Consider the following 57,671-nt stretch of genomic DNA (forward strand, 5'->3'; position numbering starts at 1 on the left):
ATCCTTTGTCGCATTGTGCCGCTATGCCAACCACCCTCGCTTGGGTCAAAGTCAGTCAATAATTGCCCATCTGGCAACATGACTTCCGGCAAGTGCAGAGATTGATAGTTGCTTACGATCATCCGGGCCACGGGAATGGTTTGGAAATATTCAGTGTGGGCATCCGGTTCGTTTGCAAACGCGTACTCGTCACGTGGCGGCGTGAGCATGCCAATATCGATGGTATGAATCAGCAACTCAGTGCGCCCGCCCACCGCTACGCTGCCCAGTGTCCCAAGCAGATCTCCAGCGCTGAAACGCATTGATGTACCGGGGTTCAACCATGCGCCTGGAATTTCGATACTCCAGGTATTTTCCGAATAGACCAGCATTCGATTTGCCCATTCGTGATCACTGATCCATTGCCCAGCAGCGAAGATGAATTGGCATTCTTCCCCTTTGGAAACAACGACTGAGCGACCGCTATAGAACACAGTCGAACTGTAGCCAGCCGCTGAATTGAAGCTCACCCGCTGCCCGCAAACCACTTCTTGTGTGGGTAAATAAATATCACTCACCCAACTCCCATCGCCCGTCTGAATCACCACCCAATCGTGCGACCTCAACGTTGCCTTCAAATAAGTAGCTGCGGGATCATCAAGGCGATCCAACTCGCTGCTGCTATTGATGACATAGGGGTCCTCTGGCGGGAGGGAAAAGTCAAGATCACCCGCATCGCTTGCGACACTGTACACCGTCTCAGGTAAATCATAGGGGCTGTTCATTTGCAGCACCCCTGATAAACGGCCGTCTCTATCGACAACGCTGACCTCAAGGCTTTCAATCCGGTCTTTCAATGCTCCTAACGGTTTTACCAAGAGCAATGCTGTGCGCCCTGCCACCAGATGGGGCTGCTCGTCCCCGACACTGGGCGTCACAGGAACAATCTGACTCTGAGCAAACTTTACATGGGCTGCCAATGAGCCCTGCAAATGATTGGTGTTGCCGCAGGTATCAAAAACCACGCTGGCTTTATAAATCACCACCCCGCCATCAGGCCTGCTCTCCAGATAAAACCTCTGGGCTCTGTCCTTCTGCGCATGGGCTTTGGCTGCTGCCCCTGCATCCGTCATTTCGAGTACGGCGGGATAGTTCATTGAATGCAGCGTGTACGTACCATCGTCGTATGCTTGCAACTCAAAGCTTTGCCATGCATTCCCACCATAGGGCGACACCCAGACGTCGTCCTCCGACATCGTGAGTGCTGCGTCATACCGCAGAGCACGGATACCTATTGATCCATCGTTCTGCGGCACCACCCGGAAATGTTGAGAAATATCTCCTGTGTAAGGTTCTACATAAAGGCAGTCATCCCGCATCGTCAGAGCCAGTACTGTTTCCATGTAACCCCCTTCAGCGTGTCATTTATTCAACTATGGGCGCCCTTTGCTGTTGGCCGATACTGGCAAAATTGCCAGGCTGTGCTGCGCAATACAGGCCCTCTGCGCAGCTGACTTTCGCCCCACACCCTCTAGCCCCACGTCCCCCAACCCTGGGGAACAGCACCCAAACAACACGTTTCAAACAACGACGCGCGAAGTACCGCACCCCTTGCGCTATAAACCCTGCAGCACCATTTCGCGCACTTGGCACGGCTGTTGCCGATGTCCTCCCAGACGCCCCAAGTCCATGGGCCCGTTTGCAGGAGGAATGACTCATGCACCGACCGATACCCACACCGCTGGCCGTGGCGATTTTCGCCAGCATGCTCCAGCTCCCGGCACAGGCAGCGCTGTATGCCGTCGACACCGGTCCCTATAACCCCGCCAATGGCAACTTCGCCGCCTGGTACCAGGACACGCACGGGCGAACCCTTGACCTGTGCCTGACCAAAACCGTCAGCTCACGTGTTGCTGGCGCCCCGGGGGCACCGGCGTACATGTGTACGCTGCTGCCCACGCCTGGCGTATTCGACGACACACAACCCATCGTTTTCCCCAGCAACTTCCCTGACGAAGCCTTCTGGTTCACCGCCGACGCCGCCATCGTCGATGCCGCCCGCGGCATCGACCTGAGTTACGGCACGGCCATCGAAGCGGCGTTCGCCGCTGAGGAACCCGTCGAAGGCGATCAGGTCAGCTTCGCCCGGGTCCGTATCCGCGTCGATGTGCCGACCGCCGGCACCTACATCGTCACGCACCCCTACGGCGTCGACGTGTTCGACGTGCCCGCCGCCGGTGATCGGGCGATCAACATGACCCGCGATATCGGCATCGCCGGCGCCGGTGACTTCAGCGGCGCGCTCAAAGGTGACGTGGGGCCGTTCCTGCGCAGCGTCAACGGCCCCTACACCGAGGGCAGCGAGCGCTTCATCGGCGACCCGAACCTGGAAGAGCCTGTCACCGGCAGCCCGTACAACACCAACTACGTGCGTATCGAGGGCCCCGGTGGCATCGACCTGCGCACCGAGCTGTTCTCGATCTCCGGCAAGCTCTCCGACGTTGCCCGGCCAACCCCGTTGATGCCACTGCGCAGTACCTATTCGCGGCACACCGAGGACGGCGACCTGCGTGCCCAGCAGGACGTCTTCGTGATGGCCCCGCCGCCTCCGGCCACCGTCACCCTGACCAGCCAGACGCCAAACCTGAGCCTGACCGAAGCCAACAGTACCGGCGCCTGGTATGCCCAGTCAGTCCTCAACCCGCTGTTGCCGGCCTCGTTGACATTGACCGCTGACAACAGTGTGGCGATCCCCACCAGCAGCCTGGCCACCGTCAACCTGCCGTTGACCGACCTGGTGACCATCACCCGTGCCGAATTCAGCCTGGCCAGCGGCCAGTTGACCCTGGTGGCAAGCACCAGTGACGAGACCAGCCCACCGGTCCTCACCGCCCACACCGGCAACGGTGCGCTGATCGGCGACCTCGCTGGCAGCGGTGCGGTGAAAACGTTGAGCACCTCCCTGTCGCCCATCCCGCCGGCCAAGGTGCAGGTCACCAGTGCCAATGGCGGTAGCGACAGCGAAGACGTGGTGCTGGTGCCATGAACAGACAAAGGCTCCGCCTTCAAGGAGGCAGCATGAACACTTGGCAACGCCGTGCGCTGTTGGCCGCCGGTTTCTCCCTCACTGTGACCAGCGCGGCCTGGGCCGCACTGTCGGAGGTCGATCCGGGCCCCTACACCTTTGCCACCGGTGGATACCCGATGTGGTACAAGGACACCGACAACCTGTCCCTGGAGCTGTGCCAGTCGCGCGCTACCAGCACCCGGTTCCCTGGTGCGCCGGGCGCACCGGCTTACATGTGCACCCTGCTGCCTGAGCCGGGTGTCTATGACGACGCCTTACCGTTGGTGTTCCCAGACAACTGGCCGCCAGAGATGTTCTGGTTCCTGGCAGAAACCGAAATCCCCGAAGTGGGCAACAGTGGTTATGAACTGGAAGTCTACGTAGCAGGCATAGAAGCCGCTTTCGCCGCAGAAAACCCGGTAGACGGTGACCAGCAAAGCTTTGCCCGCATCCGTATCCGCGCCTCGGTACCGACGACCGGCACCTATGTCATCACCCACCCTTACGGTGTAGAAACGGTCAACGTGACCGCAGCCGGTCGGCGGGCGATCAACGTCACCCGCGACATCGGCATCGGCGCCCCGGGCGACTTCAGCGGAGCGCTCAACGGCAACATCGGGCCGTGGCTGCGCGGGGTCGGTGGCCCCTATACCGAAGTCAACCCGGACACGGGAGCCAGCGAAACCTTCATCGGCGATCCGAACCTCACCGAAGCGGTGACCGGTAGCCCGTTCAATACCAACTTCGTGCGCATCGAAGGGCCAGCCGGGGCCATCCAGACCAATGTGTTCACGGTGTCGGGCAAGGTGCTTGACCAGCGTGCGCAAACGCCGGTAACCCTGGAGCGCGCCACCTACTCGCGCAACGGCGCCGGCACCCGGGTCGAAGTCTTCGCCAAGGCGCCGAACGATGCTGATGTATGCATGCGCAATGGCCTGGCCCTGGTCGGGACTCCACCCTCGCCCTGCCAGTTCAGCCTGCTTGCGGATAACAACGGGCTGTTCTTCACCCAGCAGTTGAGCCAGACCGCGCCGCCGCCGGTAGTGGTGGTCACCGGCAGCACGGCTACCGGCGGCACCCGCCCTACTTCACTGTCGAGCAAGCTGACAGATGTGGTGAAAGTGGACACTGCCCGCTACGACTGGACCAACAAGCGCCTGGTGATCGAAGCACGCTCCAGCGACGAGGTGGTAGTCCCCGACCTGGTTGCCCAAGGCTACGGCCGCCTGTCCAAATCCGGCACCCTGCAGAGCCTGACCGTCAACGACCTCAGCCAGCCGCCAGCCACTGTCACCATCAAGTCCGCCCATGGCGGCAGCGATGAGGAGCCGGTGATCGTGGTCGGCAACGCACCGATCGAAGCCGAAAACCAGGCGCCGCTGGCCCAGGCCGATTCCGGCAGTACCAGCGTCGGTGTACCGCTGACCCTCAACCTGTTGCAGAACGACAGCGATCCGGACGGTGACGTACCGCTGACCATCAGCGACCTGACCCAACCGGGTACCGGCCTTGGCGGTGTTGTGCTAAACGGCACCACGTCGGTCACCTACACCCCGCCAGCCGGCGCCACACAACCCCTGGTCGCCACCTTCAGCTATCAGGCGGTGGACGCCAAGGGCCTGAAGTCCACACCGGCCACCGTGACCGTGAACGTTGCACCGAACCAGCCGCCAACCGTGGCAGCCCAGACCGTCGCGACACTGGGCGTACCCCTGAGCATCAACGTACTGGCAGGCGCCGCCGACCCGGAAGGCAACGCACCACTGGTGGTCGACAACGTCACGCAACCCGCTGCCGGCCGCGGTACGGTCAGCACCGACGGCAGCACGGTGACCTACACGCCACCGGCGACGGTCACCACAGCGTTCAGCACCACCTTCACCTTCCAGGTGCGTGACTCGCTCGGTTCGCTTTCCAACCCCGGCACCGTCACCGTCAACGTGTCGCCACGCCCGGCCGCAGAAACCTTTGCGGTCACCGCGGCAACGGTCACGGCGCGCTCCAATAACCGTTTCAACTGGGACATCAGCGGCACCTCGTCGGTCACCACCGGCAACACCGTTACCGTGCGCGTGACCACCACCACGGGTGAGCAGACCCTCGGCACCGTCACGGTACCGATAACCGGACGCTGGCGCCTGGCAGTGGGCAACAGCACCACGATGATCCCGACTGCCGCGCCTACGGCAACCGTAACCAGCAGCCAAGGCACCACACGCACCATCAACGTCGTTGTGCGCTAAGGCCAGGAGAACGTCATGAAACGCCTTCACCCACTGCTGCTGAGCCTGGCCCTGGCGGGTCAGGCTCAGGCCGACGACCTGATGGACAACGCCGACCTTGCCGCCGGCAGCGACCTCGGTGACCCGGTGATCATCCGCCTGTTACCGGCAGGTGCCGGCCAGGTGGCGGTGATCGAGCAGCTGGGTTCGGGCAACCGCGCCGCCCTCGACCAGAACGGCCAGGCCCTGCTGGGCCGCATCGTCCAGGCCGGGGGCGCACAGGAAGCGTACATCCTGCAAGAAGGTAGTGACCTGATGGCCAGCATCAGCCAACAGGGAAATGGCAACAGCGCGTCGATCCGCCAGAGCGGCACCAGCAACAACGCCAGCATCGAGCAGATCGGCAACGACAACAGCGCCAGCATTGTGCAAGCCGGCTCGGGCCTGAACAGTTCCGTGACCCAGGCCGGCAATGGCCAGCATGTTCAGATCACTCAATACCGATAGACCTGGAGGCACCACCATGTTCAAGCTCGCTCCCCTAAGTGCCGCTATCCTCCTGGCCGTGGCCGGCCAGGTCATGGCGGACGACAGCACCTCGACCCAGTCGCAGACCGGCAACCAGAACATCGCCGAAGTCAGCCAGACCGTCGCGCCCTTCGCCGCCGCCACCCAGAACCAGACCGGCAAGGGCCACAACCACCTGGCGGTGCAGGACACCAGCACCAGCTACATCGACCAGACCGCCAGTGGCTCGTACAACGCCGGCTACGCCGAGCAGTTGGTCGAAAATGGCAGCCAGATCACCCAGCAAGCCGAGGGCACCTACAACGACGCCTTCGCCAGCCAGTCGTTGGGTGAAAACAACCAGGCGCTGCAGATGCAACAAGGCGCCGAGAACCGCTCGACCGTGTGGCAGGATACCCAGCTGGGCAGCCAGGCCACCACCCAGCAGAGCGGCCAGCGCAACGAAGCCTTCGTCGAACAGCTGTTCGGCGGCAGCAACAACAAGAGCCTGGTGAACCAGGACGGCCAGGACAACTATGCCGCTGCCGAACACCTGACGCACAACGACGGCAATATCGAGATCTACCAGCAAGGCAAGCAGAACTGGGCCTATGGCGACCAGCGCGACGGCACCGGCGGCCTCATAGGCATCGATCAGAACGGCACGGGCAACTCGGTGGAAGTCTGGCAGGACACTCAAGTCGGCAGCCAGGCCACCGTCAACCAGAATGGCCAGCTCAACGAAGGCTACATCGACCAGAGCCTGGGCCAGGACAACACTGCCAGCCTGTATCAACAAGGCAAGTCCAACGCCAGCTGGTCCGATCAGTTCGAGACCACCAACTCGACCACCAGCATCTCCCAGACCGGCACCAGCAACCTGCACTTCACCTACCAGACCGGCGACAACCAGAGCCTGACCGTGACCACTCAAGGTACCGGTAACAAGGTCATGGCCAGCAACTGGAAAGGCGAGAAACTTGGCGGGCAGTTCGGCAGCGACCAGACCGCCGTGATCAACCAGAGAGGCACGGAAAACAGCGTCAACCTGACCCAGAACGGTACCTTGCAACTGGCCACCCTGGGCCAGAAAGGCACCAACAACTCGATGGAAACCAAGCAGGCCGACAGCAACAACGAGCTGTACTTCGAGCAGAACGGCACCGACAACATCCTGATCGCTGACCAGCGCGGCATCGACAACTATGCCACCGGCGACACCACCGGCACCGGCAACACCATCACCCTGGACCAGTCCGGCTACGCCAACCAGAGCTTCACCACCCAGCTGTACGGCAGTGGCAACAGCGCCACCATCAAGCAGGCCGATACCGCCAACGTCGCCTACGTGACCCAGGGCGGCGCCGGCAACATGGCGTTCGTCGACCAGAGCGGGGCCAACCAGGCCGCCACCATCACCCAGATGGGCAACGGCAACACGGCCACCGCCACCCAGCGCTAAGCAGCTCCCCCTTGAACCGCAGCGCTTCTCTCCCTGGCGTTGCGGTTCCTTTTTTTGTGCTCCACACGCTATCGGGGCGCCAGGTTATCGGGACGCGGATGTTTTTGACTGCCGGCTGCAACAACCTTTTATGCACTTTTCGCTGCCTGATCTAGACTTTTCGCGACAACCCCGCAAGTTCAAGCCTGCGACAATCAGACTCAGAACATTATGTACCAACTTGTTAATTAGCTTGCTAAGGGCTTAAACTGCGCACATTCCACCTGCTGAGATCCCTGGCATGAACGAAACACCGCGCGCCTCTGGCGCCACAAACATCATCCTGGTCGGCTTGGGCGTGATCATCGCCCTGCTCGGCCTCCTCCTGGCTGCCGGCGGCGTCAAGCTCGCGGGCCTTGGCGGCTCTTGGTACTTCCTGATCGGCGGCCTGGCCATGGCCATCGCCGGCGTACTCATTGCCCGACGCAAGAAAGCCGGTGCCTGGCTGTACGCTGCATTCCTGATCGGCACCGCACTGTGGGCACTGATCGACGCCGGCCTGGTGTTCTGGCCGCTGTTCTCGCGCCTGTTCATGTTCGGTGCTATCGGCATGGTGGTGGCGCTCGTCTACCCGCAGCTGGTACGTGCCAATGGCGGTAGCACTGGCCGTGGTGCCTACGGCATCGCCGGCGTGCTGGCCGTGGTGCTGGTGATCGCTGCGGGCAACATGTTCGTTGCCCATCCAAGCGTCGCGCCTACCGGCAAAGGCCCGGGCATGACCCCGGTCGAAGCCGGCAAGGAGCAGAAGGACTGGGCCCACTATGGCAATACCGAAGGTGGCAGCCGCTTCGCTGCACTGGACCAGATCAACCGCGACAACGTCGACAAGCTCAAGGTCGCCTGGACCTACCGCACCGGTGACGTCGCCGTCAGCGATGGCAACGGTGCCGAAGACCAGCTGACCCCGTTGCAGGTTGGCAACAAGGTGTTCATCTGCACCCCGCACAACAACCTGATCGCCCTCGATGCCGACACCGGCAAAGAGCTGTGGAAAAACGAGATCAACGCCCAGTCCAAAGTGTGGCAGCGTTGCCGTGGCATGGCCTACTTCGACGCTACCGCGCCAGTGGCCCAGCCAACTCAGCCAAACAGCTCGCCGGTAACCGTCGGTAGCGTACCGGCTGGCGCCAACTGCCAGCGTCGCCTGCTGACCAACACCATCGACGGCCGGCTGATCGCAGTCGACGCCGACACTGGTGAGTTCTGCCAAGGCTTCGGCAACAATGGCCAGGTCAACCTGATGGCCGGCCTGGGTGACGTACCGAACTCCTACTACCAGCTGTCGTCCGCACCGCTGATGGCCGGTACCACCGTGGTGGTAGGCGGCCGTGTCGCCGACAACGTCCAGACCGACATGCCAGGCGGCGTGATCCGTGGCTTCGACGTGTTCACCGGTGCCATGCGCTGGGCGTTCGACCCGGGCAACCCGCAAGACCGCAACGCTCCGGCCGACGGCAGCACCTATGTGCGCAGCACCCCGAACAGCTGGGCGCCGATGTCCTACGACCCGGCGATGAACACCGTGTTCCTGCCGATGGGCTCCTCGTCCACCGACATCTACGGTGTCGAGCGCAGCAAGCTGGACCACACCTACGGCGCTTCGGTGCTGGCCCTGGACGCCACCACCGGCAACGAAAAGTGGGTGTTCCAGACCGTGCACAACGACCTGTGGGACTTCGACCTGCCGATGCAGCCAAGCCTGATCGATTTCACCAAGGACGACGGCAAGTCGGTACCTGCGGTGGTGATCGGCACCAAGGCCGGGCAGATCTACGTGCTCGACCGCGCCACCGGCAAGCCGCTTACCCAGGTTGACGAAGTTCCGGTCAAGCCAAGCAACATCCCGAACGAGCCGTACTCCCCGACCCAGCCTAAATCGGTGGGCATGCCACAGATCGGCGCACAGACCCTGACCGAGTCGGACATGTGGGGCGCCACGCCATATGACCAGCTGCTGTGCCGTATCGACTTCAAGAAGATGCGCTACGACGGCCTGTACACCGCACCGGGCACCGACCTGTCGCTGAGCTTCCCCGGTTCGCTGGGTGGCATGAACTGGGGCAGCATTTCCACCGACCCGGTCCATGGTTTCATCTTCGTCAACGATATGCGCCTGGGCCTGTGGATCCAGATGATCCCGTCGCAGAACAAAGGCCAGGCCGCTGGCGGTGGTGAAGCGCTGAACACCGGCATGGGCGCCGTACCGCTCAAAGGCACCCCTTATGCGGTGAACAAGAACCGCTTCCTGTCGGTCGCCGGCATCCCTTGCCAGGCACCACCGTTCGGCACCCTGACCGCCATCGACATGAAGACCCGCCAGGTGGCTTGGCAGGTACCGGTCGGCACCGTCGAAGATACCGGCCCGCTGGGTATCCGCATGCACCTGCCGATCAAGATCGGCCTGCCAACCCTGGGCGGCACGCTGTCCACCCAAGGCGGCCTGGTGTTCATCGCCGGCACCCAGGACTTCTACCTGCGCGCTTATGACAGCAGCAACGGTAACGAGATCTGGAAAGCCCGCCTGCCAGTCGGCAGCCAGGGTGGCCCGATGACCTATGTCTCGCCCAAGACTGGCAAGCAGTACGTGGTGGTCACTGCCGGCGGCGCCCGCCAGTCGACTGACCGTGGCGACTACGTGATTTCTTACGCACTGCCGTAAACCGCGTCGCTTTCATCGCCGGCAAGCCGGCCCCCACAGGTTCGTTGAAAGACCTTGTGGGGGCCGGCTTGCTGGCGATGAGGCCCTGAAAGATCAATTCGAGACCCCGCAATGCCATCCGCTATTCGCATCACCTCCCCCCTTCTGCTGGCCCTGGCCAGCACCACCGCCCTGGCCGACGGCGACCTCATGACCCGCAGCACCATGACCGGTGACTGGGGCGGCCTGCGCCACCAGCTTGAAGAAGACGGCATCAAGGTCACCGGCGACTACAGCGGTGAGACCGCGTACAACGCCCACGGTGGCCTGCACCGCTCGGCGCGCTATTCGCAGAACCTCAAGTTCGGCGTGCAGTTCGACCTGTCGAAACTGTATGGCCTGGATAACGGCGGCAAGGTCCAACTGACCATCAACGACCGTCGCGGCAACAGCGCCTCGGAAGACCTGGTGGGCAACCGCCTGCCGATCCAGGAAAACTACGGCGGCCTGTACACCCGCCTGACCGAACTGAGCTACGAGCGCACCCTGTTCACCCCGGCGCTCAACGTCAAGCTCGGCTACATGGCCATGGGCAACGACCTCGGCGGCCTGGACAGCGGCATCCTGTGCAACTTCATGAACGCCGGCTTCTGCGGTCACCCGCTGAACATGTCGGGTGGCAGCGGTTGGGCCAACTACCCCAACGCCCACCTGGGGGTGCGCGTGAAGTACGACCTGTCGCCATCTTGGCAACTGCGCGTGGCGGCGTTCAACGTCGACCCCGAAAGCAACGGCAACTCCAGCCGCGCCTGGCACCTGGGGCCCAAGCACACCACAGGCACCGTGGTGCCGGTCGAGCTGATCTACAAGCTGCAGGGTGAATTGCCGGGTGAATACAAGCTGGGCTACTACTACGACAGCTCCGACGTCAAACGCATTGGCAGTGACGACGAAGTGTCCGGCCGTGGCGGCCATTACCTGCTGATCGACCAAGCGGTGTGGAACGATGCCGGTTTGCCGGGCCGCAGCCTGCATGCTTTCGGCCAGTACTCAGCGTCGAGCAAGGCAGCCTCGCCGTTCACCAAGTGGTATGGCGCCGGCGTGGTGCTGTACAAGCCGTTCGAAGGCCGCCCGCGTGACACCGTGGCGCTGGGTTATGGCCGCGCCGTGCCGAACCCGCGCAGCCGTGACGTGCTGGAAGATGCCGCGCTCGATGCCGGGCAGCAGTTCCCGGACATCGACAGCGCCGAGCAATTGATCGAACTGAGCTACGGCTACCAGGCGACGCCGTGGCTGAACCTGCGCCCGGATGTGCAGTACATCATCGAGCCTGGTGCCTTCTCCGGCCAGGACATCGACAATGCGCTGGTGGTGGGGCTACAGGTCAAAGCGACCTTCTGATCCCCCGGGGCCGCTGTGCGGCCCCTTTTCAATCCTGCCTGAGGTAATCCACCAGCCTCGACAGCATCGCATCACACCCCTGCAACTGCTCGACACTGACAAACTCATCCGGCTTGTGCCCCTGCTCCATGCTACCCGGGCCACACACCACGGTGGGGATGCCTGCCTGATCGAACAACCCGCCTTCGGTGCCGAACGCCACCGTACCGAATTCATCCGACCCGCTGAGCAATGCCACCAACCGCGCCGCCTCGCTGTCGGCAGGTGTGGCCAACCCAGGATATGCACTCAAAGGTGCCAGATGAATGGCACTGGCCGCGTTCACGCTGCGCATGCGCGGCAACAATTCGGCCTCGGCATAGGCCTGCAACTGATCGGCCACCGTCTGCGCTTCAAAGCCTGGCAATGCACGCACCTCAAAGTCGAACGCACACTCTTCAGGCACGATGTTCAGCGCCCTACCCCCCTTGATGGTGCCTGTCTGTACCGTCGAGAACGGCGGGTCAAAGCGCTTGTCGTGCTGTTCGGGCAGCGCCAGCGCGTCACCAATCTCGCCCAGTTTGCCGATCAGCCTGGCGGCATATTCGATGGCATTCACACCATACGGCGCATAGGCCGAATGGCACGCCGCGCCATGCACCTGGCAACGCATGGCCAGCTTGCCTTTGTGGCCGAGTACCGGTTTTAGTTCAGTAGGCTCGCCAATCAGGCAAAGCCGCGGCTTGCCAGGCCGCTGTTCGAGCGCGGCGAGCATCGAGCGCACACCCAGGCAACCCACTTCCTCGTCATAGGAAAACGCGAAATGCACCGGCATGCGCAGCGGCTGCGCAAGAAATGCGGGTACTGCTGCCAAGACCGAGGCAATGAAACCTTTCATGTCCGCCGTGCCACGGCCATACAGGCGCCCATCGCGTTCACTCAGGGCAAACGGCTCGACCGTCCAGGCCTGGCCATCCACCGGCACCACATCGGTATGCCCGGACAGCACCACGCCACTAACATCAGCGGGGCCGATGGTGGCGAACAGGTTGGCCTTGGTGCCTTCAGGGTTATGGAACAGTTCGCTGTCCACACCCTGTTCGGCCAGATAGTCGCGGATGAAGTCGATCAGCTGCAGGTTGGAGTCGCGACTGACCGTGGCATAGCCGATCAGCCGGGCCAACAGGGCGCGGCTGGTGAACTCACTCATCACCCGGCACCCCATAGCTCGGTGCAGTCGTCGGGTTCAGCGCGCGGGTAACGTAGTCCTGCATCTGCGGGCGGTACGCCTGCCACAGACCATCGAGCACGCCGATCGGGTTTTCATCGGCCCAGTCCACGCGCAGGTCCACCAGCGGCCAGGTCAGCTCGCCCGCGATCTTCAGCGCCGCCGAGTGCACCGGGCCTGCCTCGCCACCTGCAGCCATTGCCGCATGCATGGCCGCCAGCAGACGATCAGCCAGGTGCCCGCCGGCCTGTTCGAAGGCCTGCACCATGGCTTCGATGACCTGTACCGAAGACAACAGGTTACCGGCCGCCGCGCATTGCTCACCGGCCACGGCGTTGTGCACACCCAACGCCTGCTTGCCGGTGAACAGCGCCACCTGGCCGTTACTGTCGATCACCGTGACCTGGCGGTACTCGCCCCAGCCATTGGCGCTGAGCACCCTGTCCAGCGCTGCCGCAGGCGGCAGCTGGCCCTGCTCCAAGGCATCGAGGATCTGTGGGCCAAGCGCCGGCAAGGTGATGTTCTGGGTGGCAACGGCGCCGACGCCTGCACGGACCCAAGGGCAACGCGCCCCTACGGCGATGCTCGACGAACTGATGGCGATACCGACCTGGCCAGTTTCCTGGCAGCGTCCGATGATGGAGAAGGTCATGAAAAGGCTCCTGTTGTTCTGGGCGATTGCAGGCATTCTGGGCAGAACCTTTTAGTGAGCGAAACCACCTTTTTCCTGTGCCTTGAGCAGGAAAAAACTAAGGCCGCGCACAGCCACGCAAAACAGCCCCAACCCCCTGCCACTCTTCCTGTAGCCCTTGTGCAGCAAGGCCTTCGCCGTTTTATCGGCAAGTACTCGTTAAATACTAATTTCGCGATTTTCCGTGCATCCCTAGTCTGGCCCCAGGTAACGGCGGTCCTCCAAACCGACCTGACAAAAACCGCCTGAACAAGGGCTCGGACATGACACTGAACACTATTGAAATCGACACCCTCGTCGTCGGCGCCGGCCAGGCCGGCGTGGCCATGAGCGAACACTTGAGCAAGCTCGGCGTGCCGCACCTGGTGCTGGAGCGCAAGCGTATCGCCGAGGCCTGGCGCACTGGCCGCTGGGATTCGCTGGTCGCCAATGGCCCGGCCTGGCATGACCGCTTCCCCGGCCTTGAATTCAACCTCGACGCCGACGCCTTCGCCGGCAAGGACCAGGTTGCCGACTATTTCGAGCAATACGTACGCAAGTACAACCTGCCGGTGCGCACCGGCATCGAGGTGAAGAAGGTGGTGCGCAATGCCGACCGCCCCGGGTTCACCATCGAAACCAACGAGGGGGTGATCCGCGCCAACCGTGTGGTGGCCGCCACCGGCCCGTTCCAGCGCCCGGTCATCCCGGCCATCGCGCCCAAGGACGAGCACCTGCACCAGATCCACTCCGCCGCCTATTTCAACCCCGGGCAACTGCCTGAGGGCGCAGTGCTGGTGGTAGGTGCCGGCTCCTCCGGCGTGCAGATCGCCGAAGAGCTGATGCGCGCCGGGCGCCAGGTGTACCTGTCGGTCGGCGCCCACGATCGTCCGCCACGGGCTTATCGCAACCGCGACTTCTGCTGGTGGCTGGGCGTGCTGGGCGAATGGGATGCCGAGATCGCCAAGCCAGGCCGCGAGCACGTGACCATTGCCGTCAGCGGTGCCCGTGGCGGCCACACCGTAGACTTCCGCGCCCTCGCCCATCAGGGCATGACCCTGGTCGGCCTGACCCAATCGTTCGACAACGGTGTTGCACGCTTCCAGGACAACCTGGCCGACAACATCCGCCGCGGCGACGAAAACTACCTGGCCTTGCTGGACGCTGCCGATGCCTATGTCGAACGCAACGGCCTGGACCTGCCGCAAGAGCCCGAAGCACGCAAGCGCCTGCCGGACCCGGCTTGCGTCAGCAACCCGCTACTGGAATTGGACCTGACCGAAGCCAATGTCACCAGCATCATCTGGGCCACCGGCTACGGCGTGGACTTCAGTTGGCTGCAGGTCGACACCTTCGATGCCAATGGCAAGCCCCAGCACCAGCGCGGCGTGTCCCGCGAACCGGGTGTGTACTTCCTCGGACTGCCCTGGCTGTCGCGCCGCGGTTCCTCGTTCATCTGGGGCGTTTGGCACGACGCCAAGCACGTCGCCGGCCACATCGCCACCCAGCGCACTTACCTGGCCTACCGCGACCGCGAACAGCGTGAAGCGGATGAGCAGCAAACTACCTCGATCAGCAACGTCAGCACCCTCGGAGCCCACTGATGCCTACCCATACCCGCATCCGCATGTTCAACACCAAGGTCACCTACCCTAACCAGACCCTGGACAACGACTTGTGCCAAGCCGTGCGCGCCGGCAACACCATCTATGTGCGCGGCCAGGTCGGCACCGATTTCGAGGGCCGCCTGGTGGGCCTGGGCGACCCTCGGGCGCAGGCTGAGCAAGCGATGAAGAACGTCAAGCAACTGCTTGAGGAAGCAGGCTCCGACTTGTCGCATATCGTCAAGACCACCACCTACATCACCGACCCTCGCTTCCGTGAGCCGGTGTACAAAGAAGTGGGCAAATGGCTCAAGGGCGTGTTCCCGATTTCCACCGGGCTGGTAGTGGCGGGCCTGGCCCAGCCTGAATGGCTGATGGAAATCGATGTGATTGCGGTGGTGCCGGATCAGGCTTGATTGAGTGAGGTGCTGGGGCGCGCTGCGCCCCGGTCATCTACATCCTGCCCAGTTCTTCCCGGCAAAACTCCACGAAAAGCTGCGCCGGCTTGGTCAACTGCACCCGCTTCAAACGCGCCGCAGCCAACCCCGACAACGCCACCGGCTCGGCAATGTCCACCGTCACCAGCTTCTGCCCGTCATACGTGCATTCTGAATGCGGCCGGGTCACCAGCAGTGAAAAGCCGAACCCCTGCCCCACCATCCCGCGCACCATCTCGATCGACGGCGAACTGAAGACAATGTTCGGCGTAAGATCCATCTCGTTGAACAGGCTGACAAAGTAGGTACGGCTCGGCGCCACATCCAGAAGGATCATCGGCTCCGGGCACAAGTCACGCAGTGACACCTGCGACTGGCCGGCAAAGCGGTGCTTTTCAGGAAGCAATACGTAGGGCTTTTGAGGAGGCATCAGCGGCTCAGCCTCGATGGTGCCATCCAGGTCATGATCGTAGAGAAACGCCAGGTCGAACGTACCCGCCGTCAGGCCCTGGATCAGCTCCTGCTGCTCGCCGTCGCGCAAGCGGATGTCTACGCCCGGGTAGCGTTCGCGAAAACCGGCAATCAGGCGTGGCAGGTACAACGGGGCCACGGTTTCGAAGCAGCCAATATCGATCTGGCCGGCCACGGTATCGTTGTCGGCCAGCGCGTTCTGCTCGAACTCGTGGGCCATCTGCAGCAACGATTTGGTCTTGGCGTAGAAGCGTTTGCCGCTGGGGGTGAGCGAAACACCTTGGGCATGGTGGCGGATGAACAACTGCACGCCAAAGCTCTCTTCCAGGCTCTTGATCGCTGTGGAAATGGACGGCTGCGCGATGTACAACTGGCGCGATGCCTCAGCGACGCTGCCGGCCTCGACGGTGGTGACGAAGTATTTGAGTTGTCGCAAGGTATAGGAAGCCACAGGCACCTCTCTGGCGCCGGTTGGGGCGCCCTTTTGAATTATCCTGCCACTTTACCGTGCCGTTGCAGTGGCGGGCGGCGCGGTGATGAAGGATTTGCCTATGGCTTGAACATATTCTTGCTTTGCCACGCCCGGCTGCAAAACGTCTTTACTGGAAGGTAAACAGCCGCAGGAACGGTGTGAGCCTATGAAAATCGTTGTCACCAGCATCCTCGTCGACGACCAGGCCAAGGCCTTGGCTTTCTACCACTACGTACTGGGTTTCGAGCCCAAGGACGACATCCCCATGGGCCAGTACCGCTGGCTGACCCTCACTTCTCCCAACGAGCCCAACGGCGTTCAGCTGGTACTGGAGCCCGATGCCCACCCAGCGGCCAAGACCTACAAGGCAGCGCTTCGCCAGGACGGTATCCCGGCGACGTCGTTCGGCGTGCGCGACATTCAGGCCGAGTACACGCGCTTGTGCAAGGCCGGGGTCAGGTTCACCAAACAACCCACCGACCTGGGCCCGGTCACCGTCGCGGTGTTCGACGATACCTGCGGCAACCTGATCCAGATCGCTCAGAAACATTGACCCTGGCCCATGGCAGGCCAGGCTGCCATTGGCTAAAGTTGCCGCTATTCCCGGTGCGCTAAAACAAGGAAAAACAATGCGCCACGAATTCAGCGAAGTGCTCAACGACCTGATCGATTACTTTCTGGTCGGGGACATTCAGTTGCTCGACCGCTTCAAGCACGACAATGACTTGCCCGATGACCTGGCCAGCGAATTCACCCACACCGACAGCGGCGACAGGGCCGTGCGCGAAGGCATCGTCATACCCTTGGCCGGCATCGACAACCTGCCCTACCACATCATTTTCACCCTCGAAGGTGACACTCCCGCCTTGCTCGAGCCCGGCAGCCGCCTGAAACACCGACGCGACGGTTATGTGCTACGGGTCGAGAACCGTGCGGTGATGGTGTACACCTGGCGCATCCTCCAGCATTTCACCAACAAGACCCTCGGTGACCTGCTCGCCCGCTACCAAGTGCCGGGGCGGCCGATCATCGAGCTGGATAACGGCTGGTATGACGTCGAAGTACTGGGCGGCGCGGTCGTGCGTGAGGGGCTGTACGAGCCAGCGTTCGAATTCGTGTTGACCAAGCGCTCAAGCCGCTGTGAGGCCAAGGACGTGGATATCGGGTATGCCTTTACCCTGCGTGGTTACTTCGACTGATTGCTCTCAAGCTTGCAGCGCAGGTAAGCAGGGCGAAAGTGACAGCAAAATATTCCAGGCAGAATCGGCTGGTACGGGACAGCCAGGTTGTCAGCATCGGCGGATATCATTTCCTCACAGCCCGGTCATGCGCCCTGCTGCATTGGCACTGGCCCTTTGAGCTCGACCTGGTTGCCATCGGGGTCATAGCAGTATAGCGACAGCCCCTCGCCCTCGGCGCCATAGCGCACCTGGGCAGGCTCCACCGCCACGCCGGCCGCTTGCAGGTAGGCGGTCAGCGCTTGTTCATCGAACGGTTCTATACGCAGACAGAAGTGGTGAAGGTTACGCCCTTGAGCCCCGGGTGCAGCACCACCGGGGCGCCCAAGCGGGCCATCGAGGGTAACCAGGTCGATCATGGCCGTACCGGTTGCCAAATGGACCATCCCCAGGTCCTCGCGCTCCCTGCTGACCGTGCAGCCCAGCAGGTCACGGTAGAAGGCCACGCTGCGCTGCAGGTCGCTGACGCGCAGCACCAGGTGGTCGATGTGCTTGATGGCGAAGGGTCTCATGCCGGCGCTCCTTGAGGCGATTGCACAGAGGTCCCGGCCACCATAGCCCAGCAGCGCATCCCCCGCTACTCGTTCACCAGGCGCTGCAGCAGGCCGGCATCATGGCGGGCCAGGGTGCGCAGTATCTGCTCGACCACTGTTCGGTCCGGCGCTTCCAAGTGGAAGTGATGCCCACCTGGGTGCCAGGAGACCCGGGCATGGCTGGGCAGTGCAGCCTCGCGCTGCGCGAAGGCACCGCCAACAAACGCCCCCTGCCTGCCCAGCATGAGGTAAAGCGGGCAGCGGATTTCCCTGAGAAGGTCACACGCCTCGCGCTCGGTCAGTGGCATCGGCTCGGGCAACACCAGCCGTGGGTCATGGCGCCAGCAGTAGCCGTGCGCCAACTGCAGCAGGTCACGCATGGCCAGCAACCGTGCGGCGTCGTCGGCAAGTTCGCCATCGAGACGCTTGCGTCGCTGCTCCAGGGCAGTTTCCAGATCGTCGAAGCGGCTCCCGGCGACGTCGGCAAAGCCGTGCAACTGGCTGCGTTGCACCATACGCTTGAGCCGATAGGCACGGGCCAGGTGCTGCACGCGATCATCCTCGGCAACCGTGAACGGCGCTCCCATGCCGTCGAGGAAGGTCATACTGGCGATGCCGCTGGTCATGGCAGCCAGCAGCGAGGCAATGCCGGTGCCCATGCCATGGGCTAGCACATGAAACCGCACCAGCCCAAGGCTTTCGACCACCGCCAGCATGTCCTCGGCATGCTCCCACAGGTAGTAGCCGCTGTCGTGGCGCCGGTGATCGGAGCGACCGTGACCGACCAGGTCAGGGGCGACCACGAAGCAACCATCGAGCAACGGGCCCAGCCGCTCGAACGAGGCGGCATTGTCCAGCCAGCCGTGCAACGCCAGCACCGGTATACCGTCTTCGGCTCCCCACGTGCGTACCGCTATTTCAATACCGTCGAGGTCAAGCAGATGATCCTTGGGACTGCATAGCGAACGCATCGCACTCTCCTTCGCTGAACACTGGCGCCATGCCTTTACCCCACCATCTCGCAGCGTGGCCTGCCCTGCTGGCCTCTTACCGACCCATGCATGCACGAGACCGACCCTTGCGGGCAACTATCTACCGCACGCCCGCTTCGCCAGCGGTGTCGACTACCGCCTCCACTCATACGAGGCTCATCCCATGCACAATGCGATTGCCCTGCACCAAGACCTGATCACTCAAGCCCTGCCCGAATGGGCCCGCACCCTGCATCCCACGCATGCCAGAGGCATCGTGCAACGCGCACGCGCGCCCTACGTGGATGAAGATGGCGCGCCTTACAGCTGGTATGCGACCGCGCAGCCAGAGCATCGTGAGCAGTTGCGCATGCTCATCGGGCGACGTGACAGCTGCGTTACCCAACTGAGCAACGCACTTGTGGGTTTCAAGGACATCACCACGTTCTGCAGCCCTTTGCTGAGCAGCCGGCTGGGTCTGAAAGTGGCCGTGGACAAGGCCCAGTACAACTTCCAGCCTTTCGAGACGGTCATCAACTACGGGCCGGGCACCGGCAGCCTGGAAGTACCGCTGGGTGCGCACCTGCAGGAAGAGACCTTTGTGACCCGCCCCGTAGGCCCTCGTCAGTCGCGCAGCTTGCTTGAAGCCGCCCTGCACAACTTCGAAGGCATCGAACAAGTCGGGCCTTACAGCGGGCTGACCTGCGCGCCCGGCGACGACACGCCCTTGGCCGGCTTGTCCCTGGCGCAATTCGTGCGGCATTGCCGCACACTGGACCTTGGCCAGCAATATCAGGATCACCTGCAGGCCATCTATGAAGGCCCGCACAAGGCGCAAATCAGTCAGCTGTCGATGCGGGCCAGCCAAGAGGAACTGCGCGTTCAGGCGTACATCGCCTCGCTCAAGGGCCTGCTGAGCGCAAAAGGCCTCGCCGCGATCAACGACCTGTGCAATGACGTACCTCAGCCCGCCTACGACGGCCATCGCCTGCATAGCTGGCGTTTGAGCCTGTTCGACATCCCGTTGCACGAGATGCTGTTCATCGGCGCCGATATACCGGATGCAATCACCCCCTGCATCGTCCACCTCCCGGGCGACGAAGAACACCCTGTGCGCGAATACCCCTCCCGTCTGGCTGCTGCCAAGCATTTCCGACAGCGGCTGCTGCACAGCACGTTCCGCGAAACCGTTATCGGGCTTGCCTATAAACGCGACCAGCCCATGCTGGCGGGCAAGCTACGGGACGCACTGTTCGAGATCGATGAGCAAGGCAGGCAACGGCCATGCAAGTCGCCGAGCTTTCACGTCTTGCCATCGCAAACAAGAACCGAGTTTTGGCCAACCCTTTACCTCGCCCACCTTGCCCGCCTCAAGGCCGACGCCAGGGTCCTGGCTGTCCCCACAGCCGATGTCGACGCCGAGGTTCATCAGAGGCACCTGCGGTACTGGCTAGATATGGGCATGAACGTGCTGAACATCGCCGCCTTCTTCGTGCCCGGCCTGAACGCGGTAATGACCGGCGTTTTCGCTTATCAACTGATGGATTCGGTGTTTACCGGCTTTGAGGCCTGGGAAGAAAGTGACACTGCACAAGCACTGGCCCAGGTTGAATCGTTGGTAATCAATGCTGCCGCGATCGCCGGTTTTGCCGGCGCAGCCAAGGTCATCAAAGCGTCAGGTTTCGTCGATGCCATGCAAGCGGTATGGCATGAAGACCGCCTGCAACTGTGGCATCCGGACATGGGCCCCTATGCCAGTCCGGTCACCCTGCCAACAGAAGGCCAGCCCGATGCACTTGGGCACTACGAGCTCGAGGGCAAACGCTACCTCATGCTGGAAGGCACGCCCTATGAAACGTTCCAGGATCCTGACCAGCAATGGCGCATCCGCCATCCCAGCGCCCCAGCAGCCTACGCGCCCCTGTTACATCATCAGGGTGACGGGCGCTGGCAACTGGCCCATGAGCAGCCTTTGCAATGGGACGATACGCAGTTGCTGCAGCGGCTTGGCCACTCAAGCCTGGGGCTCGACAGCAGCGAGCTGATCACGGCGATGCGCAGTACGGGTACAGACGCCAGTGTGCTGCGCCGCATGCATGCCAAAGGGCTGCGCCCGCCGGCTCTGCTGGAGGACATGCTGCTGCGCATACGCCTGGACAACGAGGTGCAGAACCTGATCCACCGTGTGCGGCACGGCCTCTCAATGGCTGCCTACAAGAACTATGCGCTGCCGGAACTGGTGCGCCTGCCAGGTTGGCCGCAGGATCACGTGCTCAAGGTATTCATCGGCCCCGAACCGTGGGGCGATGCGGTGCGGTATGGGGCGCTCGACACACCAGGCCAGATTGAAATCAGCATGACCCGCTCGGATCTGGAGAATGGTCAACTGGGCCATGCAGTCGTAACGCAGCTGGACGAGCGACACGTGCGAGCCATGCTCGGCGACCTGCCTTCCGACCTGTGGGCATCGGCCCTGAACACCAGGCTGGGTGAACAGCTGCAGAGCCAGCGCGAGGCGATATACCACAGTATGCTGCGCAACCATGCCCAGCCTGCAAGTGACGCGACACAGCCATTGCGCAGGCAGTTCCCCGGTGTACCACCTGGTGCCTTGGAAGAGGTCATCCAGGCGGCCAGCCATACCGAACGCGCACGCCTGGCAACTGGACGTGTGCCGTTACGGATAGCCGAAGAAGCGCGCCAGTTGCAAGCCCGCACACGGCTGGACCGCGCCATCATGGGCCTTTACCGCCCGCATTTGGCCAATAGCGACAGCCAGCAATTGACCGAAGGCCTGCTGGGCCAGCATCCGCAGGCAAGCGCCGCGCAACTGTTTGAGGTTGCGCTCGCCGACCGCGAAAACTGCGCCGCGCTGATTGGCCAGCAGCCCATCAAACCTGGCTACCGTTCACCTTTGCGCCTTGCCGCCGGCCGTATCGGCTACCCGCTCAGTGGCCGCGGTACCGGGCGCGCGACGCAGCGCCTGCGCGCGCTCTACCCAGAGCTCGACCACAGAGAACTCGGCACGTTGCAATCCGAACTGGCCCAGGCGGGCAACCTGGGTATTCAGATCAGCCGACTGGAAGCCGAGCAACGCACCTTGCGCCAGGACCTGCACAGGTGGGTTGGCGGCGCGAATGAGCTGGACGAGCGGTTCGATCGCTCACACTTTGCCGAGCGGATGCTGGCCGCCTGGGGCCGCGAAGGTGGCGCTGCCCGCGAGACGCTGACGCTGGACCGCATGCAGTTACGCACGCTGCCAACGCTCACGGCACGCTTGCCACATGTTCGCACCCTTACACTGGAAGGGCTCAGGCTCGAGCGCCTGGAAGGGGATTTTCTGTCATGCTTTCCTGGCCTGCGCACACTCGAGGTGGCCGGCAACCCGGACATGGACGCCGAGGCCTTGTTCCAGGCACTGAAATCGGCACCTGGACTACAAACGCTCAAGCTGAACGGCAATGCTTTGCCGGCCCTCTCGCCCCTGGCTCATGAGGCCCTGGCGGCCATGCCCGGCCTGCGCAACCTCAACCTGCGCAGAAACCGGCTGCAGCTGGACGCTGCCAGCCTCGCCTTGCTGGCTGGCCTACGGCTGGATGTACTGAACCTGGGCAGCAATGCCATTACCCTCGACCAAACCCTGGCCTCGGCCTTCCAGGCCATGATCCATCCCCAGGAACTGCTGCTGGATTTCAACACACTGGGCCATGCTCCCGACGTCAGCTACATGGGCCGCCTGCGCACCCTGAACCTGAACAACTGCGACCTGCGGCAATGGCCCGAGGGGTTGACGCGGCTGATGAACCAGCATCAATACCAACTGCGTCACCTGGACTTGTCATTCAACCGCATTCGCACCCTGCCCAATCTCGCGGACATCCTGCGCACCCCGTTCGCCCGGGACGTCGCTGCGCGAGCACCCGAGCGGCGCTGGCACCTCAATTACAACACGCTTGAAGCGCAAACCCGTGCGCAACTGCGCGCCAGCGGCGTCCAGGTCTTTGAACACGCACCCGATATGCCTGAATGGCAGACACTGTGGCGCAGTACCGCCTCCACCCACCAGGACCAGCTTTGGACCGATCTGTTCGACCAGGGGGAAAACGGTGAATTGCTGGGGATTCTCGAACGCCTGGTACAGTCAGCCGAGGCGCGGCATGAGCCAGACAGCCTGAGCCGCCGAGTCTGGGCCCTGCTGGAGAAAGCCGGCCGGGACACGGCACTGCGCGAAAGGCTTGCCGACGTGGCGCATGCGTATCCGCCAACCTGCGGTGACGCAGGTGCCGACGCCTTCAGCGCACTGGAGATCGAAGTGCTGGCGCACGAAGCCGCAGGCCATACCGGCGAGCAGGCCAAGACCCTGCTCGCGCTATACCGCAAGCTCTATCGCCGGGACATCGTCAACGAACTGGCCGACCGCATCAGCCTGAGAAGGACATTGCGCAAGCAGGCGCTGCAAGAGGGTATGTTCGATGCGGATCTGCCACAGTACGACTCACTGGATGATCCGGCCGCGTTTCCTGACGTCGAACTGGAAACCGGGCTGGTCGACGATATAGAAGTCCGCCTCGCCTTGCGCCAGTCCCTTGCAACCCGGCTGGACTTCCCTGAACCCAGCTGCGGCATGCTCTACCGGGACACGGCCAGGATCAACAGCACCATCATCGAGAAGGTACACAGCGCAGTGCTTGCCCAGGATGCCAGAACCGATACTCGGCAGGCGTGGATACTTGGGCAGGCCGGCTGGGTGCACTACCTCAAGCGTCACAATGCCGAAGCATTCAACCTGCTCACCGATTTCTGGCGAGTGGGCCATGACTACCTGTTCCATTGCCTGGACGGCAGCCATGAACCGGTAGCCCGCCTGGACAGCTCGGTACTTGAAGCCCTGTTGCCTGTGCTGCCGCAGAACCCGCTGGACGAAAACGGACTGCTGCGGCGTGTGCCGCTCAATGACGGCCAGTTCGACCACGCCATGCGCGCCTTGAACGAGGAGCAGCAAAAGGTCGAGCACGGCCTGCTGCTCAGCCTCACCCGGCAGGCCGAAACCCTCGCTGGCTAAGCCGCGATCATTGGCCGCGCAAGTCTTCGAAGAAGGCCTGCCGGCCATCCACCTGGCTCGAAGCCCGTGGCGCAGCGGCCGCTTCGCCGCTGGCTGCCTCGACATGCCAATAGCAGTGTCTGGCGGCGCGAGTGACCGCCACGTAGGCCAGGCGCTGTACCTCTTCCTTCTGCGCTGTATCGAACGGCTGGGCATCACCGGCACGGCCAAGGCCGGCCTGGCGATACACCTGGTTCTTGTACGGCGAGCTGGTCAGGTACTGGCAGTCGCCGAGCATGAACACTGCATCGGCCTGCAGCCCCTTGGCGCTGTGGTACGTCAATTGGCGCAGACGCCTTTGTTCGGGCGGCAATGCCGCTTCGCCTTGCAGCACGCCGGCCAGATGCTCGCTCATCAAGGCTTTATCGGCGCCCTTGCGGTACAGCATCATCACCGATTCGCCTCGCTGGTAATGCTCGATCAGCGTCTGGCCAAGCACCGCTTCGTCACGTTCGCACACCTTGACTGCCGACACCGGCAACTCGGCAGCAGGGCCCGCGGCCCGGGCCTTCTTGCCAGTGATCGATGGCGCGCCCTTGACCAGATGCTCGGCAGCATCGATGACCAGTTGCTGACAACGGTAATTGTCGACCAGCATCACCCGGGTATTGGCCGGCGAAGGGAAGGTCTTGGTGAACTCCATGAAGTACTTGGGCGAACTGCCACGCCAGCCATAGATCGACTGCCAATCGTCACCCACACACAGCAGCGAAGAGTACTGGGCGTTACGGCCGGTGTGCATGGCCGGTCCGCGGCGGCGGATCTCCGCGAGGCTGGCGCGCAGCCAGCTGACGATCTGCGGCGATACATCCTGGAATTCGTCGATCATCAGATGCGCCAACGGCCTGAGCATCGGGTCTGGCAGCAATTGCAGGTTCTCCGGGTTGTTCTCACCGAACAGGGCGAACATGCGGTTGTAGCTCATCACCGGCGGCGACTGGTTGAGCAGGTGCGCCTCGAGGGCTTTCCAGTACAGTGCCAGGGCCTCGAAGAACAAGGCATCGCTGTCGCCGGACGGGAAACTCATCGCCGCCACGGCGCTGTTGACCTCAAGGCCCAGGTTTTCGATGAAGTTGGCGGCACCGACGAAAGCATCGAGCAACGGTGCCGGGGCCAGCTCGCCCTTGACCTTGTACTCGAACCCAGGGCCCGCGACCGCGTCGCCTGCCAGCGAGGCGGCCAGGCGCCGGGCCATGGCATAGTTGTCCAGCCAGATCAGCGGCCTGTCGCAGAACGCCTGCAGCAACGTGCGCTTGACCGCCCATTCGGCGCGCACCGCAAGCTTGGCCCCCGGGCGCTGGTACTGTGCGCTTTCCGACGGGTCGAAACCAAGCACAACCCAGGCATCCAGGCCTTCCAGACGGCCATGCACATGGAAGCGGCTGCCCCGGATGTCGACCGTTTCACGGCACGGCTCAATGCCCTTGATCGGCCACACGCCCGCCGCGAACCACAGGTCCTCGATCACGTCGCACAGCTCTTCGTCGCGCTGGGCAGCCAGTTGCGTCACCTGCACGCGCTTCTGCACATCGGGGTGGTCCGGGTCCAATGGCTTGAGCTGCAGGGCTTCACGTCGCAGGGTCGCGATGATTTCGGCAAAGCGCGGGTTTTCGGCGTGCAGGTCGCGATAGCAAAGATTGAGCTGCTGGCGCTGTGCGTCGTTCAGGCGCAGGTCAAACGGGTTGCTCTCGGCGTCCGCCTCACGCCCCTCTGGCATGTCGTTGCCCAGGGTCTCGAACGCTCGCACCTGGCCGAAACCCGGCAGGCTGCGGACCAGCGGCAGAATGCGCGAGTGAAAGGTACGTACCAGCTCCCGCGCACGCGCCGGTGGCAGGTCGAGCTGCCAGAGCGAGAACACCTGCACCAGGCGCTTGATGAAGTCCTTGCGCGATTCACGGGTGAAGGTGACCACCGTCATCGCGTCCAGCTCATAGCCAAGGTAATGGCGCAACAGCAGGATGCGCAGCACCAGCGAAGTGGACTTGCCAGCCCCGGCCCCGGCCACCACGCAAGTGGACGGCGTGTCACTGAATATCAGCTTCCACTGGGCGGCACTGGGCTGCGCCTCGGCGGGCAGGCGCTGGGCTACATCGGCCTTGAAGCGCTTCTTGAGCTCAGTGGTCAGTGGTAGGCGCCAGTCGTCGAACAACCGGTCATCCTGACCGGGTACGGCGGCGGCATCAGGGCGTGAATCGCGAATCACCAGTACCTGGCGCCCCGCCTCGTAGCCTTCCACCCGTCCACGCTCTAAACCTTCGCGCATGCCATCAGCGTGGCCGCTGCGCTGGCCGGTGGCATGGCCCAGGAACCAGGAGTCGCGGTGTTGCGCTTGCAAGCGGCTCAGCCCACGGCCCAAAAGCCGTGCAGCCAGGCGGCGAAGCCAGGGCAATTGTGCGGGCGGGGTCAGTTCGGCAGGGGCCTGGGGTTGCTCGTGGGCCACGGTCACTCCGTTGAAAATCGAATCAGCGTGCATGTTCGCCGCATCGGCAAAAAATCGCCAGCGAATGCTTGCAGATCAGTGGATTAGGCGATGAATCGCACAATTCACATTGCCCAGAACAATCTAATTAAACGATGATAATTAGCCGATATTTACGCTTATTTTCGATCTTTCTTTGAAGCATCATGAGCCCATTCCACCCATTCAAGGAGCACGATCATGCTGCAACTGCGACCTTTCGAAGGCCTTGGCCACGCCAACCACGGCTGGCTCGATGCCCATCACCATTTCTCGTTTGCCGAATACCATGACCCGGCGCGTATGCACTGGGGCAACCTGCGGGTATGGAACGATGACCTGATCGCCGCCGGCAGCGGGTTCCCACCGCATCCACACCGCGACATGGAAATCATCACCTACGTGCGTGAAGGCGCCATCACCCACCAGGACAGCCTGGGCAACAAAGGCCGCACCGAATCCGGCGATGTACAGGTCATGAGCGCCGGTACCGGCATCGTGCACAGCGAGTACAACCTGGAAGACGTAGATACCCGTATTTTCCAGATCTGGATCGTACCGGAGCGCGTTGGCGATGCACCGTCATGGGGGACCAGGCCGTTCCCCAAAGGCGAGCGCGGTGAAGGCTTCGTGACCCTGGCCAGCGGCCGGGCGGGCGATGAGCAAAGTTTGCAGATCCGCACCGATGCGCGTCTGGTAGCGGCAACCCTGCGGGCAGGCGAAACGGCCGAGTACCGCTTCGATGCAGGGCGTCGAGGGTATCTGGTGCCGGCCAAGGGCCTGGTCGAGGTCAATGGGCTGCGGGCCAAGGGCCGCGATGGCGTGGCGATCGAGCAGGAAGACGTGCTGCGGGTGACCGCAATCGAGGACAGTGAGATCGTGCTGGTCGATGTGGCTTGAACAAGCAGGGCCGCGCTGCGGCCCTGCTTCACGGGTCAATCAGGCAATCGCGGCATCCACCAGTACCTGCGCCTCTGCCACCAGGCGTTGCAGGTGCGCCTCGTCGATAAAGCTCTCGGCGTAGATCTTGTAGATGTCCTCGGTGCCCGAAGGCCGCGCGGCAAACCAGCCGTTGGCGGTCATCACCTTCAGGCCACCGATGGCCTGGCCATTGCCGGGCGCGTGGCTGAGGATCTGCTCGATGGGCTCTCCAGCCAGCTCGGTCGACTTGACCTGCTCCGGCGCCAACTTGCTCAGCAATGCCTTCTGCCGCGCATCGGCCTTCGCTTCCACACGGGTAGCGAACGGCTTGCCCAGCGCCGCCGTGAGGTCGGCATAGGCCTGGCTTGGATTACGGCCGGTGCGTGCAGTCATCTCGGCGGCCAGCAGCGCCGGAATCAAGCCATCCTTGTCGGTAGCCCAGACCGTACCGTCCTTGCGCAGGAACGAGGCGCCGGCGCTTTCTTCGCCGCCAAAGCCCAACGAGCCGTCGAACAGCCCCTGGGCAAAGTACTTGAAGCCCACCGGCACTTCATACAACTCACGGCCCAGACGCGCGGTAACACGGTCGATCAGGCCGCTGGACACCACCGTCTTGCCCACGGCAGCGTCACTGCGCCACTGCGGACGGTGGCGGTACAGGTAGTCGATGGCCACGGCCAGGTAGTTGTTTGGCTGCAACAGGCCATCGGCGGTGACGATCCCGTGGCGGTCGTGGTCCGGGTCGCAGGCAAACGCCACATCGAAGCGCTCGCGCAGGCCGATCAGGCCTTGCATGGCGTATGGCGACGAAGGGTCCATGCGGATCTGGCCGTCCCAGTCGACGGTCATGAAGCGGAAGGTCGGGTCGACCTCGGTGTTGACCACTTCCAGGTTCAGCTTGTAGTGCTCGGCGATCGCCGACCAGTAACGCACCCCTGCCCCACCCAGCGGGTCAACGCCCAGGCGCAGGTTGGCGCTGCGGATGACATCGAAGTCGATGACGTTTTCCAGGTCGGCAACGTAGTGGCTGACATAGTCGTGGCGCTGGGTGGTCGGAGCCTGGAGGGCCTGCGCATGGTCCATGCGCTTGACGCCGGCAAGGCCTGCGGCCAGCAGTTCGTTGGCCTTGGCCTCGACCCACTTGGTCACATCGCTGTCAGCCGGGCCACCGTTGGGCGGGTTGTATTTGAAGCCACCGCTCTGCGGCGGGTTGTGCGAGGGGGTGATGACGATGCCATCGGCCAGCCCGCCATTGCGGCCACGGTTGTAGCACAGGATGGCGTGGGACACCGCAGGCGTCGGGGTGTATTCATCGTCCTTGGACAGCATTACCTGCACGCCATTGGCGGCCAGCACTTCCAGGGCACTGGCGGCTGCCGGCGCGGACAACGCGTGAGTATCGGCACCGATGAACAACGGGCCGTCGATGCCCTTTTCCTGGCGGTACAGGCAGATGGCCTGGGTGATCGCCAGCACGTGGTCTTCGTTGAAACTCAGGTCGAACGAACTGCCCCGGTGGCCCGAGGTGCCGAAGGCCACGCGCTGGGCCGCTACGGCAGCGTCGGGGCGGCCGGTGTAATAAGCGGTGAGCAGGCGGGGGATATCGACCAGCACGCTGGCCGGAGCCGGCTTGCCTGCCAAAGGACTGAGCGTCATGCAGAAACCTCGAGTTCAACGGATGTTGGAGTTGGAACACGCAGTGTACTGGGAGTTGCAATGAGGTGCGAAGGCCTTGCCGAGGATTATTCGCGGGCTATCTGCCACCAGTTGGGGAACATCTGCTGCACATGCGGCTCGGCGAAGCGCTGATCGATCAACACCAGCACGCCGCGGTCCTGATCGCCGCGAATCACCCGGCCTGCAGCCTGGATCACCTTGCGTACGCCGGGGTACAGGTAGACGTAGTCGAAACCAGCGCCGAACTGGCGGCCCAGCCGCTGTTTGAACTGTTCGTTGACCGGGTTGACCTGGGGTAACCCGAGGGTGGCGACGAATGCACCGATCAGCCGGTTGCCCGGCAGGTCGACACCTTCGCCAAAGGCACCGCCCAGCACGGCAAACCCGACGCCCTGGCCGTCTGCGGCAAAGCGCGCAAGAAAATCCTGGCGTGCTGTTTCGTCCATGCCTGGTGCCTGAGCCCAGGCCGAGATCGCCGGGTGCTGCTCGGCCAGCAGCGCATACACCTGCTGCAAGTATTCGAAACTGCTGAAGAACGCCAGGTAGTTGCCGGGTTGGCGCTGGTACTGCTCGGCGATCAGCGCAACGATCGGTGCCAGCGAGGCCTGACGTTCGTGATAACGGGTAGAGACCTGGCTGGCGATGCGCACTTCGAGCTGTTCGGCGCGAAACGGCGCCGCCACTTCAAGCCACGCTGTATCCGGTGGCATGCCGAGCAGGTCGGTGTAGAAATGCCGGGGGCTGAGCGTGGCCGAGAACAACGTCACGCTGCGCGCTGCCTGCATGCGCGGGCCGAGCAGTTTGGCGGGCGTTACGTTGCGCAGGCACAAGGTGGCCAGGCGCCGCTGGCGCGGGCCTTCGCGCAGGCTCACATCGAACAGGAAATGCTCATCGAACAGCTCGGCAACCCGGTTGAACTGCAGCGCCTGAAAATAGAACTGCAGGATGTGTGTATCCACTTCGACGGGCGACTCGTTCAAGCGCTCCTGGATCAGCCCGATGCATTGCTGCAGCGCACGTAGAAAGGCGTCCGGCAACTGCCCGGTGGCCAGATAAGGCGCTCGCTGCGCCTTGTACAGGGCATTCCATTGGCGGTTCAGCCGGTCCAGCGCGCTGGCCAGCCCTGGCGGTTTGCGCTGGCGCAGCGCCAGCAATTGCCCCTGGTCGAGGCTGGCGCTGTACATGCTGCGGCCACGCTCCACCAGGTTATGAGCCTCGTCGACCAGCACCGCAACGCGCCATTGGTTGGCCTGTGTCAGGCCGAACAGCAGGGCATGAGCGTCAAAGTAATAGTTGTAGTCGGCCACCAGTACATCGACCCAGCGCGCCATTTCCTGCCCCAGGTAGTACGGGCAGACCTGGTGTTGCAGGGCCACCTCGCGCAGGTTCGCGCGGTCCAGCAACGGCAACCGGGCAGCAGCCTCACGCGCCGCCGGCAGGCGGTCGTAGAAGCCTTGGGCCAATGGGCAGGCGTCGCCATGGCAGGCTTTGTCGGGGTGCTCGCAGGCCTTGTCGCGGGCAATCAGCTCCAGAGTGCGCAGCGCGGGCTGCGGCGTGGCCCGGGTAATCTGTTGCAGGGCATCCAGCGCCAGTGCTCGGCCTGGGGTCTTGGCGGTCAGGAAAAACACTTTGTCGAGTTGTTGCGGCACCATGGCCTTGAGCAACGGGAACAGCGTGCCGAGGGTCTTGCCGATACCGGTGCTGGCCTGGGCCATCAGGCAGCGCCCGGTGCTGACCGCCTTGTACAGGGTTTCGGCCAGTTGCCGCTGGCCTTGGCGAAACTGCGGGTAAGGAAAGCCCAGGCTCTGCAGCCCGCGGTCACGCTCGGCCAGGCGCTGCGTTTGCCCTTGGGCCCAGGCCAGAAAACACAGGCATTGGGTTTCGAAAAAAGCTTGCAGCTCGACGGCGCTGTAATGCTCGCTGATCAAGGTCTGGCCGTCGTTGTCCACGTTCAGGTAAACCAGCGCCACCTCGATGGCGGGCAACTGCCGCGCCTGGCACAGCAGCCAGGCATAGACCTTGGCCTGCGCCCAGTGCAGTTGGCGATGATTGGCCGGTTGGCGGGCCAGGTCACCACGGTAGGTCTTGATCTCTTCAAGACGGTTTGCGGCGGGGTCATAACCGTCGGCGCGGCCGCGCACCTGCAAGCCCTGAAAAGCGCCTTCGAGTGCGACCTCCGCCTCGTACCCGGCGGCCCGCCTGGCCACTACCCGGCGATGGCCCTCGATGCCCTCCTGGGCAGTGGGCGACGGCGTGAAGCGCAGGTCGAGGTCACCGGCCTTGGCAGTGAACTCACACAAAGCGCGCACCGCCACGCGATAGCTCACTCGCCCTCGCTCCAGCGCACATGACAGACAGCCACCGGCAAGCCGTGCTCGGCGCAGAATTCCAGCCACCGCAACTGGTTGTCCTGAAGGCGGTCGCCCGGGCCTTTGACCTCGACCATGCGGTAACGCCCCTGCTCCGGCCAGAACTGAATCAGGTCAGGCATGCCGGTGCGGTTGTTACGTATGTCCTGCAACAGGCGCAGGAAACACTGCTTGAGGTGCGCCGCGGGCAGGCAGGCCAATGCCTGCACGAGCAAGGCATGGTTGAGCATCTGCCAGAACACGAACGGCGATTGCAGCCCTTGCTTGGCGGCATAGCAGTCGAGGATGGCCTGCTGATGCGAGCCGTCGTCGAGCCGGCCCAGACAAGCATCGAACTGTACGGCGCGCCGCTGCTGGAAGTCGCAGTCGTGCAGGTCTTGCGGTGCAGCCTGGAAGGGGTTGAAGAACGCGCCGGGAATCGGGGCGAAGATCGCGTCCCAGCACAACAGCCCGAACAGGCTGGTGAGCAGCGTGTTCTCGACGTAGTGAACCTGCCCGCCTGCTTGCGCCAGGTGCTGCCGAACAGCCTCCTCGACACCCAACGCGGCCTGCTCGCGAGGCAGCTCGAGCTCGATCACCTGCGCGGGTGTGGCACGCCGCCGGCGCTGCGCCGGCCCGCCCAGTTTGCGCACCAGGCGCGGCACCATGCGCTCAAGCGCCTGCACTTCCAGGGCATTGGCAGGCGTTTGGGCCAGGTGCAGGGCCAGGGCATACGCCTCTTGCCAGCGCTCGCTGCGCTCCAGCACCCGCACCTGGCGGATGCGCGCTTGCGCATGGCTGCTCTGGGCATACACCGTCAATGCCAGGTCCCAGTCGCCAAGGCGCTCGCACTGCTGGCCCAGGGCAAACAGCAAGCGCGCGTGACGGCGGGCCAGCCAGGGGTTGTCGCTGCGCCAGCCCGCCAACGCCTGAAGGATCGACGCAGGCGCCTCAGCCAACTCCAGACGCTCGGCGCACTGGTGCAAAGCCATGGCCAGGTCGACGTCGCTGCGCTGCTGCAAGGCACGCGAGGCGGGGCTGAATGGCACTTGCTCGAAACGCAGCACGCCCAGGTCAGCAAGAACAAAATCGGACCAGTCCTGGTACAGGTTGCCAAAGAACAGCAGACGCATGCGATCGCACAGCGGCTGCAGGCACCACTGCACGATGCCCACCGGGGCACTGACGAACCAATCGGACAGTGACCTGGGCGCCAGCTCCAAGGCTTGAAGTTGCGCGAGCAGATCGCCTTTGGCCGCACGCGGTCGGCTCAGAAGGCCTGCAAAACCGCTGGCCAGTTCCTCCTTGCGCAGCAGGACGAACAACTGCTCCAGGCTCAACTGCTCGGGTTCACGCACCCAGCCCAACGCCTGCAGTGGCTGCAAGGCCGCACGCGTATCGCCGATCTCGGCATAGTCCAGCCGGTCACTGCGAAACAGCTCGCCCTTGCGCATCACCATGCGCACCAGCAGCGCCTGGGCTGGCTCTTCGAGCCTGGCAAATGCATGGATGAAAGCCAGCTCCTGGGTATCGAGCAGGTCGGCATAGCGGTGTTCGACCCACAGCAGCACCTGGCGGAAGTTATGCAGGTAGTAGAGCGGGTCGTCGACGGAATGGGCGATCACAGGGCGGGGTCGGGCAGCAGGAACGGACACTGTTTATACATACAGATAACGCCTGCTGGCAAGCCCCGTGGGTCAGGCTGGCAAACAACCGACCAATGGCGCTTGAGCCACGTCAGAGCGCCATGACCATCTCATGCCAGGCCATGCCGCCGTGGTCCGAGGGCGATGGCTTCACGTACTGGTAGCCCATCTTGCGGTACAACTCGACATGCTGCTGCTTGCACATCAGGTGGATGGTGCGCTTCTCGAGCGCAGCCATCCGCTGCACGAACGTATTCATCAGCAGTTTCGCGTAACCCTTGCCCTGACAAGCCGGGTCCACCACGACGGACATGATCACCACGTTCGCTGCCGCCGGGTCATGGCCTACCAGCTCCTTGAAGGCCTCATCGGACATCACCACCTCGTGGGCACAGCCACTGTTGATGAAGCCCACGACCTTGCCGTCGACCTCAAGCAGGAGGAAACCCTCTGGGTACTGCGCGATACGGGTGCGGATCTTTTCAAGGGTCGCGGCTTCATCCCCCTCGTACGCGCCAATTTCAATCTCGTAGCAGCGTTCGGCATCCTGGGGAACAGGTTGGCGAAAATGTGGGGTGCCCATGCAGAGGCTCCTGAATATGAATGAACAGGGCACCATGATACGTGACACGCCAGGGCTGGCGATCAGCTTTTGCTGCCAGCCTGCCGTCCTCGACGCGGCGCCAGCACCTGTTTCAACCGGTAGAGCGCCTCGCTCAGCGCTTCTGGCCGGTCGCCTGCCCAGGTGAGCGCCAGGTAGTGCTGATAACGCCCCTGCACGCTGAACCGCGCACCTGCCAGTACTTGCAAGGCCGGACCAGACAAAGCTGACGAAACGCGATCCAAGGCGATTGGCTCAAGCATGCGCACCCACAGGACATACCCCCCGTCAGGCATGTCAAAGGCCAGCTTCCCGCCCAGGCAAACATTGAGTTGATGGCATAAATGCTCCATACGCTTGCGCAGCTCCAGCCGACGTCGGCTCAATTGCCCGTCGACCTCGCCGTTGCTGAGCATCTGCGCCAAGGCCTGCTGACGCACAGGAGGTAGCTGGAAGGCTCGTCGGGAAAACCTTTCGCCAAGGGTGCCATGCAGGCCCAGCACATACGCATAGGGGGCCTCGGCACCGACCAACGCTTGCAGCGACCCCAGCACCAACAGCCACCGCTGGTCGACCCAGTCACGCAAACGTGCCCCCGGAGGGGTGTCGAAACAGTGCTCGCTGTCCAGATCGTTTTCCAGCAGCCAGACAGGATGCGAGGCCAGCAAATGGGCAATCTGCCGCTGGTCCTGTTGCGACATCAACCGCCCCGTAGGCATGCCAAGGCATGACGGCATGACCATCATGCGCACCGACTCACGCCCCAACAAGCGAGCCAGGCTGCCGAGGTCAGGGCTGCCGTGGTTGTCGACGGGCATCTCCAGCACATGCAAGCCAAAGCGCTGCAAAACCCTCAGCAAACGCCAGCAGCACGGCGATGCGACCAGCACCGTGCTGCCATGCAACGCCAGTGCTTCGAGCAGCGTTTCCAGCAAAGCCTGCATGTCGGGCCCCAGGTGCACATCTTCAGCACGCCAAGATTGCCGGGACGATCGAGTGTAACGTTCGGCCAATACATGCCGCAGGCGAACTTCTCCCGAGCTCTGGGTACCGGGCAATGAACGTGCACGCTGTCGCGCCAGCCGTCTTTCGTGAGCGAACAACGCACGCTCCATCGCCGGATGCGCCAGCATGGCCTGGTCCGACTCTGCAGTGGCCGTCACGCCGGTGATGGCACCGGCCGGCACAAAGTACCCGGATTTAGGCACCGACAGCACCCGCCCTTCATGTTCCAACAACCCGTAGGCTGTTTGTACAGTGGCCAGTGAAACGCGCAGGTGCCGCGACAGGGCACGCAGTGAGGGCAAACGGCGCTCCCCTCCCCGCGCGGCCTCATCGATAAGCGCTTGCAGATATCGATACACCGTCTGGTAAGCGAATTCACGCCCCATCAGGTAAGCCCCCACAGGCAGGCAAACCAGCAGCGGGCCGGCAGGCCAGTAGCGCCAGATGCACATCACGCCGTGCCAGGTTTGCCAGCAAGGGCCAGGCGCTGTGATGCAAACGCCCTTCGTAAATAGCTCGCAATTGAGCAAGGGACAAACCACTGATGTTTACCAACCAATCCTTGACGGGATCGGGACAAGGTTTGCCCTGCATGACGCGATGCAGATAAGGCAGTGCCACCAGCATATCGGCGTGGCAGCATTGCAGAAAGCGCTCCAACCTGCGCCCCTTGTTGGCGAATGGGCTGTGGAACATGCAAACGAGCTGAGTGTGCTCAAGGCCATAGGCCTTGGCAAAACGGCTTTGCTGCGATGCCTGTGCTAGCGCCCTTTCGCAATGCAGACGCGGCGCCGGGCCTGACTCAACAGGAGCATTGCAGCGCGACCGCAGCTCATGCAACTGGGCCAACGCCAGCGGGTCGAGAAAACTGGCCAGTGGCATGGTCTTCTGCACAGGCTCGAAGTGGCACTCCATCATCAAGTCCAGCTCACCTTCACTCAGTAGCTGGGGCAACAGGTCGTCGAGGGTAATCAGCCTGACCGGAAGGTCCGAGTGACGCTCGGTAACCGGTTTTTCCGGCTCGCCAAGTGAAGCGCCGGCAGTGTTGTGCAACTGACTCAACCGCTCGGCAAGCGTCGCCATGCACTGATGCAGGTTCGCCCTCCCTCCGTCACCGGCCTGGCGCAGCCCCCTGCGGGCCCACGCCAGGTAACGCAGGCGCTGTCGCGCAGGCATGGCGGTGACCATTGCATCGACTGCCGGCTGGCCGTCAAGCGCCAGACACAGCGCTGCACCCAGTTCCAGGTGCATGCGACTGCCCAAAAGTGCTTCGGGCCGCGCATCGACAAGATGGCCGAACACAAGCAAGGCGTCGCGCGCCAGCGCCCAGGGTTCGACCGCCAGATAGGGCCTTCGGCTGAACGAAACCACCTGCCCGGCTTCGAGCATCTGGAGCTGCACCCGTGGATCGTCATGCAGAAACAAGGTACTGAACACACGCTCATGTTGCTCAAGAAGCGCGTTGCTGGCCGCGGGTAAGCACACCGCCACCACCTGCAACTGAAAGGTGACAGGTGCACGCTGGGCAATACTCAACTGGGCCGCACGCAAGACCGCCAGCAGCCGGGCGCTATGGCAGTCTGCGCCTAGCAGCACGAGCAACCTGAACGTACCGATATATTCCGGGCCACCTGCGGCTACCAGCAAACGCTGGACCAACAGCTGCAAAGAGGCGCGCTGGACCTGGGACATATGGCCCAACACGCGATCCAGCACCTGTTGGTAAATATGGTGCATAGCTTGGTCGTGGATATTGCTCACATGTCACCTCACTACTTCATTCTTTCCACCGCCAACAATGCACTTTTTCATGAATCAATAGGCGGCGAATCAAGCCTGAAGAAATTTCCTACAAAACTTTAAGAGAAATTGAAGTGACGAATTACTGTCGCCATGCCATTGAGAGAAATGAACCCCTGCGTGAGCCCTCCGCCGCGCCAAAACACCAAAAGCCAGGGTTGATCTTCTCCATTGCACGCTCCTTGCGTAAAGCATCATTACGCCATTATCAAGCGTTGCTCAACGATTAACAGATACAGACGCCGGTAAAAAAACCATTCAGCCGAATGGCAACTCACTGTGCGCTCGACACGGGGAAGTTTTCAAAGAGAAAGACTTTTCAAGGCATTTGCATGCACGCGAGGTGGCAATATTTTTTTATGTAGGACGGATACTAGTTAATCGTAGGAAAAGTCCTAGCAAGAGACTATTCACGGATTGTCGGGGAGGACCATCAAGCTGTGAACACTCGAAAAAAAACCCGAGCCAAGCCCGGGTTTCCTTTAGATCCAGCGTATATCAGCCCGCCGCCAAGTCCAGCACCACTCTGCCGCCACAAGGACACTCATCCATATACCGGTGCGCTTCAACCACTTGATCAAACGGATACACCTTGATGATCTGCGGTGTCAGCAACTGGTCTGCCGTGAACTGGTTGATATCACGCAGGGCACGCTGCAGCGCAACCTGGTCCTGACTAATGCCCAGTTCCGGCTTGCCGGTGAAGTTACCGATGCAGTGAACGTAGAACTGGATGTTCTTCTGGAACGCCGCACAGGCCGGGAATGGTGTCTGGTTACCACCCTGCAGGCCATAAAGCACCAGGCTGCCGCGTGGCGCGAGTACATCGCCGAGCAGTGACATCTGCGGGCCGCCCATGCCGTCGAGGACCATGTCCACACCGCGCCCGTCGGTGTACTTGCCCACCTGCAGGAGCAAGTCCTGCTCTTCGGTGACGATCACCTTGTCAGCGCCCAGGCCCAGCAGGTATTCGCGCTGCTCCGGCTCCTTGGTGGCAGCGAACACCTTGAGCCCCAAGGCCTTGCCCAGCTGTACGAAGGCGGGCCCTGCGCAATGGCTGGCATCGGTGACCAGTGCAGTCTGCCCGGCCTTGGCCCTGGCCAGGTCGACGTAGGCGAAGTAAGCGATCAACAGCGGCGTGTAATGCACGCTGGCTTCGATCGGGGTGAGGATGTCCGGGTAACGGGTAATCGCCGTACGCGGCAGAACGATCACATCCCCGTACACCGGGTGATCATTGGCGCTGGTCGCCGGGAAGCTGGCCACCCGGTCGCCCACTGCAATGTCATCGACACCTTCACCCACCGCAGTCACCACACCGGCCATCTCGTGGCCGATCCCCGCTGGCAGGCGGGCCTGGGACGGCGCCAGGTTCTGCCGCCAAAGCACGTCGTACCAGCTCACGCCAATGGCCTCGACGCGGATCTGCACCTCGCCGACAGCAGCTGACGGTTCGGCCTGCTCCTCGCAGCGGAGCACTTCGGCAGCGCCGAACTTGTGGAACCGGATCATGCGGGACATCGCATACCTCGCCTTTGTGAATCTCGTATTACCACGGACTTTATCCGGGCTTTTGCCGTTAGACCATCAGTGGCTATTAATAGTCGACATGCCTGTCATCGATTGGGCACCTTACATTTCTGTGCATTGGCCCCACAAATCGGTGCAGGTTAACAGCCTTTGGCCTTAAGATTCACCCCTGCCCCACTTTAGGCGAAGCGCACCGATGAATCGAAACGACCTGCGTCGCGTAGACCTCAACCTGCTGATCGTGTTCGAAACCCTGATGCATGAGCGTAGCGTGACCCGTGCCGCCGAGAAGCTGTTCCTCGGCCAGCCGGCGATCAGCGCGGCGCTGTCGCGCCTGCGCAACCTGTTCGACGACCCGCTGTTCGTGCGCACCGGCCGCAGCATGGAGCCGTCAGCGCGAGCACATGAAATCTTCGCCCTGCTGTCGCCGGCGCTGGATTCCATCTCCACCGCGGTCAGCCGCGCCGCCGAGTTCGACCCGGCCACCAGCAACGCGGTGTTCCGCATCGGCCTGTCGGACGACGCCGAATTCGCCCTGCTGCCGCAGCTGCTCAAGCGCATCCGCGCCGAGGCGCCCGGCATCGTGCTGGTGGTGCGCCGGGTCAATTACCTGCTGATGCCTACCCTGCTGGCCTCCGGCGAAATCTCGGTGGGGGTGAGCTACACCAGCGAACTGCCCGCCAACGCCAAGCGCAAGGTGCTGCGCCGCAGCATGCCCAAGCTGCTGCGCGCCGACAGCGTGCCCGGCAGCATCACCCTCGACGACTTCTGCGCACGGCCGCATGCACTGGTGTCGTTCGCAGGTGACTTGTCCGGTTTCATCGACGAAGCACTGGAAGAGATCGGCCGCAAGCGCCATGTGGTCCTGGCTGTGCCGCAATTCAACGGCCTGGGCAGCCTGCTGGCGGGGACCGATATCGTTGCCACGGTGCCCGATTACACCGCTGATGCGCTGACTGCGGCGGGCGGGTTGCGGGCTGAAGACCTGCCGATAGCGGTGCGCAGCTTCGAGTTGCACATGGCCTGGCGAGGGGCGCAGGACAATGACCCGGCGGAGCGCTGGTTAAGGTCGCGGATACAGATGTTCTTTGGGGATCCGGATAGCCTGTAAAAAATAGCGAGCTCGGTCGGAAAGGCCATTTACAAACTCATTGCCGCCCGTGATGCCAAATCAACATATGGATACTTGGCAGAACCCATGGTGAAGATGATAAACGCCATGAATTTGTCACCATCGATAGCATGCCGGGCAATACATACAACAATTAGACGCCATCTACCCTAATGGCTACTCGGACTAACAACCCTCTACATCTGAAATCATAGGGATATCCAGAATCGCAGCACAACAAACATTGCGTGAATTAATTTTACATATTCCTGCGAATTTTCTGACAGCTAATTCGGCGCCACTATTCAACCCCCACAAACCCTTGAAAGAAACGCTTGACATTAAAGTTAGGCCTTGACCATATTCAACCTCACCAACCAATCACTCACTCACTATCGACACTGACCAGAACTTAAAAGCAGGTCAGGCTCTTCACGCTAACAGGTCGCTGAAGGCCAAATACAAGCCGCCTCGGGCCTTCAGTGTGTGGCCCCGTGGCTGGTTGGCGGGAGGCCGCCCAGAGTCAGAAGACTGTTCAAATCCGATCTCTGTCAGATTGCCCTAATCCCTCGCACCGGCGGCAGATGAAATTCAGTAGGCCGAGTGATATCCAACAAAAACGCATGAGTCGAGCGGTTGATTGCCACTCGGCGCCAGTAACTTCGAGGAGCGTCTATGCGACAGCAGTATGATCCCGCCTGGGTCGAAAGCACGGTTCAGGCCAAATGGCTTCGCGATGAAGTCTTCAAGGCTGTCGAAGACCAAAGCCGGCCAAAATTCTATGCCTGCTCCATGCTGCCATACCCTTCCGGGAAACTGCACATGGGCCATGTGCGCAATTATACGATCAATGACATGCTGGCCCGCCACTTGCGGATGAAGGGCTACAACGTCCTGATGCCAATGGGGTGGGATGCATTCGGCCTTCCGGCGGAAAACGCCGCCATGCAGTCGGGCGTGCCTCCAGCCGAATGGACTCGAATGAACATCGCCGACATGAAATCCCAGATGCAACCGCTCGGCCTGGCGTTCGACTGGTCGCGGGAAATTGCCACCTGCGATCCGCAATACTACAAGTGGAACCAGTGGTTCTTCCTGAAGCTGCTGGAAAAGGGCGTGGCCTACAAGAAAACCCAGATCGTCAACTGGGACCCCATCGACCAAACCGTGCTGGCCAATGAGCAAGTGGTAGATGGACGGGGCTGGCGATCAGGGGCACTGGTGGAGAAGCGCGAGATTCCCGGCTACTACCTGCGCATTACGCAGTATGGCGAAGAGCTGCTGTCGGCTATCGATACCCTGGAAGGCTGGCCGGACATGGTTCGCAGCATGCAACGCAACTGGATTGGCAAGGCCAGTGGCACGCGCCTGGCCTTCCTCCACGCGATCGAAGATGCCAGCGGGCAGTTGATCGACGCGGGCAAGCTGTGGGTATTCACCACGCGCGTCGAAACGCTGATGGGTGTGACTTTCTGCGCTGTTTCCCCTGATCATCCCCTGGCCCAGCGAGCCATCGCGCTCGAGCCTGGGCTCGAACCACAGGTGCAGGCGTGTCGGCAGTCGGCACAGGCCAGCCCTGCCGATGGTGCACAAGCGAAGCTCGGCATCCCGAGCGGCTTGCACGTCGAGCACCCATTGACTGGCGAGCCAGTCGCCGTCTGGATCACCAATTATGTGCTCGATGAGTACGGCGAAGGCGCCTTGATGGGAGTGCCGGCCCACGATGAGCGTGATTTCGACTTTGCACGGCAGTACGGCTTGCCCGTGCGCCCCGTCATCACTGTCGAAGGGGCGGCCTATGACCTTGCCGCATGGTCGGATCGCTATGCCAGTCGGGAAGGTCGCCTGATCAATTCAGGCGCCTACGATGGCCTCACTGTGGAGCAGGCGTCCCTGGCGATCTTCGATGCCCTGGCCGAGCGCGGATGCGGGGAGCAAACCACCACCTGGCGTTTGCGTGACTGGGGTATCTCCCGGCAGCGTTACTGGGGAACACCGATTCCAATCATCCATTGCGAATGCTGTGGCGATGTTCCGGTGCCTTACGCAGACCTGCCAGTGGTATTGCCGACTGACTGCATTCCCGACGGCAGTGGCAACCCGCTTCAGCAGCATGATGCGTTCCGCCACGTCGCATGCCCGCGTTGTGCCGCGCCCGCGCTTCGGGAGACGGACACCATGGATACCTTCGTCGACTCCAGTTGGTACTTCATGCGCTACTGCGACCCGGACTGCCATACCGCAATGGTCGGATCTGGCAATCGCTACTGGATGCCCATCGACCAGTACATCGGCGGCATCGAACATGCGGTTCTGCACCTGCTCTACGCCAGGTTCTGGACCAAGGCGATGCGCGACGAGGGATTGGTTGGCTTCAGTGAGCCGTTCAAGAACCTGTTCACTCAGGGCATGCTGCTGCGGGAGAGTTACTACCGCAAGGCCGAAGACGGCAGCCGGCGCTGGTTCTACCCGTCCGAGATATCGGTTCACTACGATGAGAAGGGCCGTCCGGTCAGCGCCACAGCGATCGAGGATGGCATGCCCGTATGCCTGGGCGGCGTGGAGAAGATGTCCAAATCGAAGCACAACGTGGTCGAGCCCAAGGAGATCATCAACCGATTCGGCGCGGACACCGCCCGCCTGTTCACCATTTTCGCAGGGCCTCCGGACCAGAGCACGATCTGGAGCGACAGCGGTGTCGAAGGGGCTTATCGCTTCCTGCGCCGTCTCTGGAACTTTGCCGTTGACGAGCAAGCTCGCTGGAACGAAGTTGACGACCTGGCGACGGATGCCGCGCAAGCTAGCCGTGTACGTTTCGAGACCCATGGCTTGCTGCAACAGATCAATTACGATTATGAGCGCCTGCAGTACAACACCGTCGTATCGGGCGCGATGAAGATGCTCAAGGTGCTCGAAGGAGCCCGCGGCGCTGGCCGCCAAGTCTGCCGGGAGACCATGTCCATTCTCCTCCAGGTGCTGCATCCGGTGACGCCGCATATTTCCCAAGTACTATGGGAAGAGCTGGCGTTCCCTGGCGCGATCTATGACAGTGCCTGGCCGACCCCAGACAGCGAAGCGCTGAAACGGGATGAAGTGAGGATGATGGTGCAGGTCAATGGCAAGCTGCGTGGGGAAATCCTCGTCCAGGCAGACGCCGACCATGACACGATCCGTCGCCAGGCGCTCTGCGATGCGGTGTTGAGCAAATATCTGGAAGGCGCTGAGAGAATGATAGTGGTACCTAACAGATTGGTGAACTTCATCGTCTGACCTTGCTGACTGCCCCTGAAGACGCCAGGTCAGTGCTACTCAAGGTCCAGGACCAAAAGGCTTGAAACGGCGGCTGACCCGCGCAGGCAAGCATATCAGTTGAAACTTTCGTAAACCGCGCCAAGTCCAGACCCCTATCGACCAGCGAACGGGAGAAGGCAATGACAGGCACGGTAGGCGACTTTCTGGTAGAGCGCTTGTATCAATGGGGGGTGCGGCGCATCTTCGGCTACCCGGGCGACGGTATCAACGGTGTATTCGGCGCGTTGAACCGGGCCAACGGCAAGATCGAATTCATCCAGGCCCGCCACGAGGAAATGGCAGCATTCATGGCCTGCGCCCATGCCAAGTTCACCGGTGAACTGGGCGTGTGCATTGCCACCTCCGGGCCTGGCGCATCGCACTTGCTCACCGGGCTGTATGACGCCCGCATGGACCACATGCCAGTGCTGGCCATCGTCGGCCAGCAAGCCCGAGCGGCTTTGGGCGGCCACTATCAACAGGAACTGGACTTGCTGTCGATGTTCAAGGATGTGGCCGGTGCATTCGTGCAACAAGCCTCCACACCCTCGCAGGTACGCCATTTACTCGACCGCGCCGTGCGCACTGCCGTCGGCGAACGGCGTGTGACGGCGGTGATCCTGCCCAATGACCTGCAGGACCTGCCCTACCAGGAACCGGCCCGCGCCCATGGCACCGTGCATTCCGGCATTGGTTACAGCAAGCCCAAGGTGGTGCCCTACGACAGCGACCTGCAGCGTGCCGCCGAGGTACTCAACGCTGGGCGCAAAGTGGCCATTCTGGTCGGAGCCGGTGCCTTGCAGGCTACCGAAGAGATCATCGAAATCGCCGACACGCTCGGCGCAGGGGTGGCAAAGGCGCTACTGGGCAAGGCCGCCTTGCCCGATGACCTGCCGTGGGTGACCGGCGCCATCGGCTTGCTGGGTACCGAACCGAGCTACCAGTTGATGGCCGAATGCGACACCTTGCTGATGATCGGCTCAGGGTTCCCCTATTCCGAGTTCCTGCCTAAAGAAGGCCAGGCCCGTGGGGTGCAGATCGACCTTCAGCCAGACATGCTAAGCCTGCGTTACCCGATGGAGGTCAACCTGGTGGGTGATGCCGGGGAGACCTTGCGCGCATTGCTGCCATTGCTCGAGACAAAATCCGACCGCCGCTGGCGCAAGAAAGTCGAAGGCTGGCGTGCACGTTGGGACAAGACCTTGGCCAAACGCGCAATGGTCAAGGCGGACCCAATAAACCCGCAACGCGTGGTGTACGAGCTGTCCCCTCGCCTACCCGACAACACCCTGGTGACCAGCGACTCCGGTTCCTGCGCTAACTGGTATGCCCGTGACCTGCAAATTCGCCAAGGCATGCAGTGCTCGCTGTCAGGCGGCCTGGCCTGCATGGGGGCTGCGGTACCGTACGCCATTGCCGCCAAGTTCGCCCATCCGCAGCGCCCGGTGGTGGCACTGGTCGGCGATGGCGCGATGCAGATGAGCAACCTGGCCGAGCTGATTACCGTAGCCAAATACTGGCAGCAGTGGGAGAACCCGCAATGGATCTGCGCGGTGTTCAATAACGAGGACCTCAACCAGGTCACCTGGGAGCAACGTGTGATGGAGGGCGATCCCAAGTTCGAGGCGTCCCAGACGATCCCTGACGTGCCTTATCACCTGTTTGCCATCTCCATCGGCCTGGAGGGCATTTTCGTCGACCGTGAAGATGACGTCGCAGCGGCCTGGGAACGCGCGCTAAGCGCCGATCGGCCGGTATTGATCGAGTTCAAGACCGACCCCAACGTGCCGCCCTTGCCGCCTCATATCAAACTCGAACAGGCGAAGAAACTCGCCGGCTCTTTGTTCAAGGGCGACCCGGACCAGGCCAGCGTCATGGTCCAGACAGCCAAGCAGGTATTGAGCTCGATGCTTCCTGGTAAGAAGTGACGCAATCCTCTAGCCATCAATCAGCCAAGCAGGCGTGAGTGATAGCAACGATGACGCGCCGAGCAAACAGACACGCGCTGCAGGGGCGCAGCGCGACAATATACGGAGGCGCATTCCATCGGGGCATGCACTTGCGGTTTGTTCCGTCATGACCATGCATGTAGCCCAGAAAGTCATGGTTGACATGGAAAACTATTTGACCTCGAACGCGTCGTAGACCACTGCATTGCCCAAGCGCATTGCGCTACCCACGCCGACCGTACGATTGAGCCATGCGTATTGGGGCGCGGATGTCTCGAAACGCAGGGTGATGCGGAACTGGTACAGGCTGGGATCGACGTCTTCGCCCGCGGCCACCCTCTTCATGACCGCATCCGGCCCGTAACGGTAGCCTTCGGTACGCAGGTAGATCAGTGCACCATCGTCGGTCTGCAGCAGGTAGCGGGTGTCGATGATCGCCACACCCTCGGGGCTGACAATCTGCCAGTCCGCGCCGTTATTGAGGATGGTGCCCTTGAGCCTGGCCCCCTCGAAACGGCCGCCTGTGATCGGGATGATACGCCGCTTGCCCTGCGCGCTGGTTTCGCCCAGCTCCCACACCGGCGCGACAAGGTCCACCGTAAAGCGCGCCAGGGGTTCGAGCTTGAGCGGGGGCGGAGCGTAACTGGCAGCCTGGGCAAGGCCCGTGCAAACGCCAAGCAGCAGTCCAAGCAATCCTCTGCGAAGGTTCATCATGCTGCCTCCTGCACTGACCGGGCATCGGGATTTGTCGGGTGCGGGCCTGGTGATGCGACCCGGTTTGCTGGGGGACGTGCTATAGGCGCTTTCATGAGTGCAGATATCCTTTGTTATTGTTAATGGATAATATTGTTAATGATTATTTTTGTTAACCAATAGTCTGTCAAGGTTCCTTTGGGTGCTTGCCGCAAAATCTTCAGCACCCTTGGGATGAGCGCTGAAGGACGATCTGGTCACCCGGTGCAAGCTTGGACGCAGCGCATGCTACGCTTGAATCAGCTGTGAACAGTGTCTTGGCGCAAAAAACAAGGCCCTGCCCTTCTGCCTTTGATCACCAAAGGTGCTGACATGCCCGAGTTCAGGAAACAGGCCAGCTCGCACCTGCAAGCAGATGATGACGGCCGTCGGGAACACAAGCGCTTCGCGTCACGAAAAGAACGCCTGGACGCAGGAAAGAAACTGCGCGAAACGGTGCCGCGCTCGTCCCATGCATTCTGGAAAACGACGCACAAGCATCGCGACCCTGTCGACATTCTCGAACAGTCCAACCGCAGCCGGCATCCGGCCTTGGTGCCCGTGCGCTATGGGCGCATGTTGCGTAGCCCGTTCACTTTTCTCAGGGGCTCAGCCGGCTTGATGGCACGCGACCTCGCGACACTTCCCCACACAGGTATTCGCGTTCAGGCCTGCGGTGATTGCCACCTGCTGAATTTTGGATTGTTCGCCACCCCCGAACGTAACCTGATCTTCGACATCAATGATTTTGACGAAACGTTACCCGCCCCTTGGGAGTGGGATATAAAGCGTCTGGCAACCAGTTTTGCCGTAGCCGCCCGCGATAACCGCCTCATCGATGAAGATGCCAGGCGTCTGGCTATGGAATGCGTTCGCGCCTACCGGGAACGCATGCGCGAATTGACGACGATGAGCCCGCTGGAAATCTGGTACGACCGCCTCGATGCACAAACGCTCATCGATATGGCCCCTAGTCTCAAATACCGTAAAGCACGTGAACAGTTGATGGCCAAGGCCAGGACTCGCATCGGCGACTACCTGTACCCACAAATCAGTGACGAAGTGGGCGGCCGGCGACGCCTGGTCGATCAGCCGCCGATTCTTTTTCATGTCGATGAAGCCGACTTCATCAACCGGGTGCACCTTGCGCTGGAGGATTATCGTACTTCTCTGCTGCCTGAACGCAGGGTCCTGTATGACCGTTATCGCCTGGAAGACTTTGCCATGAAGGCAGTGGGTATCGGCAGCGTCGGCACCTATTGCTTCGTCGGTTTGTTCTTTTCAGCGCAAAACAACCCATTGCTCCTGCAATTCAAGCAGGCTTGTCCTTCTGTGCTTGAACCCTATGCGGGCAAGAGCGAATTTGTAAACCAGGGCCAACGGGTGGTCACGGGCCAACGGCTTATGCAATCTGCCAGTGACATTTTTCTCGGATGGACCGAGAGCACCAAGGGCCGGCAGTTTTTTGTCCGGCAATTGCGCGACATGAAAATGTCACTACCTGTAGAAGGTGCATCACTCGAACAGATGATGATGTACGCCGAGGTATGCGGCATTACCTTGGCGCGCGCGCATGCAAAATCAGGTGACGCCGCCTTGATCAGTGGCTATCTGGGTAAATCGAACACCTTTGATCAGGCCATAGGCGATTTTTCACTCGCCTACGCCGAGCAGAATGCGAAGGACTACGCGGCACTGATCAGCGCTGAGAAAAAAGGAAGAATCAAGGCACTGCGCGAAGAAGACTAATGTTGCGGCGCCAGCCGTTCACGGTCATCCGGCAACACATAAAGGCTCTGCAACAGTTTGTCCTGCGCTGTTTGTACCCCCAGGTAGCGTACGAACAAGGCTTCTCCATCCGGGCCGGACAGCGCCTGGCTAAGCGCGGTATCCACCAACAGGCGAAAACCATCATCGCCACGGGCCATGGGCAGTGCGACACGGCTCGTGACAAACAGGTGATCCGGGATCCATAACCTATCGCGCTCAGGCTGCTGGCTCTGCAGGGAAAGCAAAATCATCCTCTCGCCAAAAAACGCATCGACCTTGCGCTCGACCACCCGGCGCACACCCTCCTGGTAACTGGACACCTCTTCAAGCCTGGACTGCAGGCCAAGCTTGCGAATACGCTCCCGCGCCCACTGACTGCTCAGCGTGCCGCGCAGCACTGCAAAACTGTGCTTGCTCAACCCCGCATTGAGGGTTGCGCGCCACCTGGGGCCGGTATCGACAGGCTTACCACGCAGTGGCTCCAGAAGGCTGGCCGGTGCATCACGCCGCACCAGCACCGCAAGGCCGGTGGTGAAGACCGGTATGGAAAAATTCAGGGTTTCCCGTCTTGTGATCGTTTCCACCATCGGCGTGCACAGCAGATCAACCGTTCCCTCGCCCAAGGCGCGGACGGCTTGCTCCTGCGGCACCACATGCCAATGCACCTGCAAGTCGGCAAGGCCAGGTGACTGGCGAAGGTGTTGAGCCACTGCCTGGCACAATTCGATGCCATACCCTTGAGGTGACTGGGTACTGCCTGAAGAAAACGGGGCAAGGTCTGCGATGAAACCCAGATTGAGGACCTGACTGTCGCGCAGCCGGCTCAGCTTGTCGGTCGCTGCTTCAACGCTGCACACCGCCGCAAACGGCACCGAAAGGGCCAGGCACAGGGCAACCCATTTCGACCTGCGCATCATGGCGCACCTCCAATCAAGTCCAGCACCTTGACGAAACGTTTGGCGATGAAGCCGAACAGCAGGTAACCCAGCGCCATGATCAGCGCAGCGCCAAACACCGCTTCCAGGCCCGAGGCATAGAGCGCATAGAAGCAATAGCACACCGCAACCAGCATGATTGCGCTGTTACGGCGGAAGATCTTTATATCCACCTGGGCCTTGTACATGATCACCAGCAACCCGGTCAGGGAGGTGATGTAGGGAATGATGTTGGTCACTGCCGCCAGGTTGACCAGCTTGCTGAACTGGGCGCTGGCATTGGGCGAAATGGTCGACAACGCAATCAGGCTCTGCAAGACCGCGCAGGTCAGCATGCCCGCCAGTGGCGCGCCCCTGGCAGTAACGCGGGTGAACAACGTGGGAAACAGCCCTTGCTCGGCGGTAACCTTGGCCGTTTCGGCCAGGGTGAACTGCCACCCCAGCAATGAACCGACACAGGCGATGACTGCCAACCCCATGATCACGTTACCGACCGTGTCATTGAACATGCGCGCATAGACCAGTGCAAAGGGTGCGCTGGAATTCGCAAGTTCGGGGTTTGGCACGATCCCCTGGATGACGGTGGTCGACAGGATATAGATCACCGCTGCGCCCAGTGTGCCGAACAGGCATGCAAGCGGCACATTGCGCTTGGGGTTCTCCACCGCATCCGAATTTTGCGCGGCCGACTCCATGCCCAGAAAGGCCCACAGCGTCAGGGGGATACTGCCGGTGATCGCCTGGCTCACCGGTATGCTGTCGGGGTTCCAGGCATCGGTAAACGTCTGCGGGTTGAACCAGTACCAACCCACGAAACTCAGGCCGGCCACAGGAATGATGACGCCCCAGACACTGATCGCGCCTAGCTTGCCGGTTATGTTCGCACCGCCGACATTGGCCAGGGTGCTGAACCAGATCAGCATCACCGTCCCTGCCACCAGCGGGCCTGGCCCTGTACCAAGCCAGGGCAGGAAAGGCGTCAGATAACCCACCGCGGAAATACCAATGGCGACGTTGCCGATCATCAGCGAGAGGAAATACAGGTAGGAGCAGAGGAAGAATGCGGACTTGCCATGGGCCTCTTCGCTGTAGGCCGACATTCCGCCCGAGCGCGTGCAATAGATGCCGCATTGCGCGAAACAGTAGGCGATGGCCATCGAACCCACAGCCGTCACGACCCACGATAGCAGCGACACAGCACCGATCTGCGCCATGCTGGCGGGCAGCATGATGATACCTGAGCCCATCATGTTGACGGTGACCAAAGTGGTCAGCCCGACCAAACCCATTTTCTTTGCTGGATCGCGCACAGGAATGACCTCCGATGAACCAAGCGGCTTCGATAGCGTTTCTGGCGGTGCGCCTGCTCCCCGGCCCAACCCGGGATGGGCAGAGCCTGATACAGGGTATTGCCCATCACACAAAGCTTGTGCAACCACACTAGCAATGCGTCGGCTGCAGTGGTTATCAAATGTCAAGAATAGTGCGAAGGAGCGTCGGCGCTGATCTTAGGCAATGGTTATTCACGGATTATTGGAAAGGCTGGTTATCGAGCGGATGCAGGATGACGAGACATGCAGGACGCCGGCCGGCATTACAAGCAGTCACGCCCGACCGCAAAAAAATCAGATTTGTCCCCTTTCTTGTAGTCCATTTCCCAAAGATACTCGCTACGCCTGTTTTTCGTTGCGGTCGTTATTTCTGAGTTTTAGGCTCGGTGGGTCGTTGCACATCAACGACCGGCTTTGACAGGCCGCGACGAGATACTTTGCAGAGCTTTGCCTTTAATGGCGGCTGTGTATGGGGCACGTTCGCGTGCGCCGGTTCTGGTATCCGCCGGTCTGTCAACCTATGCACAGCTGCCACCTAACTGTTTGACAGCAGGTAGCAGGCGGCCCTGAAAATGGATACCAAAGCATGTTGAAGATAGTCCCCGATCCCCCGCACACCCTTCACTCCCTCGAAGACACGCTGATGATGGCTGCCGACTACGCGCTCTGCGCCGAGGTCGTTGCCCAACAGGCGATGTTGATGCAGCCCAAAGCACCCGTGTCCTTGATGATCATGACCTCGATGCACGAGCTTGATGCCCTGCGCAAATTGCTCGAGTCAGCTCTGGCACAAATACAGAAACCAGCCGACCCGCAGACGCTGCATTAGTCCTCATCATGATCTGCCTGGCCTGGCTCTTTCCCCGGCTAGCTTCCTCGCACAGCACCGCCCCTGAGGTTGTAGACGACCCTTAGGCGCCCGGTGAAACCTGTGGGAGCCGGGCTTGCCGGCGATAGGGCCAGCCCAGGCATCCAGAATTTCGGGAGTTCAAACAATGACTGCCGTAGTGCGCATGCTGAAAACGTGAAACCAACCACGCCTAAGGGACCAGCACGGTACCTGTGGGCTTGCCCGCGAAGGGCCGCACTGCGCTCCAGCAGTGACGCCCGTGTCGTAGCCGGCCGAACATGGCGACCACGCTGAACACAGCGCCCCAACTTGGCACCTTGGCGCCCCAAAACCACACACGCCGCTGCCGCAACGTTCACCAAGCGTGCCCCGCTCTCGGCCTGCAGCCCCTCTAACACAAGCCCTTGAACAATAATCTGACCAATTGGCCATGTTTTTGCTGTGCAACTGCTCATCACCCTGACCCCGAGCAGTCCCATGTCCAGATCCCCCTCGCAACTGCGCCTTGAGCTGCGTGCCATTACCAAGCGATACCCGGGCACCTTGGCCAACGACCGCATCGACCTGCGCATCGCTGCCGGTGAAATCCACGCCCTGCTCGGCGAGAACGGCGCAGGCAAGAGCACCCTGATGAAGATCATCTACGGCGTCACCGCGCCGGATGCCGGCCAGGTGTTGTGGGAAGGCCAGCCCGTGCACGTGCGCGACCCCGCCCGTGCCCGCGCGCTGGGCATCGGCATGGTGTTCCAGCACTTTTCCCTGTTCGAAACCCTGAGCGTCGCGCAAAACATTGCCCTGGCCCTTGGCCGCGATGCCGGAACGCCAAAGCAGCTGGCACCACGCATCCGCGAAGTGTCCCAACGCTACGGCATGGGCCTGGAGCCGGAGCGCCTGGTGCACAGCCTGTCGATCGGTGAACGCCAGCGGGTGGAAATCGTGCGCTGCCTGATGCAGCCGATCAAGCTGCTGATCCTCGATGAGCCGACCTCGGTGCTTACCCCGCAAGAGGTCGACGAACTGTTCGTCACCTTGCGCGCACTCGCCGCAGAGGGCTGCAGCATCCTGTTCATCAGCCACAAGCTCAACGAAGTGCGTGCCCTGTGCCACGGTGCCACGGTGTTGCGCGGCGGCCGCGTCTCCGGCGCTTGCAGCCCGGCGCAATGCAGCGATCTGCAGCTGGCGCGGATGATGGTCGGCGATGCCGAAGGGCTGGAGGCAAGTTACCCGAAAAGCGCCGGCGGCTTGCCACGTCTGCGGGTGGACGACCTGTCCTGGCGCAACAAGGACCCGTTCGGCACGTCCTTCGAACACCTGCGCCTGGAAGTGCGCAGCGGCGAGATCGTCGGCATCGCGGGGGTCGCCGGCAATGGCCAGGACGAACTGCTGGCCCTGCTCAGTGGGGAAACACGCCTGCCCGCCAGCGACCGCGAACGCATCACCCTCGACAACCGGCCAATGGCCCACCTGTACCCCGACGCCCGCCGCGCCCTGGGGGTGGCATTCGTACCGGCCGAGCGCCTTGGGCACGGCGCAGTGCCGGACATGAGCCTGGCCGACAACGCCCTGCTCACTGCTTTCCAGCACGGCCTGGTCAACCGCGGCCTGATCCGCTCGGGCAAGGTGCAGGCGCTGGCCGAGCAGATCATCCAGCGCTTCGCGGTCAAGGCCCCGGATGCCCGCGCCACGGCACGCAGCCTGTCCGGGGGCAACCTGCAGAAGTTCATCCTCGGCCGCGAAATCCTCCAGGCCCCCAAGCTGCTGGTCGCTGCCCACCCGACGTGGGGCGTGGATGTCGGCGCCGCCGCGGCGATTCACCGTGCGCTGATTGCCCTGCGCGACGCCGGTGCGGCAATCCTGGTGATCTCCGAAGACCTGGAAGAGCTGTTCCAGATCAGCGACCGCATCGGCGCGCTGTGCAGTGGCCGCCTGTCGCCGCTCAAGGCCACCGCACAGACCCATACCGTGGAGGTCGGCGGCTGGATGGCCGGCCAGTTCGATGCCCCGCAAGACGCCGCCTGACGAGAGCCCTTCATGTTGCTATCCCTCGAACCCCGCACCCAGCAGTCCCGTGCCATGCTCGTGCTGTCACCCCTGCTCGCCGCCCTGCTGACCCTGCTCAGCGGGGCGATCCTGTTCAGCGCCCAGGGGCATGCCCCCTTGCAGACATTTCACACCTTGCTGATCGAACCCATCAGCGACCTCTACGGCCTCTCTGAGCTGCTGCTCAAAGCCCTGCCAATCCTGCTCTGCGCCTTCGGCCTGGCCGTGGCCTACCAGGCGCGGATCTGGAACATCGGCGCAGAAGGCCAGTTGCTGATGGGCGCCCTGGCCGGCAGTGCCGTGGCGATCCACCTCATCGATTGGGAAAGCCGCTGGGCACTGCTTTGGGTGTTACTCGCCGGCACGCTGGCCGGTGCGCTGTGGGGGGCGCTCGCGGCCTGGCTGCGCACGCACTTCAATGCCAACGAAATCCTGACCACCATCATGCTCAATTACATCGCCTTGAACCTGCTGCTGTTCTTCGTCCACGGGCCACTCAAGGACCCCGAAGGGTTCAGCTTCCCGCAATCGGCGATGTTCGGCGATGCCAGCCGCCTGCCGGCGCTGTTCGAGGATGGCCGACTGCATGTCGGGCTGTACTTCGTGCTGATGGCCCTGGTGGCGGTGTGGGTGCTGCTGCACAAGAGCTTCCTCGGTTTTCAGATCAAAGTGCTCGGCCTGGACCGGCGCGCTGCCGGTTTCGTCGGCTTCCGTGAAAAGCGCCTGGTCTGGCTGGCGCTGCTGATCAGCGGCGGCCTGGCAGGCCTGGCCGGGGTCAGCGAAGTCAGTGGGCCGATCGGCCAATTGGTGCCGCAGGTTTCCCCAGGTTATGGCTACGCGGCGATCACCGTAGCGTTTCTCGGGCGCCTCAACCCGTTTGGCATTCTGGTCGCCGGGTTGTTGATGGCCCTGCTCTACCTCGGCGGCGAGAACGCGCAGATGAGCCTGAACCTGCCGCAATCGCTGACCGGGCTGTTCCAGGGAATGATGCTGTTCTACCTGCTGGCCTGCGACGTGCTGATCCTCTACCGGCTGCGCCTGAAGCTGAAAGGGCACCGCCGAGCGCCGTTGGCAAAAACCGCCAGTGCCTGAATTCCCATGACCCTTTCGTTTACCTGCCGCTCAACGCGTGCAGGCTGAGGCTTCGACTATGGATCTTGATCTGCTTGGCAACATTCTTTACGCCATGGTGCGCTGCGGTACCCCACTGCTGCTGGTCGCCCTGGGCGAACTGGTGTGCGAAAAGAGCGGCGTACTCAACCTCGGCCAGGAAGGCATGATGCTGTTCGGTGCGGTGGTGGGTTTCATCGCCGCCTACGCCACCGGCAACCTCTGGCTGGGCGTCCTGATGGCGTGCCTGGCCGGTATGCTGCTGGCTTCACTGTTCGCCCTGGTAGCACTCGGTTGCCAGGCCAACCAGGTGGCGACCGGGCTGGCGCTGACCATATTCGGTGTCGGCCTGTCGTCATTCGTCGGCACCGCCTGGGTCGGCAAGCCCTTGAGCGGCTTCGAGCCGGTGGCCATACCACTGCTGGCGGACATTCCGGTCATCGGCCATATGCTGTTCAACCAGGATGTGCTGGTTTACCTGTCCTTCGGCCTGTTCGTGCTGATTGCCTGGACGCTGCTCAAAAGCCGCACCGGCCTGATCCTCCAGGCCGTCGGTGAAAACCCCGACGCCGCCAGCGCCATGGGCCTGCCCGTGCTACGCGTGCGCACCTTGGCGGTGCTGTTCGGCGGCGCCATGGCCGGACTGGCCGGGGGTTACCTGTCGCTGGCCTACACACCGATGTGGGCAGAAAACATGACCGCAGGTCGCGGCTGGATCGCCCTGGCGCTGGTGGTGTTCGCCAGTTGGCGAGTACTGCGTGTGCTGCTCGGCGCCTACCTGTTTGGCCTGGCGAGCATCCTGCACCTGGTGGCCCAGGGTATCGGCGTGAGCTTCCCTGCCAACCTGCTGGCCATGCTGCCGTATGTGGCCACGATCCTGGTGCTGGTGGTGCTGTCGCGCGATGCCATCAAAACCCGCCTGTATGCACCGGTTTCACTGGGTCAGCCGTGGAAGACCGGGCGCTGAGGCCTCACGCCTGGCCCGCACCGTGCACCGCAATTCATGCCCCTCTGTTCTGTTTTCTTGCATTACCAACGCGCCCTACACAGCCAACATGAAGACCTACAGGAGCCACACCTTGAAGCCTCACAACAAAAGCAAATACCTGCTGCGCGCCCTGGCTGCCGCCATTGGCCTGAGCACCGCCCTGTCCGCCGCCGCCGCCGACCCGCTGAAGGTCGGTTTCGTCTATATCGGCCCGATCGGCGACCATGGCTGGACCTATCAGCATGAGCAGGGCCGCCAGGCCCTGATCAAGCAGTTCGGTGACAAGGTCGACAGCAGCTTCGTCGAGAACGTGCCGGAAGGCGCCGATGCCGAGCGGGTCATCCGCAACATGGCCAAGGGCGGCTACGACCTGGTGTTCGCCACATCGTTCGGCTACATGAACCCCACCGCCAAAGTCGCCAAGCAGTTCCCGAAGGTCACCTTCGAACATGCCACCGGCTACAAGCAGGACAAGAACCTTGGTACTTACCTGGCCACATCCTACGAAGGCCGTTACGTTGGCGGCTACCTGGCCGCGAAGATGACCAAGACCAAGAAGATCGGCTATGTCGCCTCCTTCCCGATTCCGGAAGTGCTGCGCGATATCAATGCCATCCAGCTGGCGCTGGACAAATACAACCCCGGCACCGAAATCAAGGTGGTGTGGGTCAACTCCTGGTTCGACCCGGGCAAAGAGGCCGATGCCGCCAACGCCCTGATCGACCAGGGCGTTGACGTGCTGTTCCAGCACACCGACAGCCCTGCACCGATCCAGACCGCCGAACGCCGCGGCATCTACGCCGTCGGCTACGCCTCGGACATGGCCCACTTCGGGCCCAAGGCGGTGCTGACCTCCATCGTCAACAATTGGGGGCCGCACTACATCAAGAGCACTCAGGCGGTCATGGACGGCACCTGGAAACCCCAGGACTACTGGGGCGGGCTTGCCGATGGCACCGTACAACTGCCCATCAGCGACCTGGTGCCGGCCGAGGTCAAAAGCGGCGCCGAACAGATCATCGCCAGTATCAAGGACGCCTCTTTCCACCCCTTCACCGGCCCGATCCTGGACCAGGCTGGCGCAGTCAAGATCCCCGCAGGTGCCGTGGCCAGCAATGCCGAACTGGCAGGCATGAACTACTACGTCAAAGGCATTACGGCGCAACTGCCCAAATAAACGCCGGGTGGGAGCGCCAGCCGCTCCCGCTTGCACCGCCATTTCACGGAGCCATTCATGAACACCCTGCCGATCATCGATATCAGCCCGCTCTACCAGCACGACCCCGCCGCACGCCAGGCCGTAGCCCGGCAGATCGACGCCGCCTGCCGGCAGTGGGGCTTCTACTACATCAAGGGGCACCCCATCCCGGCCACACGCATTGGCGCACTGAAGGCGGCCGCCGAACAGTTCTTCGCCTGCCCGGCCGAAGAAAAGCTGCGCATCGACATCACCCAGAGCGAGCACCATCGCGGCTACGGCGCCATCGCCACCGAGCAGCTGGACCCGAGCCGGCCAAGCGACCTGAAGGAAACCTTCGACATGGGCTTTCACATGGCCCCGGATCATCCCGACGTGCTCGCGAAAAAGCCACTGCGCGGTCCCAACCGGCACCCCGCGATTGCCGGGTGGGAGGCGCTGCTGCAAACGCATTACCAGGACATGCACGCCTTGTCCCTGACTCTGCTGCGGGCGATGGCGCAGGCGTTGGGTATCGAGCACGACTTCTTCGACCAGCGCTTTGCCAACCCCATCAGTGTGTTTCGCATGATCCACTACCCGCCGCGCCAGGCCGCCAGCAGCACCGACCAGCAAGGCGCCGGCGCGCACACCGACTACGGATGCGTGACCTTGTTGTACCAGGACAGCACCGGCGGCCTGCAGGTGCAGAGCGTGGATGGCCAGTGGATCGATGCGCCACCGATCGAGGGCACCTATGTGGTCAACATCGGCGACATGATGGCGCGGTGGAGCAACGACAGGTACACCTCAACGCCCCACCGGGTGGTCAGCCCGCAGGGCGCGCACCGCTACTCGATGCCGTTCTTTGCCGAACCGCACCCGGACACGATGATCAGTTGCCTGCCCAACTGCTCCAGCCCCGACAACCCGCCCAAATACCCGCCGGTTTCGTGCAGTGCCTACATGCTGTCGCGCTTCGCCGAAACCTATGCCTATCGCCGTGAGCAGGCTATTTAGCTTACCCGCTGTGCACTTGCCAGCACGATGTTGCGCGCTGGTTGGCGCGCTCCTGCTAATGGAATGCAAAAAGTGGTCGCTGACCGAACAGTTATTATTATTAATCATTAACACTATTAACCAAATACGCATACTCCAGTTCAGCCGTATGAAACGGCGCTCTACCAAGAACAATAACTGGAGCCACTTATGCGCCACCCGTCCCTTCTTCTGGGCCTGCCTGCTGCGTGCCTGTTACTCAGCACCTGCACAAACTCCGCGGCCTTCGCCGAAGGCTTCGCAGATGACACCAGATTCATCCTCAATACGCGTAACGTGTACTTTGCCCGCGACTACAAGGGCAGTGACGCGCAGGTTGCCAAGCGCGCCGAGTGGGCTCAAGGCTTCATTCTGCAAGGGGGCACCGGGTACACCCAAGGGCCCGTCGGGGTTGGGTTCGACCTGCTCGGCCAGTTCGGCGTCAAGCTTGACAGTGGCAAAGGCCGCGCAGGCACCGGCCTGATTCCCGACAATGACGGCGGCCCTGCAGATGACTTCGGCAGGTTGGGTGGTGTGGTCAAACTGCGTGCCTGGAAAGGCGAACTGAAGTACGGCGAGCAGATACTCAACCTGCCCATCTTGCGCAGCAATGATGGCCGGTTACTGCCGCAGACCCAGTTCGGTACCACCCTGACGGTTGCGCCCGTCAGTGCCGTCAAGTTTCAGGCAGGCAGGATAGAATCGTTCAGCGGTCGGGACTCCACCGACCAGGAAAAACTGCACATGCATGGCAGCAGCGTCACCGCAAAGCATTTCGACTATGCTGGCGCCGAGTGGCAGTCTATCGACGCGCACCTGCAACTGGGCTATTGGCACGCCGAACTCAAGGACATCTACAGACAGGACATGTACCGCTTCGCCTATCAGCAGCCCTGGGGCACTGCCATGCTGCGCCTGGACAGCGGGCTTTATGCAAGCGCTGAACAAGGCGCGGCAAAAGCGGGCGCACTGGACAACCGCGCATTCTACCTGGGCCTACGCTGGAGTCAGGCGGGGCACGCAGTGCTGCTGGGGTACCAGAGACAATTCGGCGACGATGATTTCGTCGCCTTGCAGGACAGCGGCACGCTGATGACCAACCACGCCAACAACATCTTCGCCTATGCGCGCGAACGCTCCTGGCAAGTGCGTTATGACTACGAATTCGCGGCAATGGGTTTGCCCGGCATGAGCGTCATGGCGCGCTACATCTACGGTGACCATGTGCAGCGCAGCAATGCCGACGGCGGCCATGAATGGGAACGTGACGTGTCGGTACGCTACGTCGTGCAATCAGGCCAGTGGCGCGACCTGAGCGTAGCGCTGGGTTTGTCGACCTTACGC

40 protein-coding genes (2 of these 40 only partly in view) are annotated in these 57,671 nt (G+C 62.1%); 23 read left to right on the top strand and 17 right to left on the bottom strand.

Features of this window, described 5'->3' with window-relative positions:
* A protein-coding gene (locus JOE27_RS05485; protein WP_204918151.1) for a M66 family metalloprotease crosses the window boundary here: on the bottom strand, positions 1 to 1,382 show its 5' portion. Its footprint begins 1,567 nt before the window's first position; the window shows 1,382 of its 2,949 coding nt (coding positions 1–1,382); the start codon lies at positions 1,380 to 1,382; the stop codon falls past the left edge of the window.
* A gap of 314 nt (positions 1,383 to 1,696) precedes the next feature.
* Between JOE27_RS05485 and JOE27_RS05490 the strand changes: the two genes are divergently transcribed.
* The 6 genes from JOE27_RS05490 to JOE27_RS05515 all read left to right on the top strand — a co-directional run bounded on the left by JOE27_RS05490 (position 1,697) and on the right by JOE27_RS05515 (position 11,315).
* A complete protein-coding gene (locus JOE27_RS05490) occupies positions 1,697 to 3,025 on the top strand; it encodes a hypothetical protein (RefSeq protein ID WP_115274593.1) in 1,329 nt (442 codons plus the stop codon).
* Between the two features lie 32 nt (positions 3,026 to 3,057).
* Positions 3,058 to 5,289, top strand: coding sequence for an Ig-like domain-containing protein (locus tag JOE27_RS05495; RefSeq protein WP_204918152.1), 2,232 nt, complete (start codon positions 3,058 to 3,060; stop codon positions 5,287 to 5,289).
* Positions 5,290 to 5,304: 15 nt separating this feature from the next.
* Positions 5,305 to 5,775, top strand: coding sequence for a curlin (locus JOE27_RS05500; protein ID WP_046785966.1), 471 nt, complete (start codon positions 5,305 to 5,307; stop codon positions 5,773 to 5,775).
* A 16-nt stretch (positions 5,776 to 5,791) separates the two neighbouring features.
* Positions 5,792 to 7,237 carry a curlin gene (locus JOE27_RS05505; protein WP_046785965.1) on the top strand — a complete coding sequence of 482 codons (1,446 nt, stop codon included), beginning with the start codon at positions 5,792 to 5,794 and terminating at the stop codon, positions 7,235 to 7,237.
* Positions 7,238 to 7,517: 280 nt separating this feature from the next.
* Complete coding sequence (locus JOE27_RS05510) at positions 7,518 to 9,935, top strand: glucose/quinate/shikimate family membrane-bound PQQ-dependent dehydrogenase (protein WP_046785964.1); 2,418 nt, start codon at positions 7,518 to 7,520, stop codon at positions 9,933 to 9,935.
* A gap of 111 nt (positions 9,936 to 10,046) precedes the next feature.
* Positions 10,047 to 11,315: a carbohydrate porin gene (locus tag JOE27_RS05515; RefSeq protein WP_119687167.1), complete on the top strand. Its 1,269-nt coding sequence runs from the start codon at positions 10,047 to 10,049 to the stop codon at positions 11,313 to 11,315.
* A gap of 28 nt (positions 11,316 to 11,343) precedes the next feature.
* Here the strand turns inward: JOE27_RS05515 and argE are convergent, their stop codons facing one another.
* Positions 11,344 to 12,504, bottom strand: coding sequence for an acetylornithine deacetylase (gene argE, locus JOE27_RS05520; protein WP_204918155.1), 1,161 nt, complete (start codon positions 12,502 to 12,504; stop codon positions 11,344 to 11,346).
* Positions 12,497 to 13,174: a DUF1028 domain-containing protein gene (locus JOE27_RS05525; protein WP_204918157.1), complete on the bottom strand. Its 678-nt coding sequence runs from the start codon at positions 13,172 to 13,174 to the stop codon at positions 12,497 to 12,499. The genes argE and JOE27_RS05525 overlap by 8 nt, the downstream gene beginning before the upstream one ends.
* A 302-nt stretch (positions 13,175 to 13,476) precedes the next feature.
* Between JOE27_RS05525 and JOE27_RS05530 the strand changes: the two genes are divergently transcribed.
* Complete coding sequence (locus JOE27_RS05530) at positions 13,477 to 14,796, top strand: NAD(P)/FAD-dependent oxidoreductase (RefSeq protein WP_115274588.1); 1,320 nt, start codon at positions 13,477 to 13,479, stop codon at positions 14,794 to 14,796.
* The gene (locus JOE27_RS05535) at positions 14,796 to 15,212 is read left to right on the top strand and encodes a RidA family protein (protein WP_204918159.1); all 417 of its coding nucleotides are present in this window, start codon (positions 14,796 to 14,798) and stop codon (positions 15,210 to 15,212) included. The genes JOE27_RS05530 and JOE27_RS05535 overlap by 1 nt, the downstream gene beginning before the upstream one ends.
* 37 nt (positions 15,213 to 15,249) lie before the next feature.
* Here JOE27_RS05535 and JOE27_RS05540 read toward each other — a convergent pair whose 3' ends face one another.
* A complete protein-coding gene (locus tag JOE27_RS05540; RefSeq protein ID WP_115275528.1) occupies positions 15,250 to 16,155 on the bottom strand; it encodes a LysR family transcriptional regulator in 906 nt (301 codons plus the stop codon).
* 187 nt (positions 16,156 to 16,342) lie between these two features.
* Here JOE27_RS05540 and JOE27_RS05545 point away from each other — a divergent pair, with 187 nt between their 5' ends.
* Both JOE27_RS05545 and JOE27_RS05550 read left to right on the top strand, forming a co-directional pair.
* The gene (locus JOE27_RS05545) at positions 16,343 to 16,729 is read left to right on the top strand and encodes a VOC family protein (protein WP_046785960.1); all 387 of its coding nucleotides are present in this window, start codon (positions 16,343 to 16,345) and stop codon (positions 16,727 to 16,729) included.
* 76 nt (positions 16,730 to 16,805) lie between these two features.
* Positions 16,806 to 17,375 (top strand): hypothetical protein, encoded by a 570-nt coding sequence (locus tag JOE27_RS05550; protein WP_115274587.1) that lies wholly within the window; start codon positions 16,806 to 16,808, stop codon positions 17,373 to 17,375.
* 125 nt (positions 17,376 to 17,500) lie between these two features.
* Here JOE27_RS05550 and JOE27_RS05555 read toward each other — a convergent pair whose 3' ends face one another.
* Both JOE27_RS05555 and JOE27_RS05560 read right to left on the bottom strand, forming a co-directional pair.
* A complete protein-coding gene (locus JOE27_RS05555) occupies positions 17,501 to 17,926 on the bottom strand; it encodes a VOC family protein (RefSeq protein ID WP_046785958.1) in 426 nt (141 codons plus the stop codon).
* Between the two features lie 65 nt (positions 17,927 to 17,991).
* On the bottom strand, positions 17,992 to 18,918 hold the full coding sequence (locus JOE27_RS05560; RefSeq protein WP_115274586.1) for an alpha/beta hydrolase: 927 nt from the start codon (positions 18,916 to 18,918) through the stop codon (positions 17,992 to 17,994).
* Positions 18,919 to 19,102: 184 nt separating this feature from the next.
* Between JOE27_RS05560 and JOE27_RS05565 the strand changes: the two genes are divergently transcribed.
* Positions 19,103 to 23,980 carry an NEL-type E3 ubiquitin ligase domain-containing protein gene (locus JOE27_RS05565; protein WP_239539296.1) on the top strand — a complete coding sequence of 1,626 codons (4,878 nt, stop codon included), beginning with the start codon at positions 19,103 to 19,105 and terminating at the stop codon, positions 23,978 to 23,980.
* 7 nt (positions 23,981 to 23,987) lie between these two features.
* Here the strand turns inward: JOE27_RS05565 and JOE27_RS05570 are convergent, their stop codons facing one another.
* Positions 23,988 to 26,492 (bottom strand): UvrD-helicase domain-containing protein, encoded by a 2,505-nt coding sequence (locus JOE27_RS05570; protein WP_204918161.1) that lies wholly within the window; start codon positions 26,490 to 26,492, stop codon positions 23,988 to 23,990.
* 186 nt (positions 26,493 to 26,678) lie between these two features.
* On the opposite strand from JOE27_RS05570, the gene JOE27_RS05575 reads away from it, so the two are divergent.
* Positions 26,679 to 27,377 carry a pirin family protein gene (locus JOE27_RS05575; RefSeq protein ID WP_204918163.1) on the top strand — a complete coding sequence of 233 codons (699 nt, stop codon included), beginning with the start codon at positions 26,679 to 26,681 and terminating at the stop codon, positions 27,375 to 27,377.
* Positions 27,378 to 27,416: 39 nt separating this feature from the next.
* Here JOE27_RS05575 and pgm read toward each other — a convergent pair whose 3' ends face one another.
* From pgm to JOE27_RS05610, 7 genes are all read right to left on the bottom strand, one after another.
* A complete protein-coding gene (gene pgm / locus JOE27_RS05580; protein WP_204918165.1) occupies positions 27,417 to 29,054 on the bottom strand; it encodes a phosphoglucomutase (alpha-D-glucose-1,6-bisphosphate-dependent) in 1,638 nt (545 codons plus the stop codon).
* An 86-nt stretch (positions 29,055 to 29,140) separates the two neighbouring features.
* The gene (locus JOE27_RS05585; protein ID WP_204918167.1) at positions 29,141 to 31,402 is read right to left on the bottom strand and encodes an ATP-dependent DNA helicase; all 2,262 of its coding nucleotides are present in this window, start codon (positions 31,400 to 31,402) and stop codon (positions 29,141 to 29,143) included.
* On the bottom strand, positions 31,399 to 33,048 hold the full coding sequence (locus tag JOE27_RS05590) for a VRR-NUC domain-containing protein (protein WP_204918169.1): 1,650 nt from the start codon (positions 33,046 to 33,048) through the stop codon (positions 31,399 to 31,401). The genes JOE27_RS05585 and JOE27_RS05590 overlap by 4 nt, the downstream gene beginning before the upstream one ends.
* Positions 33,049 to 33,160: 112 nt before the next feature.
* Positions 33,161 to 33,652, bottom strand: coding sequence for a GNAT family N-acetyltransferase (locus JOE27_RS05595; RefSeq protein ID WP_115274579.1), 492 nt, complete (start codon positions 33,650 to 33,652; stop codon positions 33,161 to 33,163).
* A 62-nt stretch (positions 33,653 to 33,714) separates the two neighbouring features.
* A complete protein-coding gene (locus JOE27_RS05600) occupies positions 33,715 to 35,061 on the bottom strand; it encodes a PLP-dependent aminotransferase family protein (RefSeq protein WP_204920619.1) in 1,347 nt (448 codons plus the stop codon).
* The gene (locus JOE27_RS05605) at positions 35,051 to 36,436 is read right to left on the bottom strand and encodes a hypothetical protein (protein WP_204918170.1); all 1,386 of its coding nucleotides are present in this window, start codon (positions 36,434 to 36,436) and stop codon (positions 35,051 to 35,053) included. The genes JOE27_RS05600 and JOE27_RS05605 overlap by 11 nt, the downstream gene beginning before the upstream one ends.
* 537 nt (positions 36,437 to 36,973) lie before the next feature.
* Positions 36,974 to 37,996, bottom strand: coding sequence for a zinc-dependent alcohol dehydrogenase family protein (locus JOE27_RS05610; protein ID WP_119687177.1), 1,023 nt, complete (start codon positions 37,994 to 37,996; stop codon positions 36,974 to 36,976).
* Between the two features lie 205 nt (positions 37,997 to 38,201).
* Between JOE27_RS05610 and JOE27_RS05615 the strand changes: the two genes are divergently transcribed.
* The 3 genes from JOE27_RS05615 to JOE27_RS05625 all read left to right on the top strand — a co-directional run bounded on the left by JOE27_RS05615 (position 38,202) and on the right by JOE27_RS05625 (position 44,335).
* A complete protein-coding gene (locus tag JOE27_RS05615) occupies positions 38,202 to 39,116 on the top strand; it encodes a LysR family transcriptional regulator (protein ID WP_012314827.1) in 915 nt (304 codons plus the stop codon).
* Positions 39,117 to 39,791: 675 nt separating this feature from the next.
* The gene (gene leuS, locus JOE27_RS05620; protein WP_204918172.1) at positions 39,792 to 42,386 is read left to right on the top strand and encodes a leucine--tRNA ligase; all 2,595 of its coding nucleotides are present in this window, start codon (positions 39,792 to 39,794) and stop codon (positions 42,384 to 42,386) included.
* A 161-nt stretch (positions 42,387 to 42,547) separates the two neighbouring features.
* Positions 42,548 to 44,335 carry a thiamine pyrophosphate-requiring protein gene (locus JOE27_RS05625; protein ID WP_204918175.1) on the top strand — a complete coding sequence of 596 codons (1,788 nt, stop codon included), beginning with the start codon at positions 42,548 to 42,550 and terminating at the stop codon, positions 44,333 to 44,335.
* A 192-nt stretch (positions 44,336 to 44,527) separates the two neighbouring features.
* Here JOE27_RS05625 and JOE27_RS05630 read toward each other — a convergent pair whose 3' ends face one another.
* Entirely contained in the window at positions 44,528 to 45,070 is a 543-nt protein-coding gene (locus JOE27_RS05630) for a DUF3237 domain-containing protein (protein ID WP_115274563.1), read from the bottom strand.
* Between the two features lie 351 nt (positions 45,071 to 45,421).
* Here JOE27_RS05630 and JOE27_RS05635 point away from each other — a divergent pair, with 351 nt between their 5' ends.
* Positions 45,422 to 46,837 carry a DUF2252 domain-containing protein gene (locus tag JOE27_RS05635; protein ID WP_204918177.1) on the top strand — a complete coding sequence of 472 codons (1,416 nt, stop codon included), beginning with the start codon at positions 45,422 to 45,424 and terminating at the stop codon, positions 46,835 to 46,837.
* On the opposite strand, the gene JOE27_RS05640 is transcribed toward JOE27_RS05635, so the two are convergent.
* Together JOE27_RS05640 and potE are read right to left on the bottom strand one after the other, a co-directional pair.
* Positions 46,834 to 47,772 carry a transporter substrate-binding domain-containing protein gene (locus tag JOE27_RS05640; RefSeq protein ID WP_239539300.1) on the bottom strand — a complete coding sequence of 313 codons (939 nt, stop codon included), beginning with the start codon at positions 47,770 to 47,772 and terminating at the stop codon, positions 46,834 to 46,836. The two genes, JOE27_RS05635 and JOE27_RS05640, sit on opposite strands and share 4 nt — an antisense overlap.
* Positions 47,772 to 49,103: a putrescine-ornithine antiporter gene (gene potE, locus JOE27_RS05645; protein WP_115274561.1), complete on the bottom strand. Its 1,332-nt coding sequence runs from the start codon at positions 49,101 to 49,103 to the stop codon at positions 47,772 to 47,774. The genes JOE27_RS05640 and potE overlap by 1 nt, the downstream gene beginning before the upstream one ends.
* 607 nt (positions 49,104 to 49,710) lie before the next feature.
* Between potE and JOE27_RS05650 the strand changes: the two genes are divergently transcribed.
* From JOE27_RS05650 to JOE27_RS05680, 7 genes are all read left to right on the top strand, one after another.
* Positions 49,711 to 49,953: a hypothetical protein gene (locus JOE27_RS05650; RefSeq protein ID WP_119687183.1), complete on the top strand. Its 243-nt coding sequence runs from the start codon at positions 49,711 to 49,713 to the stop codon at positions 49,951 to 49,953.
* 498 nt (positions 49,954 to 50,451) lie between these two features.
* Positions 50,452 to 51,993, top strand: coding sequence for an ABC transporter ATP-binding protein (locus JOE27_RS05655; protein ID WP_204918181.1), 1,542 nt, complete (start codon positions 50,452 to 50,454; stop codon positions 51,991 to 51,993).
* Between the two features lie 12 nt (positions 51,994 to 52,005).
* A complete protein-coding gene (locus tag JOE27_RS05660; protein ID WP_012314840.1) occupies positions 52,006 to 53,106 on the top strand; it encodes an ABC transporter permease in 1,101 nt (366 codons plus the stop codon).
* A gap of 58 nt (positions 53,107 to 53,164) precedes the next feature.
* Positions 53,165 to 54,091, top strand: coding sequence for an ABC transporter permease (locus JOE27_RS05665; protein ID WP_012314841.1), 927 nt, complete (start codon positions 53,165 to 53,167; stop codon positions 54,089 to 54,091).
* Between the two features lie 88 nt (positions 54,092 to 54,179).
* Complete coding sequence (locus JOE27_RS05670; protein ID WP_204918182.1) at positions 54,180 to 55,289, top strand: BMP family ABC transporter substrate-binding protein; 1,110 nt, start codon at positions 54,180 to 54,182, stop codon at positions 55,287 to 55,289.
* 57 nt (positions 55,290 to 55,346) lie between these two features.
* Positions 55,347 to 56,309 carry a 2-oxoglutarate and iron-dependent oxygenase domain-containing protein gene (locus JOE27_RS05675; RefSeq protein WP_204918184.1) on the top strand — a complete coding sequence of 321 codons (963 nt, stop codon included), beginning with the start codon at positions 55,347 to 55,349 and terminating at the stop codon, positions 56,307 to 56,309.
* A 189-nt stretch (positions 56,310 to 56,498) separates the two neighbouring features.
* Positions 56,499 to 57,671, top strand: partial view of an OprD family outer membrane porin gene (locus JOE27_RS05680; RefSeq protein WP_204918186.1) — the 5' portion only. The gene runs 66 nt beyond the window's last position; the window shows 1,173 of its 1,239 coding nt (coding positions 1–1,173); it begins with the start codon at positions 56,499 to 56,501; the stop codon falls past the right edge of the window.

The sequence above is a fragment of the Pseudomonas sp. M5 genome, assembly GCF_016907075.1.
Taxonomy (GTDB): domain Bacteria; phylum Pseudomonadota; class Gammaproteobacteria; order Pseudomonadales; family Pseudomonadaceae; genus Aquipseudomonas; species Aquipseudomonas putida_E.

Coding starts and splice junctions, on each gene's coding strand:
- JOE27_RS05490 (WP_115274593.1), top strand. CDS start 1,697: ATGCACCGACCGATACCCACACCGCTGGCCGTGGCGATTTTCGCCAGC.
- JOE27_RS05495 (WP_204918152.1), top strand. CDS start 3,058: ATGAACACTTGGCAACGCCGTGCGCTGTTGGCCGCCGGTTTCTCCCTC.
- JOE27_RS05500 (WP_046785966.1), top strand. CDS start 5,305: ATGAAACGCCTTCACCCACTGCTGCTGAGCCTGGCCCTGGCGGGTCAG.
- JOE27_RS05505 (WP_046785965.1), top strand. CDS start 5,792: ATGTTCAAGCTCGCTCCCCTAAGTGCCGCTATCCTCCTGGCCGTGGCC.
- JOE27_RS05510 (WP_046785964.1), top strand. CDS start 7,518: ATGAACGAAACACCGCGCGCCTCTGGCGCCACAAACATCATCCTGGTC.
- JOE27_RS05515 (WP_119687167.1), top strand. CDS start 10,047: ATGCCATCCGCTATTCGCATCACCTCCCCCCTTCTGCTGGCCCTGGCC.
- argE (WP_204918155.1), bottom strand. CDS start 12,504: ATGAGTGAGTTCACCAGCCGCGCCCTGTTGGCCCGGCTGATCGGCTAT.
- JOE27_RS05525 (WP_204918157.1), bottom strand. CDS start 13,174: ATGACCTTCTCCATCATCGGACGCTGCCAGGAAACTGGCCAGGTCGGT.
- JOE27_RS05530 (WP_115274588.1), top strand. CDS start 13,477: ATGACACTGAACACTATTGAAATCGACACCCTCGTCGTCGGCGCCGGC.
- JOE27_RS05535 (WP_204918159.1), top strand. CDS start 14,796: ATGCCTACCCATACCCGCATCCGCATGTTCAACACCAAGGTCACCTAC.
- JOE27_RS05545 (WP_046785960.1), top strand. CDS start 16,343: ATGAAAATCGTTGTCACCAGCATCCTCGTCGACGACCAGGCCAAGGCC.
- JOE27_RS05550 (WP_115274587.1), top strand. CDS start 16,806: ATGCGCCACGAATTCAGCGAAGTGCTCAACGACCTGATCGATTACTTT.
- JOE27_RS05555 (WP_046785958.1), bottom strand. CDS start 17,926: ATGAGACCCTTCGCCATCAAGCACATCGACCACCTGGTGCTGCGCGTC.
- JOE27_RS05560 (WP_115274586.1), bottom strand. CDS start 18,918: ATGCGTTCGCTATGCAGTCCCAAGGATCATCTGCTTGACCTCGACGGT.
- JOE27_RS05565 (WP_239539296.1), top strand. CDS start 19,103: ATGCACAATGCGATTGCCCTGCACCAAGACCTGATCACTCAAGCCCTG.
- JOE27_RS05570 (WP_204918161.1), bottom strand. CDS start 26,492: ATGCACGCTGATTCGATTTTCAACGGAGTGACCGTGGCCCACGAGCAA.
- JOE27_RS05575 (WP_204918163.1), top strand. CDS start 26,679: ATGCTGCAACTGCGACCTTTCGAAGGCCTTGGCCACGCCAACCACGGC.
- pgm (WP_204918165.1), bottom strand. CDS start 29,054: ATGACGCTCAGTCCTTTGGCAGGCAAGCCGGCTCCGGCCAGCGTGCTG.
- JOE27_RS05595 (WP_115274579.1), bottom strand. CDS start 33,652: ATGGGCACCCCACATTTTCGCCAACCTGTTCCCCAGGATGCCGAACGC.
- JOE27_RS05600 (WP_204920619.1), bottom strand. CDS start 35,061: ATGGGGCGTGAATTCGCTTACCAGACGGTGTATCGATATCTGCAAGCG.
- JOE27_RS05610 (WP_119687177.1), bottom strand. CDS start 37,996: ATGTCCCGCATGATCCGGTTCCACAAGTTCGGCGCTGCCGAAGTGCTC.
- JOE27_RS05615 (WP_012314827.1), top strand. CDS start 38,202: ATGAATCGAAACGACCTGCGTCGCGTAGACCTCAACCTGCTGATCGTG.
- leuS (WP_204918172.1), top strand. CDS start 39,792: ATGCGACAGCAGTATGATCCCGCCTGGGTCGAAAGCACGGTTCAGGCC.
- JOE27_RS05625 (WP_204918175.1), top strand. CDS start 42,548: ATGACAGGCACGGTAGGCGACTTTCTGGTAGAGCGCTTGTATCAATGG.
- JOE27_RS05630 (WP_115274563.1), bottom strand. CDS start 45,070: ATGATGAACCTTCGCAGAGGATTGCTTGGACTGCTGCTTGGCGTTTGC.
- JOE27_RS05635 (WP_204918177.1), top strand. CDS start 45,422: ATGCCCGAGTTCAGGAAACAGGCCAGCTCGCACCTGCAAGCAGATGAT.
- JOE27_RS05640 (WP_239539300.1), bottom strand. CDS start 47,772: ATGCGCAGGTCGAAATGGGTTGCCCTGTGCCTGGCCCTTTCGGTGCCG.
- JOE27_RS05650 (WP_119687183.1), top strand. CDS start 49,711: ATGTTGAAGATAGTCCCCGATCCCCCGCACACCCTTCACTCCCTCGAA.
- JOE27_RS05655 (WP_204918181.1), top strand. CDS start 50,452: ATGTCCAGATCCCCCTCGCAACTGCGCCTTGAGCTGCGTGCCATTACC.
- JOE27_RS05660 (WP_012314840.1), top strand. CDS start 52,006: ATGTTGCTATCCCTCGAACCCCGCACCCAGCAGTCCCGTGCCATGCTC.
- JOE27_RS05665 (WP_012314841.1), top strand. CDS start 53,165: ATGGATCTTGATCTGCTTGGCAACATTCTTTACGCCATGGTGCGCTGC.
- JOE27_RS05670 (WP_204918182.1), top strand. CDS start 54,180: ATGAAGACCTACAGGAGCCACACCTTGAAGCCTCACAACAAAAGCAAA.
- JOE27_RS05675 (WP_204918184.1), top strand. CDS start 55,347: ATGAACACCCTGCCGATCATCGATATCAGCCCGCTCTACCAGCACGAC.